The sequence below is a fragment of the Microbacterium sp. Leaf179 genome, from assembly GCF_001423785.1.
In the GTDB taxonomy this organism is placed as follows: Bacteria; Actinomycetota; Actinomycetes; order Actinomycetales; family Microbacteriaceae; genus Microbacterium.
The window spans coordinates 513149-570819 of record NZ_LMPH01000001.1 but is presented as its reverse complement, the minus strand read 5'-3'; the positions used below and the strand labels follow the sequence as shown (position 1 = coordinate 570819).

The following is a 57671-nucleotide window of genomic DNA, read 5'->3' as shown; positions in this document are numbered from 1 at the left end:
CCGGCTGATCGATCGGCGGCCCCGCGAACTTGCTCCCCTTGCGTCCGGCGTGCGCGAGCTGCACCGCGATCGCCCCACCCGCCCGGTGGACGGCGTCGGTGACGCGCCGCCAGGCGGGGATGTGCTCGTCGCTCCACAGTCCCGCGTCCTGCGGGGTGACGCGCCCCTCGGGCACGACGGCCGTGGCCTCGGTGACGATGAGACCGGCACCTCCCAGGGCGAACTGCGCATAGTGCGCGACGTGCCAGTCGTCGACCCGCCCGCTGCGGTCCGTGACGGCGTACATGCACATGGGAGAGACCCCGATGCGGTTGCGCAGCACCAGTTCGCGCAGTCGCAGCGGGCTCAGCAGGCGCGGGTGCCCGAGGGAGGGAACCGTCGGGGCGTACTCGGTCACGGTCATGTCGTTCCTCCGTCGCGGCGATGCCGGATGAGATGGGTGAGGGTGAGCAGCAGGAGCAGCGCGCCGATCCCGGCGATCGTGGCGCCGATCTCACGGATGCCGCCGAGCTCGTCTCCCGTGTCGAGAAGGTGGGCGACCACGACGGCGGCGAGCGCCGCACCGACGTACTGGGCGGTGCGATAGATCCCCGTGGATGCACCGGCCGCGGATGCCGGGACGGCGTGGTGCAGGAGCAGTTGATTGCCCAGGTTGTTGAACCCGTTCGGCACTCCCAGCAGCGCGCCCACGATCACCAGCTGCCACAGCGGCGTCGACGCCGAGCCCAGCACCGCCAGCAGCGTCCCGGCCACCACCATCGCCGAGGTGCCGATCGCCAGGAGGGTGCGCGGCTGCCAGTGCCTGCTCAGCCGGGTGGCTCCGACCGTCGAGAGGGCACCGATCGCGAAGACCGGGAGCATCATGAGACCCGTCGTCGCGGGGTCCAGCTCCCTCGTCGCCTGCAGCCATTGCGGCAGTCCGTAGAAGATCACGTAGAACGACACGAAGGTCGTCAGCGCCCGAAGGCAGGTCGCCCCGAACTGCGGATACCTCACCAGCAATCGCACGTCCACGAAGGGATGGCGGGCACGGCGCTCCCGCCATACGAACAGGATGCCGAGAGGAACGGCCGCCGCGCCCGCGACGAGGGCCAGGAGGGGGTCGGTGTCCACGCTCAACAGAGCCGTCATGGCGGCGACGAGGGAGCCGATCATCAGCAGCATCCCCGTGGGGTCGAGCATGCGCAGCGTTTCGGCGGCGGTCGATGCCGGACGACGCTCGTCCGCCGGCACGAAGACGAGCACGAGCGTCGCGCACAGCGCGACCAGCGGCAGGTTGATCCAGAAGATGCCGGGCCACCCCCACAGCAGCACCACGACCCCACCGACGGTCGGGCCGAGGGCGGCCGTGGTCTGACCGCACAGTGCGATCACCCCGATCGCGCCCGACGGACGGGCTCTGGCCTGGTCCGCCGTGCGGCGGATGATCGCCATCGCCGCGGGGAACTGTGCGGCGGCGCCCAGCCCCAGCACGACCCGGTCGGCGATCATCCACGCGCTCGAGGTGATGAACGGTCCCGCCAGGGAGGCGACGAGGATGAGGGCGAGACCCGTGAGGTACACGCGTCGCGGTCCGAACAGATCGGCGACGCGCCCCGCGGTGGGCGAGCCGATCGCGGCGGCGATGTAGAGCGAGCTGACGATCCAGGCTGTCGCGGTCGCGGCGTCGCCCCCGCCGAAGGAGGCGACCATGGGCACCAGCGCGACGGCGATGACCGAGGAGTTGAGTCCGAGGAGGATGGTGCCGCTGCCCAGCGACCACGGGATCCTCAGCGGCAGGCCCGGGGCGTCTCCCGTCGCGGCGCGCTCGACCACCCCCGTCAACCGACCAGCTCCGCCACCTGACCCGGCGTGACGAGCAGCACGTCGGGGTGAGCGGCGAGCGCGCGCAATGTCTGCTCGGCCACGTCGGCGAAGCAGGCCTGCCCCGAGACCCAGCCGAAGAGACTCAGCCCGAGATGGCGCGCACCCACGACATCGGCGTCGCGCACCAGCTGGTCGATCGTCGCCGACAGCAACTGCGCGTAGTCCGCGGCCGGGATGCCGCGCGCGTAGAGCTCGAACATGTCCTCTGTCTCGAGCGCGTGACTGACGGCGGTCAGACCGCTCGACGCACCGGCCAGGGCGACGGGTCGCTCGTCGAGCGGCCAGTCGCCGAACCAGCGGAAGCCGGCGTCGCGGAGCAGAGCCGTCGTCCGCGAGGTGCCCGCGCGCTCCGGTCCGAACCACCCGACGCATTCGCGCCCCGTGAACCGCTGGACCGCGTCCTTGGCGCGCACGATGGACGCCCGCTCCTGCTCGAGGTCCATCCGCGGTGACAGGATGATGTTCGCGGCGGTGCCGCGGACGACGATCTCCTGGGCGCGGTCGGCGATGCCGCGAGCGAGGCCGGGCACGGTCGTGACACCCGCCTCGTCGAGGGCCACCGCGACGGGGACGCCGGCGCGCTCGGCGATGTCGAGCAGCCGCCAGATACCCGTGGTGAGACCGAAGTCCCATTGCGAGAGTCGCGCGACCTGCCCGTGCCGCGGCTCGGAGGTGTCACGTCCCACCCCGCCCTGCATCGCCGTCGGGGTGAACGCGTCGGCGGGGACGACGTCCTGGTAGGACGGCGCGTGCAGCAGCACGCTGACGGCCAGCTTGTCGCCACCCGGGAGGACCCACGGCTCTCGGTGCGGCTCGTAGGCGCGCGGGAGGTCGGGGACGAACACCGTCGCGTCCGTCGGATGGGTGATGAGCGTCATGAGCGCACCTCCGCCGCATAGGCCGTGTGCTCTTCGGCGAGCGCCTCGGCGAAGGCGACCTGTTCGTCGTAGTGGTGGGCGAGGAAGTGATCGGTGATGGCCCCCGCCGTGGTGCACCAGATGCGCTCGTCGGCGCGCACCGCGGCGAAGATCTCGCGCAGCGCCTGCGTGAACCAGGGCTGACCCGCCAGGAACGGGTGCGTCGCGAGGCACACGACCCGCGCCTGTCCGTCGGTCATCGAATCGCGCAGCGATCGATCGATCTGGGCGAGGGCGAGGGCGACGAAGTCCGCGGCGGAGAGGCTGCGCACGTGGATCATGGGGACGTCGTTGAGCATGTAGCTGTAGGGCACCGACACGAAACGGGAGTCGTCGATCGTCCGGAGCGGACGGGGCTGCTCGTCGTGGATGAAGTCGGCGATGTACTGCATCCCGTGCGCGGCCATGAGATCGACGGTGTTGTCGGTGCCGGAGATCTTGGGTCCCAGCATCCCCTTGATGCGGCGGCCGCCGTAATACGTCTGGCTCAGACGCTGCGACAGGTCGTAGAAGGCGTTCTCATCGTCGCGCGACATCTCGTACAGCGGTCGGAGGTTCGAGATCCCGTGGCTCATGATCTCCCAGTCGCGAGCGGCCATCGCGTCGCGCACCTCGGGCTGCTCCTCCAGCAGCGACAGGCTGAGCGAGACCGTCGAGGGCATCTCGAACTCGTCGACCACGCGCAGCAGCCGCCACAGGCCCACCCGGTTGCCGCCGTCGCGGTGCATGTAGTGCTGCGCGTCGGGTGCGGCGACCCGGCCCTGCGGCGAACCGCCGCCCGGGGGGATCCAGTCGTAGTGCTCGACGTTGGGTGCGTGCCAGAAGGCGAGCGGCTTCTCGGACGGCCAGGTGACGCGCGGACGCGTCGGCATGGGCGCCCAGAACAGTCGACGGTTGTTCGAGATGCTCATGCAGCGCCGTCCTCCCGCTCCGCCGGGGTCGACGCCGACAACCGATCGAGCACCCATCTCTTGTCGACCACGTCGCCGAAGCGATCCTGCATGTCCCACAGCGACACCTCTCCGGACACGGTCCGGAAGTCGTCGCAGCACTCCTCGACGATGCTCAGGCGATAGTTCCGGTAGGCGGCGTCGACGACGGTCGCGCGTACGCACCCACTGGTGGAGGTGCCCGTGACGATGAGCTCGTCGACGCCGAGCTCTTGGAGGAGGTCGTGCAGGCGGGTCCGGTAGAACGCCGATGCCACGGTCTTCTCGACGATGTGGTCCGTCGGCGCCGGCGGCACGGCATCGCTGATCGTCGTCCACGGGTTGCCCCGCTCGCACCGCTCGGTGAGGCTCGACCGCACACGTTGGGCGAGCATCCGGTCGTCGAGGGAGTCCAGCACCATGACCGCGTAGATGACCGGGATGCCGGCCGCGCGGGCTGCTTCCAGCACGTCCTGGGTGTGTGCGAGGGCGACGGCGGTGCCGGGGCCGATCTTCTCGTGCTCGGTGAACGCGCGTTGGAAGTCGATGACGAGGACGGCGGGCGACGAGCCGGGGCCCACCTTCGTGCGGGTGGCGCGCAGGTGACGGATCGTGTCGATCTCGTGGTTCCAGTCGATGGTGTCGGTCATGCTGATACTCCTTGGGAAGAGGGGACGAGTCGGCGGAGCGCGCGGGTGAGCGCACGCGGATCGGGATCGTCGAAGAGCTCGACGGCGAGATGGACGTCCGCGGCGGTGAGACCCGCGGGGCGCACGGCCTCCGTCAGAAGGCCGTCGATCCTCTCCGCCGAGAACGGCGTGTCGACGGCGTCTCCGTCGGGGTGGCGGACGGATGCCGTGTGGGAGGTCCCGTCCGTGAGGTGCACCGTGACGCGGGCGGGCCGCGAGGTGGGCGTCGCGGGCGACAGCGAGGAGGTCGCATCCGTCACGCTGACCAGCGCGGCCAGGCGGGCGAGCGCGGGGTCGGGCGGAACCTGTGCCCGATCCACCGCGACGTCGCCGAAGCGCAGTGCGCTGGCGACGGCGAAGGGCACCGAGAAGTAGGCGCCGTGGCGGCTGCTCCACGTCGTGGCGGGGAGCGAGGCGGCGGAGGCCACGCCCTCGACGCGTACGGCGGCGATGTCGTCGGGGGTCATCCCGGCGGCCATCATCCGGTCGCGCACCCGCAACGCGGCATCCGCCGGTCCATGGGTGTACGCGCAGGACGAGTGCTGCTTGAGGTAGCTGGACGAGACCAGCGCCTCGTCGCCGAGCCCGGCGACGAGCAGATCGGGATCGACCACGCCCAGGGTGCCGGCGAGCGTTCCGTCGAGTCCCCCGGCGCCGGGCGAGGCGTCGGCGGAGGCGTAGCGTGCTCCCGCCGCACCGGCGAGAGCACCCTGCCCCACCCACTGGTCGCGGACCGCCGCACCCCGGTGCACCGAGGCCCACGAGGTCGCGGGCGCCATCGCGGCGCCCGCATCGATCGCGCGGGCGATCCCGTCGGCATCCGCCCCCATCAGCAGGGCGCACCCGGCGGCCGCTCCCGCGGCCCCCAGGGGGCCGTGCGTGTGCACCTCGGGGGCGAATTCCGTCGCCCGCCCGACCCGGGCGGCCACCTCATACGCCACGAAGAGGGCGTTCCACAGCGTCTCACCGCTGATCGCGCGCTCCTCGGCGATGGCCAGCACGGCGGGAACCGTCTGGGCGGCGGGATGTCCCTTGGCGTAGCGGTTGCCTTCGTCGCGCTCGGTGACGACCGCAGCGACGCCGTTCAACCAGATCGCGGCCTCCACGGGTACGTGCTGGTCGGTACCGATCAACGAGGCCGGTCCCCCCGCCGGCGACCACGCCGCCCGCAGGCGCCGCATCTCCGGAAGCATCGCCCCGCCGACGGTCACCGCGAGCAGATTCGTCACGGCGCGTCGCAAGGACCGCCGGACCGGCTCGGGGGCGCGGTCGAAGGGGCGGCTCGCGGCCCACTCGCCGAGCGCGGACAGCGACCGATCAGTCCCGTACACGGTCAATGCCCCAGGTACGCGGCCTGCACGCGGGAATCCGAGGCGAGTGCCGCGGCCTCGCCCTCGAGGGCGACGGCCCCGGATTCGAGCACGTAGGCGCGGTCGGCGAGCTGGAGAACCTGATGGGCGTTCTGCTCCACGATCAAGACCCCGACCCCGCGGTCGCGGATCGCGTTGACGGCGTGGAACACGTCCCACGTCAGCTTGGGCGACAGGCCGGTCGACGGCTCGTCGAGCATGAGCAGGCGCGGGGCGCCCATCAGCGCCCGGGCGATCGCCAGCATCTGCTGCTGTCCGCCCGACATCGTCTCGGCGAGCTGCTGGCGCCGCTGGCGCAGGATCGGGAAGAGATCCATGATCTCGTCCTCCGAGAAGCCGTCTCGCCCCTTCTTGCCCCACGAACCCATGCGGAGGTTGTCCTCCACCGTGAGCGAGCCGAACAGGGCCCGGTTCTCGGGCACGAGCATGAGCCCTCGTCGGGAGACGAGGTGACTCCGGCCGTAGGTCACGGGTGATCCGTCGAAGCGGACCGCGCCGCCGTATTGCCGCACCTCACCGGCGATCGCCTTCAGCGTCGTCGACTTGCCGGCACCGTTGGCGCCGACGACGGCGACCACCTCTCCGGCGCCGACCGTGAGCGAGATCCCGTGCAGGATCTCCAGGCCGTGATACCCCGCGCGCAGGTCGTCGATCTCAAGCAGCATGGCCGTACTCCTTGCCCAGGTACGCCTCGATGACCCGGGGGTCCTGGAGGACGACGTCCACGTCTCCGCGTGCGATGACCGACCCCTGGTCCATCATCACGACGCGGTCGCTGAGCCGCCGCACGGCGGCCATGATGTGCTCGATGAAGAGCATCGCCACGCCCTCTTCGCGACGCAGTTCGTCGAGGAGGTCGAGCACGGGTGTCCGCTCGGACGGGACGAGACCCGCGAGCACCTCGTCGAGAAGCAGCACCCGGGGCCGCATCGCGAGGGCTCGGGTGAGTTCGAGCCGCTTCTGCACGGCGGTGGGAAGAGTCCCCCGTCACGCAGTTGAACAGCGTGGTCTTGCCCGCCCCGTTCGCTCCGATGATGCCGACGATCTCTCCCTCGTCGACGGAGACGTCGACCTGGTCGAGGGCGCGAAGCCCTCGGAAGGACTTGCCGACCCCGCGGATCTCGAGAATGGTCATTTCTTCTTCACCACCCAGTTCTTGACGGTGCCGTAGATGCCCTTGGGAAGCAGGAGCACGCAGACGATGAGGATGACGGCGTAGATGAGCACGTCGAGCCCACCGTTGCCCTGGAGGAAGGCGAGCTGCTCCGGAGGGTGGCGGAGGAAGGCCGCGACCAGATCCGACAGCGGAGCCATCACGATCGCTCCGACCACGGGGCCCCAGACCGTGGCCACTCCGCCGACCACCGCCGTGATGATGGCGTTGTTCGACACGTGCGCCCCGAAGGCGAGCTCGGGATCGATGAACATGTAGTACTGCAGGTACAGCGTTCCGGCGGCCGCCGTGATCGCCGCCGACAGGGCGACGGTGGTGAGCTTGTAGCGCAGCACGTCGATGCCGACGGCGGCCGCGGCCATGTCGTCGTCACGGGCGGCGAGGGTGAAGCGCCCGGTGCGGCGCCGCAGGAACTCGATGACCACCACGAGCGCGACGACGACCATGCCCACGCCGATCCACCAGTAGTTCGGCGATCCGACCGGGAACTGGAACATCCACCAGTCCTCGCCCCGCAGGACGGGGACGGTGAAGCCGACGGTCTTGTTCAGCGCCTCGTTGCCGACCGTGAACAGGCGCAGCATCTCCGCGAAGGCGAACGTCGACAGGGCGTAGTAGGCGCCGGTGAGCTTGTAGCGCAGGGCGAGATAGCTGATCCCCACCCCCACCGCGGCGGCGGTGGCCATTCCCGCCAGCAGCCCCACCCAGGGGCTGACGCCGAAGTCGACCAGGAGGACGGCCGTGACGTACGCGCCGACGCCGAAGTACGCCGCGTGGCCGAAGCTGAACATGCCGCCGAAGCCGCTCATCATGTTCCAGCCGATGCCCATGAGCGCGAAGATGAGCACCCGCATCGCGACCGCGAGCTCCGCGGTCGGCAGGACGAAGGGCAGCGCCACCCCGACGAGGGCGAGGATGCCCAGCACCACGTAGTGGCGGAATGTGACGGTGCGGTACACCGGCACGCGGGCGGAGGCGGCGAAGGCCTCGGGCCGAACCTGCGTCTTCGCGGTCGGTCGTGCGGCGAGTGTCATGAGGCCCTCCCGAAGATGCCGCGCGGCTTGGCGAACAAGACCACGAGGAAGACGACGAACACGGCCAGAAGCGGAGACTGGCCGGGCATGATGAGACCGCCGAGCTGCTCGGTGAGACCCACGATCAGCCCGCCGACCAGGGCTCCGGGCACGTTGCCCATTCCCCCGAGGACGACCACGACGAAGGCGGTCAGGTTGAAGACGGACCCCGCCGTCGGCTCGATCGTCGTGAACGGGGCGACGAGCGTTCCCGCGGCCCCCGCGGCGGCCGCGCCGAGCGCGAACGTCAAGACGTAGATGGCCTTGATGTCGATGCCGACGAGCCGCGCCCCTTCCGGATTGGCGGCGACGGAACGGACGGCTGTGCCCACGGGGGTCTTCTGCAGGATGATCCACAGCACGGCCACCAGGATCAGCGCGCCGATGAAGGCGTAGACGCGACTCACGTCGACGGTGGCCCCCAGGATGGGGACGCCGGCGTTGCCGGGGAGCTGGACCGACAGGGGGTTGGGTCCGAAGACGAGCAGCAGGATGTTCTCGATCGCGAGCGCCAGGCCGATGGTGATGAGCAGCTGGGTGTGGATCGGCGCCCGCATGATCGGGTTCAGCAGACCCGCCTGGGTGAGCGCCCCGAGCACGAACATGACCGGGATGGTGATGAGCAGTGTCAGGTAAGGGTGCATCCCGGTCGCGTCGACCAGGACGTACGTCAGGTACATCGAGAGCGCGACCATCGCACCGTTGGCGAAGTTGATGATGTGCAGCACCCCGTAGACGAGGGTGAGCCCCATGGCGACCAGGCTGTAGATCCCGCCCGTCAGGAGACCCGTCACCAGGGCCTGCGTCAGCACCGTGGTGCTGCCGGAGACGACCCCGGCGACCACGGCGGCGACCAGAAGCACGCCGAGGGTCACGACGAGGGTGCGCACCGAGGGTCCGTTGTAGCGGCGGACGGCGGTCACCCCCGTCGCGGTGGACGCGGTGGGCGGGGGAGCTTGGATCGTCATGGGGCTCACTCCTCGGGTGTCAGTTGACCGGGGCGGGGTAGACGACCTGCTCCTGGGCGAGGTCGGCCGGGAAGACCTGGCGCACGGCACCGTCGAGCACCTGCATCGTCACGACGGAGGCGTTGACGTTCTGGCCCGTCTCATCGAACGAGACCGGACCCGCGTTGACCACGTGCGGCTGATAGTCGGAGTCCGCGATGGCGTCGCGGATCGCGGCGGGGTCGGCGCTGCCGGCGGTCTCGATCGCCTCCGCGATGAGCGTGACGGCGTCGTAGGTGAGCATCGCGCTCGTGCGCATCGGCTGACCGAACTTCTCCTCGAACGCGTCGGCGACGGCGACGGCATCCTCGTTCGTCGCATCCCAGCGGTAGTTGGCGTCGAGGTAGTTCGCACCACCGTTCGGAGCGTCGCTGGTGAACTGCACCTGGTCGAACCCGCCGTTGGCGACACCGAAGACGGCGTCGAGCTCCGGCGCGATCGAGTTGACCGCGCGGGCGACCGCGAGGCTGTCGTTGTAGTAGCCGGACACGGCGAGCACGTCCGCGCCGGCGGCGGCCACCTGCTGCACCTGCGTGCTCAGATCGCTCGAGGTCGGGTCGTAGCTGATCGCCGGGTCGACGGTGATTCCGAGTTCCGCGGCCTTCGCGGCGAAGGCCTCGTACGCGGATGCTCCGAAGTTGCCCTGCTCGTAGAGGTAGCCCACCTTCTGCACGGGGTCACCGGCGGCCGTGCTGATCTCGGAGAGGTAGGTCGCGCTCTGCGTGCCCATCATGCTGGCCGAGGGCTGGATGCGGAACGAGTACGTGTAGCCCTGCTCGAGGATCGAGTCCAGCGCCGACACGTCCATCACGAAGGGGACGCCGTTGCGCTCGGACACCGAGGCGATGTTCGCGCTCGTTCCGCTCTGGTACGAACCGACGAGGGCGGCTGCCCCCTCCTGGATGAGGCGGGTCGCCTCGCTCTGGCCCGTCTCCGGCTCTCCGCGCGTGTCGGCCGCTTCGAGCACGAGGCGGGCGCCTCCGAGCGATGCGATTCCCCCCGCGTCGTTGACGGCGTCCACGGCCATCTGCGCGGCGTTGCTCATCTGCTGTCCGTCCGCGGCATTCGACCCGCTCAGGGGGTGGAGGGCACCGATGACGATCTCTTCGGGCGCCTCGGACGAGGTGTCGGCCTGGCTCGAGCCGACGGCGGATCCGGCGCATCCGGCGAGGGCGACCGCGCCGAGGGCGAAAGCCGCGACCGAGGTCGCGATTCTGCGGGTGGTGTTCAACGCATCTCCTTGGGGCTGGTGTTCCGTCTGGTGGATATGTTTCGTTGAGCGGAACGCATGAAGTCTGAAAGTTGTGGGGCTTGACTGCGAAACTACGCCGCGTGACAACAGCCGCAGTTGCGCGGATGTAACCAGACTGTTTCGCCAGGCTCGGAACGCCGCACGCGTGTTCCGATGAATGAAACAGTTCGGTATGCTCCGGCGGGGGCAGCGTTCCAGGCGCACCAGGACCGGAGGATGCATGAGCGTGGCAGAGGGGTCGGTATCGACCACGACGAGGGTGACGGAAGTCCTCCTGGCGTTCGCAGATGCGACGGCGCCGCTGGGGGTGTCCGAGATCGCTCGCTCCTGCGGCCTCAGCAAGGCCGTGGTGCACCGCATCCTGCAGTCCCTGGTCACGTCGGGGCTCGTCGACTACCTCGCCGAGACGCGTCGCTACCGCTTGGGGCCGGCGGCCATCGCCCTGGGGCGGAGAGCCACGCGGGGCAATGCCCTCCACGCGGCGGGTATGCCCGCCATCGCTCATCTGGCGAACCGCACCGGCGAGACGACCACGCTGACCGAGCGTCGCGGTCACGGTCGGCAGTACATCGGGATCGTAGAGAGCATCAACCCGATCCGCATCACCGTCCGCACGAACGAGAACGTCCCCCTCTGGTCGGGTGCCAGCGGGCTCAGCATCCTCGCGTTCATGGACCCCGTCGACATCGACTACGTCCTCAGCGGCGACCGCCCGTCCTACACCGAGACGACCCTCACCGACCCCGCGCGCATACGCGACCGGCTGGCCGAGATCCGGCAGCGCGGCTGGGCGCACACCGCGGGCGAGCGCGTGCGCTTCTCCAGCAGTGTCGCGGCACCGATCTTCGACGCCGACGACTCCCCCGTCGGGTCACTGTCGGTGGCCTACCTCGTCGAGCGCCTCGACGACGCCCAGCACTACGACCTGGCCCAGCTGGTGCTGTCGGCGGCTCGCGACGCGACGGCACGGCTGCGCGAGCAGGAGACGCGCTAGACGCGACGACGGGCCGGCCCCGTGAGGGTACCGGCCCGTCGTCGAGCAGATCGGCCGCGGAACGCCGCTACTTCGCGGGCTTCTTCTCGGGAACGGGGGCGGTGCCCGACGCCCGCTGCGCGGCGTAGTACGACGCCGCCTCGTTCTGCCGATCGTCTTCGACTCCCGATGCGATCGAGGCGCGGATGTGCTCGGGACCGTAGCCGAAGGCGTCGACCAGGTCTTGCGCGTGCGGACGCAGACGCGCGCACAGGCGGTCGATGTAGCTCGACACCGCGGCACCGCGCTGCGTCGACAGGCGCCCGTTGATGAGGTACCAGGCGAGGTGCTTCTCGATGAGCTGCAGTCCGAACAGGTCGCGCAACCAGGTGAGCACCCGCAGGGTGCCGTCGTCGTCGATCCGGTTGATCGCGTCGGTGAAGGCCTCCCACTGCAGGAGCTCGCCGTGCGCACGCGCCGCCTCGATGAGCTGGGACTGGTTCTCGTTGAAGAGGGCGGCGGCGTCTTCACGCGACAGTTTGGATGCCGGGCGCAGGCGCCCCGCGATGTCGGCGATCATCTGCTGCACGCGGCCGGCCAGCAGCTCGTGCTGCTGTTCGGCGCGGAGCCCCTTCTCGACCGAGCGCGCGGTGGAGCCGAAATCGCTGACGGCCTGACCGAGCTGGCGCATGCCGGCACCGTGGAAGAGCTTCCCAGCGGTCTGGCCCACGGCGAAGGCGGCGAGCTGCTTGGCATCCTTGCCCTTGAACGACCGGGCGTAATCGGCGAGCAGGCGCTTGCCGACGAGCTGCAGCAGCACGTTGTTGTCGCCCTCGAAGGTGACGTAGATGTCGAGATCGGCGCGCAGGCCCACGAGACGGTTCTCGAACAGGAAGCCCTGGCCGCCGCAGGCCTCGCGGGACTCCTGCAGGGTGTCGAGCGCGTGCCAGGTCGACAGCGGCTTGAGGGCTGCGGCGAGGGTCTCGAGGTCTTCGCGGTCGGCATCGGTGTCGAGCGCGCCACTGAAGACGCCGTCGAACTTCTGCAGGAACTCGTCGTGGGCGAAGATCTCGGCGTACGTCGTCGCCAGGCGCGGCAGCAGACGCCGCTGGTGCTTGCCGTAGTCGAGCAGGGTCACCTCGGGGGTGCCGCTGCCCGAGTCGAACTGGCGGCGCTGGTTGCCGTAGGTGATGGCGATGGTGAGGCCGATGGCCGAGGCCCACGCGGCGGCCCCATCGAGCGAGACGCGGCCCTGCACGAGCGTGCCGAGCATCGTGAAGAAGCGGCGGCCGGGGCTGGCGATGTCGCTCGAGTAGGTGCCGTCGGCGGCGACGTCGCCGTAGCGGTTGAGCAGATTCGTGCGCGGGACGCGGACGTGGTCGAAGTGCAGACGGCCGTTGTCGATGCCGTTCAGGCCGCCCTTGAGGCCGTCGTCCTCGCCGCCGATGCCGGGCAGGAAGGCGCCCGACTCGTCACGCAGCGGCACGTAGAAGCAGTGCACGCCGTGGTTGACGCCGTTCGTGATGAGCTGCGCGAACACCGTCGCGGCTTTGCCGTGCAGGGCGGCGTTTCCGAGGTAGTCCTTCCACGCACCGCGGAAGGGCGTGTGGATGACGAACTCCTCGGTGTCGGCGTCGTAGGTCGCCGTCGTGCCGATCGCGGCGACGTCGGAGCCGTGGCCGGTCTCGGTCATGGCGAAGGCGCCGGGGATCTCGAGGCTCATGATGCCGGGGAGCCACTTATCGTGGTGCTCGGCGGTGCCGAGCTGCAGCACGGCCGAGCCGAACAGGCCCCACTGCACGCCCGACTTGATCTGCAGACTGGGGTCGGCCGCCACCAGCTCTTCGAAGCCGGCGATGTTGGCCCCGTTGTTCTCTTCTCCGCCGAAGCGCTTCGGGAAGGCCCGGTGCACCGCCTTGTTCTGCACCAGGAGGTGCAGCTGGCTGAGCGTGCGCTCGCGGTGGGCGTCCATGCCCAGCGAATCGTCGCGCCACAGCGCGGGATCCTTGAGCATCTCGCGCGCCTGGCGGCGGGTGTCGGCCCACGTGCCGAGCAGCAGGTCGGTGACCCGCTCGGTGTCGATGCGCGCCTCGGCGGCCTCGGCGGCGGTGTGCGGGGCGGCGGGGGCTCCCCCGACGGGGGTACGCGTGCTCGTGGCGGGCGTGGTGGGACGGACGGCGGCGTCGGTCATTCTCGGCACCTTTCGACGTTGCAAAGGAATACCCCCACGGTAGGTGTCCCACAACGTCCCGGCAATCGCACTGTGGGATGTTCACAACTCGTCGGGCGGACGTGGGGCCCAGGGGTTGTGGGGGGTCGCCATGTGCGAGCATGCACTGCCGTTCAGCGGCGGCGTCGACCTCGGCGACCTCAGCCGCCCGCTCACCGTTTCACTGCAGCGGCGGCCGCAGAGCCGTGCGGCCGACGCGGCCGTCGCCACCGCGAAACGGCGCCCTGTCGTCGCGTCAGTTCGCCGCGACCACCGTGAGGATGCCGTCGCCGTACGCCTCGCGCTTCTTGGCGCCGATGCCGGTGATGCCGTCGAGGTCGCCGGTCGAGGCGGGTCGCGCCGCCGCGATCGCGCGCAGAGTGGCGTCACCGAAGACGATGTACGCCGGAACCCCCTGCTCGCGGGCCTTCTCGGCGCGCCAGGCGCGCAGGGCCTCGAACAGGTCGCGATCGGCGGGCGCGACGTCGTCGGCGCTCGACTTGCGCTGCCGGGTCGAACCACCGCCGCCGCCCGTGCGCCCGAGAGCATCGCGGCGGAGGGGAACGGGCGACTCGCCCCGAAGCACCCCGGCCGACGCCTCGCTGAGCGCGAGCGTGCCGTAATCGCCCTGCGCGGCGATGATCCCGCGGGCGAGGAGCTGACGGATGACGCTGCGCCAGTCCTGATCGGACAGGTCGGCGCCGAGTCCGTAGGTGCTCAGTCGGTCGTGCCCCTGCTGGGCGATGCGCTCGGTCTTGGCTCCGCGCAGGATGTCGATGAGGTGGCCCGCGCCGAACGCCTGGCCGCGCTCGCGCTGTAGACGCACGATGGTCGACAGCAGCTTCTGCGCCGCGACCAAGCCGTCCCAGGTGTCGGGCGGGGTGAGGCAGGTGTCGCAGTTGCCGCAGGGGTCGGACTTCTGCCCGAAGTACTCGAGGAGGTTCTGCCGACGGCATCCGACCGTCTCGCACAGCGCCAGCATGGCGTCGAGGTGCTGCCCGAGCCGCATCTTGTACGAGCGGTCGCCCGGCGACTGGTCGATCATGCGGCGCTGCTGCACGACGTCGCCCAGGCCGTAGGCCATCCAGGCGACCGAGGGGTCGCCGTCGCGGCCGGCGCGGCCCGTCTCTTGGTAGTAGCCCTCGACGGACTTCGGCAGGTCGATGTGCGCCACGAAGCGCACGTCGGGCTTGTCGATGCCCATTCCGAAGGCGATCGTGGCGACCATGATGACGCCGTCGTCGCGCAGGAAGCGCGACTGGTTCGCCGCTCGCACCGAGGCGTCGAGACCGGCGTGGTACGGCAGCGCATCGAGCCCCTGCGTGCAGAGGTACGCCGCCATCTGTTCGACGCTCTTGCGACTGAGCGCGTACACGATGCCCGCCGAGCCCTCGGGCTGCGCCTTGATGAACTGCACCAGCTGACGACGCGGGTCGACCTTGGCGTCGATGCGGTACTGGATGTTCGGGCGATCGAAACTGGCGACGAAGCCGCGGGCGTCGCGCAGACGGAGACGTTCGACGATCTCTTGCGCGGTCGCCGTGGTCGCGGTGGCGGTGAGTGCCATGCGCGGCACACCGGGGAAGCGCTCGGCGAGGTCGCCCAGCGCGAGGTAGTCGGGGCGGAAGTCATGACCCCACTGCGACACGCAATGGGCCTCGTCGATCGCGATGACGCTCAGGCGTCCTCGCGACAGCAGCCCCAGCGTCTGCGCGCCGTTGAGGCGCTCGGGGGCGACGTAGAGCAGGTCGAGCTCGCCGGCGAGGAAGGCCTGTTCCACCGCCTGCCGCTCGGCGGGGGCCTGCGTGGAGTTGAGGTACCCGGCACGCACACCGTTGGCGATGAGCGCCTCGACCTGGTCGTGCATGAGGGCGATCAGCGGGCTGACGACCAGGCCCGTACCCGGGCGCACGAGGGCGGGCACCTGGTACGTGACGCTCTTGCCGCCGCCGGTGGGCATGAGCACCACCGCGTCGCCGCCGTCGACGACGTGCTGCACGATGTCGGCCTGATCGCCGCGGAACGCGTCGTAGCCGTAGACCTCGTGCAGCACCTCGCGCGGATCGCGTCCGGTGAAGTCGCGCACGGCCGGGAGCTCACGGGCGGTGCCCGTCGCGACCGCGGCGCGGGCGAACCGCGAATTCACGGCATCCGTCGGCGGCGGCGGGGCGTCGAGGTCGTCGGGCGGGGCGAACAGATCGGGGTCCCAGTCCGCTCCCGCGTAGGGGTCGTCGGGGGTGTCGTACGACTCGGGCGGCGCGTCGGCGTACGACTCTGGTGCGGCGCCGGGATATGTCACCCCTCCACGGTAACCCGCCCCACCGACACCGACACCGCCCCGACCTCCATCGGGGGAGGCCGGGGCGGTGGGGAGGAGGGGTGATCAGCTCGTCGGCGGCGAGAAGACCAGCTGCGAGGCGACGAGACCGTGCTCGCGGCTGACGATCTGCGCCCGACCCGGCGCTGCCCGCTCGGGCTTGACCCGACCGATCAAGGCGCCCTCTTCGGGGTTTCCCCCCAGCAGGATGCCGGTCACGCCGAGATCGGTGAAGCGCTGGATGATCGGGTCGTAGGCCGCTCGACTCGCACCGCCCGACCGACGCGTCAGGATGACGTGCAGACCGAGGTCGCCGGCCTGCGCCAGCAGCGGCTGCAACACCGCGAGGGGGTTGCCCTGGCTGGTGGCGACGAGGTCGTAGTCGTCGACCAGGATGAAGCCCTCGGCGCCCTTCCACCAGCTGCGTTCGCGCAGCTGCGTGGGGGTCACGTCGGGGCCGGGGATGCGCGTGGAGAAGTACTGCGCGAGGTCGTTCATTCCGCCCGTGGCCAGGTCGTGCGAGGTGAGATAGGCCCCGAGGTAGTCGTCGGGGATCTCACCGAGCAGCGCGCGACGGTAGTCGACGACGAAGATCTTCGCCTCGGCGGGCGTATACAGGCGCTGGATTTCTTTCGCCACGCCCCGCAGGAACGCCGACTTGCCCATTCCCGAGTCGCCGTAGACGAACAGGTGCGACTCGAGGCGGGGGTCGACGCCGAAGGGCGACAGCTGCGCCTCCTCGATGCCGAGCAGCAGGCGCGGGTCGTCGGGCGCGGCGAGCGCGCGCACCTCGTCGAGCGAGATGGTCTCGGGGAGCAGTCGCATCTTCGGGCCGGGCTCGCCGTGCCAGGCGGCGGCGACCTTGCCGATCATGTCGGCCACACCGTCGGCGAGGGTGCCCGCGTCGCCGGAGCCGTCGATGCGCGGCACCGAGGTGAGCATCTGCAGCTTGGTCGCGCTGAGGCCACGGCCGGGCTGGCCCGCGGCCACGTTGGCCGCCTGCTTGCGGTCGACGTCGGAGTCGGTCGGGTCGCCCAGACGCAGCTCGACCCGCGTCTGGATGAGGTCTTTGAGTGCCGCGCGGATCTCGAGCCACCGGTTCGCGGTCACCACGACATGCACGCCGAAGCTCAGGCCGCGCGCGGCGATCGTCTGGATGCGGGCTTCGAGGGGCTCGAATTCGGCCCGAAGCGTCGACCATCCGTCGACCACGAGGAAGACGTCGCCGAAGCCGTCGTCGAGCCGCCCGTCGCGCCGTCGCGAGCGGTACGTCTCGATGGAGTCGACGGCGTTGCGGCGGAAGTACTGCTCGCGCGCGTCGAGCACGGCCTCGACCTCGGCCACCGCGCGACGCACGGCCTCGGGTTCGGTTCGCGTGGCGACACCGGCCACGTGCGGGTGCCGCTGCATCGCCGTGAAGCCACCGCCGCCGAAATCGAGCACGAAGAACTGCAGCTCCTGCGGGGTGCCCGTCAGCGCCAGCGCAGAGACGAGGGTGCGCGCGAGCGTGGACTTGCCGCTCAGCGGCGAACCGACGATCGCGACGTGACCGGCCGCACCGCCGAGCGAGACCGTGAGGTGGTCGCGGCGCTGCTCCAGCGGGATGTCGACGACACCGATCGGCACGGTGAGGGCTCCGGCGTCACGCCACCGGCGCGAGACGAGGCCCAGCACGGGGTCTTCCGCCAGGTCGGGCATGAGCTCGTCGAGGGGGGACGGTTCGGCCAGCGGCGGCAGCCACACCTGGTGGGCCTCGGGCCCGCGGTCCTTCATGCGGTCCACGGCGATCTGGAACGTCGACCGCTTCTCGGCGACGGGCGCCGAGATCGCCGCCGGCGCGGCATCCATCTCGATGTCGGTGTCGTCGTCGGGCTGGGCCATGGCCGTGAACACCTCGACCCGCGCGGGCCCCGACGAGACGGCGTCGAACTCGTCGACGGCGACGCCGGGGTTACCCCTCGGCCGCCCCGACACGTACGCCGCGCGGAACTGCACGAGGTTCTCGGTGTCGCTCTTGAGAAAGCCCACGCCCGGTTCCTGCGGCAGCGTGTACGCGTCGGGCGTGCCGATGATCGTGCGCGACTCGGCGGCCGAGAAGGTGCGCAGACCGATCCGGTACGACAGGTACGTGTCGAGCCCGCGCAGCTTGCCCTCTTCGAGGCGCTGGGATGCCAGGAGCAGGTGCACGTGGAGCGATCGGCCGACGCGCCCGATGTTGAGGAAGCTGTCGACGAACTCGGGTTTGGCCGACAGCAGCTCGGAGAACTCGTCGACGACGACCAGCAGGGCCGGGAGCGGAGCCAGGTCGGAGCGCCCGCCGCGGCGCGCCGCCTCGTACTCGCCGACGTTGGCGAAGTTGCCCGACGCGCGCAGCAGCTCCTGACGGCGCACGATCTCGCCCTGCAGGGCGTCCTGGAAGCGGTCCACCAGAGCGAGCTCGGCCCCCAGGTTGGTGATGACGGCCGAGACGTGGGGCATGTCGGCCATGCCCGCGAACGTCGCGCCGCCCTTGAAGTCGACGAGGACGAAGTTCAACTGCTCGGGCGAGTGGGTCATCGCGAGCGCGAGCACGAGGGTGCGCAGCACCTCGGATTTACCCGAACCGGTCGCCCCCACCATCACGCCGTGGGGCCCCATGCCCTGCGAGGCGGACTCTTTCAGGTCGAGGATGAGCGGCGCCCCCGACGGCTCCTGACCGATCGGTACGCGCAAGCGGTCGCGCTCGAGGCGCGGGCTCCACGCCTGGTCGAAGTCGACCGCGCGCACGTCGGGAAGGCCGAGCAGTTCCGTCAGCTCGGCCTGACCCTGCGTCGTCGGCGCGTCGACGACCACCATGGGCGCGGGCCGCAGCGGCATGAGCCGGCGCGCGGTGGCCTCGGCCTCGGCGATGGTCATGGCATCCGGGTAGAAGGTCTGCGCACGCCCCGCGCCGTCGATGAACTCCGCGGGCGCGACGACGGCCGCGGTCTCGCCGCGGCGGGGCCGCACGGGAGCCACGGTCTCGGCGAGCGCCACGCGCGCGATCGACGGATCGTCGAGCTCGTCCCACCGCGCGGGCAGGTCGATCACGGTGACGCCCTGCGCGCCCTCGAGCCCCGCGAACGAGGCGTGCGCCATCGTGTCGACACCGTCGACGACGAGCACGACGTGCGGGGTGACCCCGCCGCCGGGCGCGAACCGCGGACGACCGGCGAGCTGGGTCGGCAGCATGTCGACGAGCTCGTCGAGCGAGCCCGAGATCATGCGCGCGGGGCCGAGTCGGTCCTGCACCCGCGACGACATCGCGTGCGGCAGCCACTTCACCCAGTCCCAGGCGGCCGTCTGCGCGGGGCCGGCGAGCACCGCGACGATCACGTCTTCGGGATCGTGCAGCGTCGCCGCCGAAGCGACGAGCGAGCGCGCGAGGCTGCGCACGGCGTCTTCGTCGGCGCCCACGAGCTCGATGCGCGCGTAGTCGCCGAGGGGGAAGCCGAGAGGAAGGTCGCGCTGGATCTCGTGCGTCAGCATGAAGCGGTGGGCGGCCGAGGCGGCGACCGGATCGAGTTGCGCCAGGGGCGGCAGCTCGGGTGCCTCGAGGGCGAGGCTGAGCGGCTGGTCGGCGACGCCGATGCGCGCGAGGAGGAACGTCTCGTCGCCCGGCTGGCGTTCCCAGACGCGGGACCGCTCCTCGGCGATGTAGGGCAGGGCGGCGGGAGCGGGCATGATCCATCCGCCGTGGCGACGCTGCTTGCGCGCGGCGACCCGCACCGTCTCGCGGAGGTCGGACAGGTACGCGAGGTACTCGCGCCGATTGCCCAGCACCTCGGCGTTGCGCTGGGCGCGCTGACGCCAGCCGTTGACGGCGACGAAGCCCAGCGACGACAGCAGGAACATGCCTCCGATGAGGAAGCCCGTCGGCCCGCTGTTCGAGATGGTGACCATCACGATGGCGCCCACGCTGCCGAGCATCGGCAGGAGCGAGGTCAGGATGCCGCTGCCGCCCTCGTTCGGCACGAGCTCGGGCGGCGGCTGCAGCACGATCCGCCCGTTCGGCAGCGACGGCGGGGCGATGCGCGGACCCGTGCTCACGCGGGACCTCCGATCAGGCGGCTGAGGGTGAAGACGCGTTCGCCGAGGCGCACGCGGGTGCCGTCCTCGAGCAGGGTGCGCGCACCGGGAGGGAGGGGATGGACGGCGCCGTCGTCGTCGATGAGCTCGGAGCCGTTCGTCGATCCGGCGTCGATGACCCACGCCACCTCGCCGTCGTGTTCGAGGCGCAGGTGCGTCTTGGAGATGAGGCGGTCGGGGTCGTCGACCGCGATGAGTACGTCGCCGGCCTGATCGGCGACCGGTGCGCGCCCGAAGTTGACCGCGGCGGGGAGTGCGAACTGTGCGCGCTGGCCGGTGTCGAAGACGACCAGCAGCTCGGCGCCCGTCACACCGGTGCGCGGAGTCGGCGCGGCGTCGCCGTCACCGTCGGCGTCGACGGTCGCGGCCGGAGCCACGGGGGCCGGGCGTGCGCCCGCCGACGTGGGCGCCTCGATCGCGATGAGCGGGGAATCCCACTCGGGGGCGGACGGAAGCGCCGCCACGCCGGCGTCGACGCGGAGGGGTTCGCGCGGTGACGCCGGTCGCGCATGGACCGTGGGCTCCGACAGAGCGCGGGGGTCGTCGGCATCCGGGGCCTTCTCGCCCCGCGGGACGGCCAGAAGGACCGTTCCCGCCGCGCGATCCGCCCACGAGCGTCGCCGACCCGAGCGGTCGAAGGCGGCCGAGGCCACGACGACCCACGCCCCCGCCACGAGCACCAGCCCGCCGAGCACGACGAGCAGGCCGCGCACGAAGGCGCGCCCGGCGCCCGGGACGAGCGGCGCCTCGATCCGCGACGTGCGCACACCGAACAGCAGGGCACCGGGGGTCGACCCCCGACGCGCCTGCAGGATCCACAGCCCCAACAACGCCTCGGCCGCGACCGCGGCACCGAGGACGGGAGAGCCGAGAAGCGATGCCACGCCCGCGGCGATGACCACGAGGGCGGCGTCGACGCTGAAGGCGCCCACGCGCACCCCCACCGTCGCGGGCGCGCCGAACGGCGGCGTCTGCGTCATGTCGCCATCATCGCACGCGCGATCTCGATCGCTCCGGCGGCGAGCATGCCCGCCGGGAGCGACAGAGCCGTCGCGAGCGCCTCGAAGACGTCGCCCGTGCGCGACCAGCCGAGGGAGCGGAAGCCGCGGCCGATGGGCACCGTCAGCAGCGCGCACCCGAGACCCACCGCGAGGCAGATGCCGGCGATCACCACGAGCAGGCCCGACGAGATCGCGGGGAGCAGCGCCACCAGCACCGAAGCCAGGACGACGGCGGCTCCCGCTCGCTCGACCCAGCGGAGGAACGGCACGGTGCTCTTGCGCGAGCCGAGCAGCAACGCCAGGACGACCGTCGTCGCCAGGGCTATCCGCCCGCCCAGGATCACCGGGTCGTCGGAGGGGAACGACGGCAGCGCGGTGAACGCGCTGGCCGCCCCCGCCAGGATCAGCAGCAGCACCCCGATGGTGAGTCGCGCCGTGGAGCGCTCGACCAGGGCGTCGGCATCGGCCGCCTCGATCGTGCGCACCTCGTCGGGCAGGCTCTGCCGCACCGTCCACCGCGTGGTCTGGAACCGGGCGTAGTCGACGAACGTGCCGGGCGCGACGTCGACGAGGCTCGCCTGCAACACGCGCTGCGCGACGGGGACGAGACCGAGCGTGACGGCCGCGGGCGCCGTGGGGTCGAGATGCAGAAGAAGAGAGAGGCCCCAGACGCCCGCGAGCACGCCCACCACGATCGCGGCCGTCCGACCCTGCGCGCGCAGGGTCTCGGGAGCGCCGAGCACGCCGATGACGCCGGCGAGGATCGCCCCGCCGAGCAGCCCGGTGAACACGGCCACCGACGCCGACGACGCCGACGACGCCGGCACGTCGGGGACGACGGCCACCCCTCCCCCGAACGCGAGCGAGATCAGGGCGACCACGGGAACGAGGGTCGACGTGGTCGAGCGGGCCGACAGCGAGAACGCGGTGGCCGAGGCCAGCGCGGCGATCAGCGCGACGACCGCGACCGGCACGCGGACCGACGCCGGAAGGGCGTCGCCGCCGAGGAGACGCAGAAGGGCCAGGATGCCGCCCCCCGCCGCCAGCACCGACCACACGGCCGGTGCCCGGCGGGCGAGGACAGGCCGCTTCGCGTCGGCGGTCGCGGCGGCGAACGAGGCCGCGGGATCGACGAGGACCAGGACGGAGCCGTCGTCGAGGGAGCGCATGGTCGTGGACCGATCGATCTCGCGGCCGGCGATGCCCACCACCCGCACGCCGTCGCCCGTGACGGCCGCGGCGCGCAGGACGTCGTCGACGCTGGCGTGCAGCGGAACCACGAGATCGAACCGCGTGGCGCCGTCGACCAGCGCGACACGTCGCCCGTGCACCACCTCAGCGCTCAACGGTCCCCCTCGTTCTCGCCGCCCGTCCGCCTCGGAAGGCGCGGGAACCGCACCAGCGTAGCCGCCCGGCACCGGCCGCGTGGTCCTCGACGGCCGGGGTGTGAAGATGAGAATTTTGTCATTCTTGGGTTTGCGCAAGAGGCTTGCCGTGACCCCCTCCTTTACGTACATTCAGTGGGTCGGTGGGGGGCTCCGGTTGTTCCATCGATCCCGCGTCCGGGTCCGATTCCCGTGCGTGAAGACATGATCCGCAACGCCCGGGCGCGCCCGGTGGAACAACGAGGAGACAGACGTGGCAGATCTCATCGCAGCCCAGGAGGGTGCGCTTCGTCGCGGAGCCGAAGCGGTCAACACCGCGAAGTCGGGCATCGACGAGCAGGTTCGCAAGGTTCGTACCGAGCTCGACCAGGTGGCCGGCTTCTGGACCGGCGCCGCCGCCGGTTCCTACACGCAGCTCATGCAGCGGTGGAACGAAGAGACCACCAAGCTCAACAACGTGCTCGTCACGCTCGAAGACGCTCTGCGCGGCACCGAGCGCGACCAGGCGGCCTCGGAAGAGTCGCACCAGCAGACCATCGGCAACCTGGGCTCGCTGCTCGGCTGACCCCGCTCGACACGAAAGAAGGAACTCCCATGCAGTCCATGTCCGTTCGTCCCGAGCAGGTCATCGCCCTCTCCGGTCAGATCCGCAACGGTGCCTCCGGCATCCGCACCCGTCTCGACGACCTCGAGTCGCAGGTCGGCGCGCTGCGCGCCTCCTGGGACGGTGAAGCGCAGACCGCTTACGACCAGGCCCAGGCTCAGTGGACGCAGTCCATCACGCGCCTGAACGAACTGCTCCAGCAGATCGCCGCCAAGACCGACGAGATGGCCCAGGGTTACACCTCGACCGACAAGTCCGCCGCCGGCCGCTTCGTCTGAGTCGCATCGAGCCGGCGGTCGCGACTCGCGACCGCCGGCTCTTTCGGCCCTGACGGGCTATCTTCTGCGGCGCTGCGCCGCCGTCGGAATCGCCCGCACCGCCCCGGCGTCGCGGGCGCGGAGACTCCGCGCATCACCCTCTTCTGACCTCGAGAAACGAGTGATCCCATGTCTGACATCGGCTACGAAGGCGACCTTCCCCTTCACAACTCGAGCACGCTGACGACATCGACCGATCAGCTGCCGTCCGCCGCCGTCATCGCGATGGTCGAAGGCAACTCGACCGAGGTCCCCGCGGCCGCATTCACGTCGCACCTCGAGCAGCGCGCCCAGATGCTGGGTATGCGCATCGAAGAGGTACGCCAGTACGTCCAGCAGAACGCCGAAGCGCTCGCTCAGGCCGTCACCACGCTCCGCGATCGCGACGAGATGAACGCCAGCGACGCCACCAACGCCCTCTCGCTGATCGACGCGGCGGCGACGCCCCCGTCGGCGGGCAGCCGATCGCCGTTCTCGAGTCGGAACATCCCTCTGTGATGAGCGCGCCCCGTTCCGCGGGCCGCGCCGTCGGCGCCGTTCTCGTCGCCACCATCGTCTCCTTCGGCGCCGCCTCCCCCGCCCTCGCGGAGGGCGAGAGCGACAACCCGCAAGAGAACCTCGCGTTCTGGTACTCCACCTACGGCGTCGACGCGGCGCACGCGGCCGGCCTCACCGGCGCGGGCGTCAAGGTCGGAGTCATCGAGAAGCAGATCAATCCCGACCTCCCGGTGTTCGAGGGACGCAACCTCCGCATCTCGGACTTCCCGATCTGCTCCAACGCCCCCGAGGTGAAGACGGCGGATGCCAACTCGGCAGCGCGTCACGGAACCACGATGACCGCACTGCTCATCGGCAACGGAACCGGGTCGGGCAACATCAACGGTGTGGCCCCCGACGCCGACGTCACCGTCTACGGATACGGGCCCGAGAGCGACGAGCGGTGCGACGTCAACTCCGACGAGGACATCAGCGAATTCGGATTGGCGGTCAAGACCGCCGTCGACGACGGCAACGAGATCGTCTACACGGCCGTCGGCCAGCCCTGGGACGAGCGGGACGCCCCGGTGATCGCGTACGCCGTCGCGAAGGGTGTCGCCGTCGTCAGCGCCTCGGCGAACCCCAGCCAACTCGGCGACTCCGAGACCTCGGTCGGTGCGCTCAACGGCGTCGTGACCACCACGGCCATCGATCGCGAAGGCCACATCCAGAAGAGCTCGGACGGCTCGGACTACGTCATCACCCACACCACCGTGGTCGCCGGAGGGTTCCGGATCCCCGGGGTGGGGCGCGAGGGCGACTGGTCGGCCACCGGATCGGGGACGGGGTCGTCGAACACCGCTCCCCTGGTCGCGGGAATGCTCGCGTTGGCCGCCCAGAAGACGCCCCAGGCGACGGGGAACCAGCTGGTGCAGGCCCTCATCGCCACCACGAACGACGAGGTGCACACGCCGGCCCGCACCGATGACGGCTACGGCTACGGCGCCGCTTGGCTGTCGTCGCTTCTCTCCGTCGATCCGCTGCAGTACCCCGATGAGACCCCGCTGATGGACAAGCCCGCGGGAATGCCGACCGCGGAACAGATCGCCACCGCCAAGACGCAGGGCTACGTCGCCCCCGCTGCGCGGTCGCGCAGCTTCGACGCCTACGGCGACGAGCCCAGCGGCTTCGACATCGGGGCGCTCGTCCCCTGGATCATCGGCGCGGTCGTCGGGTTCGTGGTCCTCGCGATCGTCATCACCATCGTCATCATCACCATCAGCCGACGCCGTAAGGCAGAGGGAGGAAAGTCGTCATGACCGGAGACTGGGAACTGCGCCTGCAGCGCCTCGCCGAGGGTGGCGTTCCATGGGACGTTCCGACGCGCACCGAGTTGGTGAGCGGCCTCACGGCGCTCAAGAACGTCCTCGATCGCGTCGCCAGCGACCCGGGCCTGGTGGGACGAGCGGGAACGTCGGCGCAAGCGGCTTTCAGCTCCACCGCGTCCGAGGTCTCGAAGCAGATCGGCTACGTCGAAGACGAGATCCCCCGATACCTCGCTGATGCCAACGACATCCGTTCGCGCGCGCGGGACTCGCTGGCCTCGCTGCCCGCCGGGGAGATGACTCCCGGGCAGGAGATCGCGGTCCGCGGGGCCGCCATGGGCTCCACCTTCATGCTCGGTCCCGTGTCGTTCCTCGCGGGCGAAGGTGCCACCAACGTCATCAACGGCTACCTGGCGGATCGACGCGAAGACGACGCGAGGACGAAGTTCCAAGCGCACTCCGACGAGCTCGACCAGATCTCGATGACCAACCCGCCGCCGTTCAACCCGACGGCCACGCCCGACGACGATCCGTCGCCCGCACCGACGCCCGGCTCGCAACCCGGACCGGGACGCGTCGGCGGTCGGAGCATCGAGCAGTACCCGAATTGGGACGTGTCGCCGCTCGGCCCCGGCGGCGGCGGTAGCAGCGGGGGAAACGGCGGCATCGACATTCCGCCCCCCTCGACGGGTGAGACCCCCGGCGACTACGAGACGCTGCCCGGCACTCCCTCGGGCCCGAGCGAGTACGGTCCTTTCCCGAACGGCCACCCCGACCTGCCGACCGGCCGACCGCCGATCGACCTCGAGAACATCCCGCCCGACCCGACTCCCGACGGCCCGATCTCGGGCTCGCCCACCCTTCCCGGCGGCATCCCGAGCCTGCCCGGCGGAGGAGGCGGCGGCGGCGGCGGACTGATCGGCACCCCCGGTGGTCCGGGCGCGGGCCTCGGCTCGGGCCTGTCGGCCGGACTCGTCGCCGGCGGCGGCGGCGCCCTCGCGCTCGGTCGCGTCGGCGCCCCGACGGGGGGCGCCGGTGGCGGCCTCTTCGGGGGCGGCGGGGCCGTGGCAGGTGGCGGCGGCGCCGGCGGGCGCGCAGGCGGACTGCTGGGCAAGACCCCCGGCGGGGGGACCGGCGCCCGCGGTGTCGGTGGGCTCGGCGGTGTCGGCGGCGGCGCGGCGGGTTCGTCGACGGCACGCGGCGCGGGCATGCGCGGTGCCGGCATGGGCGGCGCGGCCGGCGGCGGTACGGCCGGCGGCGGTACGGCCGGCGGCGGCACAGCCGCCGGTGGAGGACGCCGCGGTGCCGGTGGAGCGGCGACCGCCGCGGGCGGAGCACGCGGCGCGGGCGCCGCGTCCGGCGCGACGCGCGGCGCAGCGGGCGGCAACCGGGGCGTCGGTGGGATGGGCGGACCGGGTTCCCGGTCCGACCGAAAGGACGAGGCGGCACGCGGCCTCGGTGGCCCCATCGCTCCCCGCATGGAAGACGACGAAGAGATCGGTCCCCGTTCCGAGAACGCCCAGGCGGGCGGTCGCGACGGGTCCGACAGGAGTGAGGACAATGTCTGATCGCATCTCCGCGGGCGAGGGCGCCCTCGTCCGAGGCGCCGAAGTGGTGGCGGGCACGCACGCCGACATCGCCGACAGCGCCCGCCGGGTCCTCGCCGAGCTCGACGAGCTGCGCGCCAACTGGACGGGCGACGCCGCCACGGCGTACGGGGTGCTGGTGAACGAGTGGACGGCCGGGGCGAACCGTCTCAACGACGTGCTGGTCACCCTCAGCGCCGCCCTGACCGCGACGGCGCGTGACCAGGAAGCCGTCGAAGAGGCGCACAGCACGACGATCCACGGGCTGGGCTCACTGCTGGGAGGCGAATGAGATGAGTGATCTCCGCGTCACACCCGAATCCCTGCACGCTGCGGCCGGCCGCTTGCGCGCCGAGAGTGCCCGCATCGACGCCGCTCTGAGCGGCCTCGATGCCGAGGTGTCCCGACTGCGCGGCGAATGGGAGGGCACCGCCCAGGTCGCCTACAACAATGCGCAGCAGCAGTGGAGCGCCACCCTCGAGCAGATGAGGGACGCCCTGCACCGCATCTCGACCGCCACCGACAACATCGCCGACGACTACGTCACGGCCGACCGCGCGTCCGCGGCGCGCTTCGGCTGAACGCGTCGACTGGGCACGTGACCGGGCGCTCCGATCGGACGCGCGGTCCCGTGCTCGGCGCGCGGAACGCCGTGCCCCGACGATAGGATTTCGGGGTCTGACCGCAGGGGGCTTCGGTCCGGAAAGAGGGGGCCGCGGATGGCTGACGTCATGAACGCCACACGGGCGCTGCTGCGCCTGTCCGTGCAGAGCGAGGGCCGCCGGCTCGACATCGCGATTCCCGCTCAGGTGCCCGTCATCGAGTTCCTGCCGGGCTTCGCCCGATCGCTCGGGGTGCTCGATCCGTCGATGACCTCCGCCGGCTACGCCCTGCAGCGCGCCGACGGCACCACCGTCGATCCGTCGCGCGGGGCCTCGGCCCAGGGCATCGTCGACGGAGAGGTGCTCACCCTCGTGCGTGGCGGGCTCGTCGCTCAGCCGCGCGTCTACGACGACATCGTCGAGGCCGTCATCGACGCCACGTCGCAGCAGAACCGTCCTTGGACGACGCGCGACAACGCCCGCACGGCCCTCGCGGTCAGCCTGGCTCTGCTCGGCGTCTGCGCGGTGCTGCTCCTCGCCGCCGGTCGCGCCCTCCCCTTCGGCGCCCTGGTCGCCGGCGGCGGCGCGGTCGTGCTGCTCGTCGTCGCGGCCGTCGTCGCGCGGCTCGGCCAACGCGAGGCCGGCCAGGGCCTGGGAATGGCGGCCTCCGTGTTCGCGGCGGTCGCGGGGTTCCTCTCCGTCCCGCCGGCGTTCGACATCTGGGGCTGGCCCCTCGCCGCCGCGGGGGGTGGAGCCTTCGTGATCGCCGGCGTCGCTCTGGCCCTCACCCGCGACCGCGCCGAACTTCAGCTGGCGCCCCTGATCGCCGGCGGGGTCATCGGCGTGACGGGGACCTTCGCCGCCTTCTTCCCCGCCGCGACCGTGTGGACGGTCATGGTCGGCATCGTCGCGACCCTCGGCGGCGCACTGCCGTGGCTCGCCCTCGGAACCACTCGACTGCGCATCGTCTCGCCGCAGAGCGACGCCGAGATGTTCGCCGAACCGGAGCCCATCGACGCCGACGACGTCGCGGAGCGGGTGGCGCAGGGCAAGCGCATCCTCATGGCCCTGCGGCTCGCCCTCGCCGCGTCCGTGCTCCTCGCCGTCCCCCTCGTCGCCGCGCAGAACGCCGCGGGGGCGCTCCTGGGCGCCCTGGCCTTCGCCGGCATGATGTTCCCCTCCCGGCAGACGTTCGCGCGAGCGGGCGTGCTGACGGTGATGACGACCGGCATCCTGGGTCTCGTCGTCTCGGGCGTGGTCGCCTCGCTGACGCAGCCCGACCTGCGTGTCGGCATCCTGGTCGTGCTCGCGACCGCCACCGTCAGCGTGGTCACCGTCACCCTGCTGGCTCCGAAGACGCGCCTGCGGCTGATCCGGATCGCCGACACCGCCGAACTGCTGGTGCTGGCGTCGCTGCTTCCGCTGTCGGTCATCGCCTCCGGTCTGGCCTGACGTCGTGGCCACCAAGGGCGACCTGATCGAGGCGCAGAACTTCTCGCGCCGACGCCTGCTCACCGCGTTCGTCAGCGGCGCGCCGGGCGGCAAGGAACTGCAGCCGACGTCTCCGCTGCGCGCGGTCATCGCGGCCATCGCCCTCACGGTCATCGTCGTGCTGGTCGGCGTGTTCTACGGGCTGATCCGCCCCGGCCTTCCGACGGGATGGGAGAACGGCAAGCTCGTGCTCGTCTCCGACACCGGGGCGCGTTTCGTCACCGTCGAGGGCGTCCTGCACCCCGTCATCAACACGGCCAGCGCCCGCCTGCTGCTGCCCGCGAGCGATTTCGGCGTGATCTCCACCGACCAGGCGACCCTGGCCGGCACTCCCGTAGGGGACACCCTCGGCATCACGGGAGCGCCCGATGAGATCCCACCCGCGTCGGGCCTCATCAACACCGGGTGGAGCGCGTGCGTCTCCGACGTGGCCGGCCTCGACGTGCGCCTGTCCACGGCGAGCGGTCCGGCCACCGAGACCGACCGCGCGGTCGTCGTCTCGGTCGACGGCATCTTGCACGTGGTGCTGGGGGGTCGCAGTTTCGCGGTGTCGAGCAGCGACGCCGACGCCGTGCTGCGCGCGGCCGGCATCTCGGCGCTGTCGCCGGTGACGGTGCCCGCGGCGTGGCTCGATCTGTTCACCGCCAGCACGCCCCTCACCCCCCTGACGCTGCAGAACTACGGCGCCTCGGTACCCGGGACCAACCTCAAGGTGGGCCAGGTGATCCGGCAGGCCGGTTCGGCCGACGACGAGCGGTTCCTCGTGCAGACCGGCGGGGTTCTCGAGGCGCTGACCCCCCTCGCCTGGCAGCTCTACCAGCTGGGCAGCGGCAGCGCGCTGAACGGCTCCGTGACCGAGGTCACCGCCGACGAGATCCGCACGCTCTCGACGGCGCCCACCGGCCTCGGCGACGAGTGGCCGCGCACCGGCTTCGAGACCGTCGCCGCCGGCGAGCGCCCCTGCGCGATCCTCCGGGGCGGCGAGGGGCAGGCGACGACCGCCCTCGCCACCCAGCCGGCCTCGGCGCCCGTCACGGCCGGCGTACGGGTCGACCCGAGCCACGGTGCCCTCGTGCGCGCCGGAGGCCGCGGCGACCAGAGCTCGAGCGTGCTGACCCTGGTGGATGCCACGGGCACGGCCTACCCGCTGCCGAACGCCACCGACGAGACCATCGCCCGCCTCGGTTACTCCCCCTCCGACGTCGCCGCCGTGACCGACGGGTGGACGGCGCTGCTGCGCACGGGCCCGTCGTTGAGCGAGAGCGCCGCGCAGCAGTCCCCGACCACGGGGTCGAAGTGACCCTTCGCCGGCGGACCGGCGGGTTCGGTGCGGCGATCCTCGTCGCGGGTCTGCTGCTGTCGGCCTCGCCCGCCGCCGCTCACGCCTCGGGTCCGGCATCCGGTGTCGTGTCGTCGTCGCGCGACCAGTGCCTCGCGGCGACGCGGATCAGCCAGACCCCGCCCGCCCTCGACAAGCTGCAGAGCGAGGCGGCGTGGGAGCTCACCCGCGGCGCGGGCATCACGGTGGCCGTCGTGGATTCCGGCGTCGCCCCGAACCCCCACCTCGACGACGCGATCATCGCCGGCGTCAACCTCGTGCCCGACGGCACCGACGGCATCGGGCGCACCGACGTCTACGGTCACGGAACGGTGATCGCCGGGCAGATCGCCGCCCGGCTCATCCCGAAGTCGGGCGTTCAGGGACTCGCCCCCGAGGTGCGGATCCTGCCGGTGCGCGTGTACGCCGGCGACTCCGATCAGCAGGTCGAGGCCGGGTTCGGTCCGAACACCGCGCGCATGGCCGAGGGCATCCGCATCGCGGCCGACCGTGGCGCGCAGATCATCAACGTCTCGATGAGCACGACCGAGAAGAACGCGGCCCTGGCCGACGCGGTCGCGTACGCCCGCGATCGCGGCAGCCTGGTCGTCGCCAGCGCCGGCAACCGCGACTCCACCTCCGCGGTCGAAGAGAACGGTTCCGACGGCACGCGCTACCCCGCCGGTTTCTCCGGCGCCATCGGGGTCGCGGCCGCCAACGACGCGGGCGTCGTCACGAGTGCGAGCATCCGCGGCTCCCATGTCGCGCTGGCCGCCCCCGGGCAGAACATCGCGTCGGCGTGGCCGCAGGGCGGCGACTGCGCGGTCGCCACCGACGCCCCCGCCACCAGCTACGCCGCCGCCTACGTCTCGGCCGCGGCGGCCCTCGTCGCCGCCGCTCATCCCGACGAGACACCCGCGCAGTGGGCCTACCGCCTCGAGGCGACGGCCGTGCGGGCGCAGCCCGACACGCGCTCGAACTCGTCGGGCTGGGGCATCGTGCAGCCCTACGACGCGATCGTGCTCGTACCCGGCTCAGGGCTCCGCGGCCCCAAGAGCCCCTTCCCGGGTGCCGCGTCCACGCCGCAGCCGACGCAGACGCCCGAGGCCGTCGCGGTGGTCGTCGGACCCGGACCGGATGCCGCGGCCATCACCCTGGCGACGGGGATCGGCGTCGCCGGTCTCATCGTGCTGGGCGCGATCGGAGCCCTCGCGGTCCTCGTGAGCCGACGCCGCGAAGAGACCGAGCCCCGCCGACCCGCCCCCACGGGCCGTGGACTCTACGGAGACGCGCCGGCCGACTAGGCGATCGCGCCGGGACGCAGATCGATCTGCGCGTCGCCGAGACGGAACCGCTCCGAGGCGAGAGCGGGGGTCTGCGCGCGCAGCCGTTCGCTGCGCCCGTCGTCGTGCAGCAACGTCACGCCGTTCGTCGAGTCCAGGTCGGTGATGGTCCAGCCCGTCACCGTCCAGTCGAGCCGCGCATGCTGCTTCGACATGGTGCGGGTGTCGTCGGCGACCGCGATGTACTGCACCGATTCCTCGGTCTGCGCGGGTTTGCGTCCGAGCACGACGGTTCGTCCGGTGATGCTCACCTGCTCCCCGTCGGGGAGGCCGAGGATCCACTCCCCCCGGCGGCGGGAGCGGGGCCGAGCGGTCTGCGTCGACTCGTCGAGCGGCGCCGCGACCGGCATCTCGCCGCGGTCGGCGGCGGATGCCGTGGCGTCGGTCGTCTCGGCGACCCGGTCGAACGGCGCGCCGGTGTCAGCGGCCGCGGGTCCGTCCGCGGCGTCGATCCCCCCGAGACCGCTCTCGGCGGTCGGGGCGATGGGCGCGGCACTCACCGGCGCGACGTCGTCGTGCTCGGCCGGGCCGGAATCGTCGCCGCGCACGGCGGAGCCGGAGGGGGGAGCGACCGGCGCGGAGGATCCGACCTCGGGCGTCGTCGTGAGGACCGACGCGCCCCGCAGGGGGACGTCGACGGGTCCGGCCAGCACCGGTACGGCGGCGGGGACCTCGACGGAGCGCGAAGCGCGGCGGGTTCCGGCGGCCGCGGCCGGCGTTCCCGCCCCGGGGACCGCGGTGAGGGGACCCGACGAGGGCTCCTCGGCGTCATCGACCGCGGCCTCATCGACCGCGGGGTCGTTCGCGTCGTGGGGCTTCGCGGCATCCGGGGTCGCCCCGGGTGCCGCGAGGATCCCCGCCCACACGGGCGGCAGAACGAGCGCCAGCGCCGTCGTACCGGCACCGCGTCCCGACGCGGCGCCCAGGCGGTGCGCCGCGGTCGCCTTGAGCACGAGGGCGTAGACGTTGACGAAAGGCACGAGCAGCAGCACGGCGCGCACCGGCTCGACCCGCCCCAGCCGGAAGACCTCGGCGTCGTTCACGATCGGCACCCACGCGCGCCAGGGCTCCGCGCCGCGCGCCGCGAAGACGCGCGACAGGCCCATCGCGTACCAGACGTGCAGCACCACGGCGAGCACGAGTACCGCGCCCGCGGTCGTGGCGATCAGGCCCAGAGCGTTCATGCATCCCCCGTCGATGGTCTGCTCCGACGCTACCGTCTCGCGCGGCGCGCGCGGAGGCGTGGTCAGCCGATCGGTCGGGTCATCGCAACGGGCGGCGCCGGTGACACCGGATCCAGGTCCACGCGTCGGGCGGCGCAGCCCGTGCAGCGCACGTAACGCACGCGACCGGCGCTCGTGGCGTGCACCGATTCGGTGAGCCAGGCGTGTTCGTGGACGGATGCCGGGGCGGCGGGCAGGACGGTCGGGAGGGCGGTCATGGAACCAGCGTGATGTAATGCCGTTATGCATCTCAACCCTTACGGTGAGTACGCCGTCCTGTTGGCCGCCTCGCTCGCGAACGACTGGCCGGCCGACCGCGAGGGGATCGAACGCCGCACGCGCGAGAGCGGGATGACGATGACCTTCCCCGCGGCGCCCGACGACCACGAACGCACCCGCACCGTCGTCGACGAGTGGCTGCGGATCGTCGACGAGACCGATCCCGATGCGCGTGCCGCGCGACTGAACGCCCAGATGGCCGCCGTGACGGCCTACCCGCGCCTGACGAACCACGACGGAGAGGGATGGCACCTGCACTACCGCGACAGCGACGAATCGCTCCCCCGCGTGCTCGCGGCGGTCATCTCGGTCGGCACGTCGCTGCACCTCGTCACCCGGGGAATGACCCGCCTCGCTCGATGCGCCGCGGAGCCCTGCGATCGCGTCGTCGTCGACGTCACGCGCAACGGCCGACAACGCTACTGCTCGGTGCGCTGCGCGAATCGCGCCGCGGTGCGCCGACACCGCGCGCGCGTCCCGCGCTGATCCCCTCGGCGCGCGCGACGGTTCTGGCGGGCGCTGCCGGGGCGCCCGCGGGGACCGGGGGTACCAGATCCGTCGCCGACCAGGCGGGGATGGCGGAACACCGCGGGACGCACGTACGTTGTCGTGGACACCGACGACGGACACCGACGACAGGAGACGCCCATGGCCGACGAACTGACCGTGACCCGAAACGACGAAGCGCGCCGCTACGAGATCCACGTGGGCGACGAGCTCGGTGGCTTCCTCGACTTCCGCCCCGCGGGTGAGGACCGCACGACCCTCCCCCACACCGAGGTCGACCCGGCCTTCGCCGGTCGCGGCCTCGGCAAGGTCCTCGCGAGCGAGGCGCTGGCCGACCTCGCCCGACGCGGCGGCAGCATCATCCCGTCGTGCCCCTTCGTGGCGCACTACCTACGAGAGAACGACGTGCCGGGCCTCGTCGTGGAGTGGCCGAACGAAGACGACGCGGCCGACGCCGCCGGGCCCGGCGAACCCTCGTGACCCGACTCGACGTCGCCCCGCCGGCATCCGAGGGTCCGATCGCGTGCGACGGACCGCGTTCCCTCGTGATCGAGGCGCGCGAGGTGCCGTTGGGCGGCGTCCGGGGCATGGAGGTGCACCGCACGCTGCCGCATCGCGCCCTGCCGATGGTGGGGGCGTGGTGCTTCCTCGACCGGTTCGGCCCGCAAGAGACCCTCATGCGGGTCGAACCGCACCCGCACATCGGCCTGCAGACGGTGACGTGGCCGATCGTGGGCGAGGTGCGACACCGCGACGCGGTGGGCAGCGACGTCGTGGTGCGACCGGGGGCGCTGAACCTCATGACCAGTGGTGCGGGCATCGCGCACTCGGAATACTCCGTCGGCGAGGGACCCATCCCCCTCGACGCCCTCCAGCTGTGGGTCGCGCTTCCCGACGCGCGCCGGCACGGATCCCCCGCCTTCGAGCGACACGAGCACCTGCCCACGATCGACCTCGGCGACGGCGCCGACGCGGTCGTCGTGATGGGCGAACTCGGCGATGTCGCCTCCCCCGCGACGGTCCACACCCCGATCGTCGGGGCCGAACTCCGGCTGCCCGCCGGCGTGACCGTGCGCGTGCCCCTTCGCCCCGAATGGGAGTATGCCCTCTACGGAATGACGGGCCACGCCGACGCCGTGACGGGAATGGATGCCGTCGACGCCGACGCCGCGCGACGACCGGCGCCGGGCCTGGAGCCGGGATCCACCGCGGCGATCGACGACAGCCGGCTGGTGTACGTCGGCAAAGGACGCGACCACCTCGAACTGCTTAGCGACGGCGGCGCCCGGGTCTTCCTGTTGGGCGGAGAGCCGTTCGAAGCCGACATCGTGATGTGGTGGAACTTCGTCGGCCGCTCGCACGACGAGATCGTCGAGGCGCGCGACGCCTGGGAGGCACGGGCCGACCGCTTCGGCACGGTGATCGATCACGGCCCCGAGCGCATTCCCGCTCCGCCCCTGCCCGCGGTGCGCTTGACGCCGCGGCGGCGGCGCGACTGACGCGTCAGTCCGCGGAGCGCGCAGGGCGCACGAGTCCGACCCGACCAGCGAGCCCGGCGTGAAACGCCTCGACGAGACCGCCGAGCCGCGGCATCCGGTGCCCCTAGACTCGGGGGAATTCGAGGAGGAACCATGCGCCGTCGCACCGTCGCACAGCACGCGCGCCTGCGGTCCCCGCACCCGATCGCTCAGCTGCTCACCGTTCTCGCCGTCGCCGTCGTGGTGGTCCTCGTCTCGGCCGCGGGCGTTGCCGCGTACACCGCCTACGACCTGACCACGAGCTTCACCGAAGAGGCCGTCGTCGTCGAGAACCAGCCGCCCGTCCCGCCCGACCTCAGCGAGCTCGAGGGCGGCGTCAACATGATGGTCGTCGGCATCGACGCGTGCGAAGAGAGCCTGCGCGAGGTCTTCGGCGAGCGCTGCGAGGGCCCCGACGCCGAGGGGCAGCTCAACGACGTCAACATCCTCGTGCACATCTCCGATGCCCCGCGTCGGGTGACGGTGGTGTCGTTCCCGCGCGACCTGCTCTTCGACGCGCCGGCCTGCGACACCGCCGACGGCGACCGCTGGGGCGGCGGCTACGTGCAGATCAACGAGATCTACACCTACGGCGGACTGTCGTGCGTGATGACGGCGATCTCCGACATGAGCGGGCAACCCGTGCAGTTCGGCGCGATGGTCACCTTCGGCGGGGTGATCGAGATCACCAACGCCATCGGCGGCGTCGAGATCTGCCTCGCCAGCGACATGCGCGACGAGAACACCGGCATCGACTGGGCCGCGGGTCCGCGCACCATCCAGGGTCTCGAGGCCCTGCAGTTCCTGCGCACCCGCTACGGCGTGGGCGGCAGCGACCTGGCGCGCGTGAGCAACCAGCAGCAGTACATGTCGCGTCTGGCCCGCAAGCTCGTCAGCGAAGAGGTGCTGTCGAACCCGGCGACGCTGTTCCGTCTGGCCTCCACGGGGTTGCGCAACGTCACGCCGACGCAGAGCCTGACCAACCCGCTGACGCTCGTACAGATCGCGTCCGCGGTCAAAGACGTGCCGTTCGAGGACATCGTGTTCGTGCAGTATCCGACCGTTCAGGCCAGCGCCGACGCCAACCGCGTCGAGCCGAACTACGACGCGGCGCAGGTGCTGTGGGACGCCCTTCTCGCCAACCAGGGCATCGAGGTGACCGGCGACGCCGGCGCGAACGGGGGCGTCGTCGTCGCAGAACCCGCTCCGGGTGAGGCCGCGCCGAGCGAGGCGCCCTCCGAGGGCGAAGCGGTTGAGCCCGGAACCGTCGACCCGAACACCGGCGCGGTGGCCCTTCCCGAGTCGATCACGGGGTCGAGCGCGGCGCAGCAGACGTGCAGCGCCGGCGTGGTGAACTGACCGGCGTCGCCGAGGCCCCGGGACCGCCGGATTCGTCACGCTCAGCAGCCTCCCCCGTGACCAGCCCGCCTCGACCGACCGGGCGTCGAGCGACCCCGGCGTCGCCGCTACGCTGAGCGGGTGTCCCTGGCATCCGGTCTCTCCACGCGCGTGCTGCTCGTCTGCGCCGCGATCGGGGTGGGCACCGGCATCGTGGGCGGGGCCGCCGGCTGGATGACGTTGGTCGTCCTGGCGGGCGCACCCTGGGCGTACGGCCTCGTACTCGGCTCGCACGTGCTGCCCGGAATCATCGCGCAGCAGGTGGTGCGCCGCGCCGGAGTCGCCCTGGTGACGCACGTGCTCGCAGCTCTCGTGGCCAGCGCCATGGCGCCGCAGTGGACGTTCCGCTTCCTCGGCACGGCGTTGCTGTTCGGCGGCATCCAAGAGGGCGTCGCCGCCCTCACCCGGTATCGCGTGTGGGCACCGGTGCGGTTCTACGGCTCGGCGCTCGTGATCGGAGGGCTCGTCGCGGTGGTCGTCTGGTTCGCGGCCGACATCGCCAGCCTCGCGCCCGCCGCCCGCGTCGCCTACCTGGTGATCGGCGTCGCGGGACCGGTGGTCTGGACGGCAGTGGGGCTCGCGATCGGCTCGGGTCTGCGTCGCGCCGGGGTCGGTCGTGGTCTCTCGACCACGAAGTGAGATCACCCAGCCGACTTAGGGTGCACTAAGTTAGGGCGTACTCACTCCTCGAGGACTCGCCCGTGACCGCTCACCCCCGCCCCGATACGGCGCCCACCCGCGCCGACACCGGAGCTTTGCTGCGCATGCGCGACGTGGCCATCACCCACCTCGACGCCGCGACGCCCACCCCCTCCGCGCTGCGTCTGGACGTGCACCCCGGAGACGTGGTGCTGCTGCTCGGTCCGAGCGGATCGGGGAAGTCCACGGCGGCGCTCGCCATGAACGGCCTCATCCCGCACGCCGTGCCCGCCACGGTGGAGGGCACGGTGCGCGTCGGGGGGAAGGATGCCGCGACCACGCCCGTCGCCGAGCTCGCGACCACCGTGGCCATGGTGTTCCAAGACCCCGATGCACAGCTCGTGACGGGCACCGTTCTCGACGAGGTGGCGTTCGGACCCGAGAACCTGCGGCTCCCCGTCGAGGTCGTGCTCGCCCGCACCGAAGAGGCCCTGCGCCGCGTGGGCCTGTGGGAGCGTCGCCACGACGCCCCCGACGTGCTCTCCGGCGGCGGACGTCAGCGTCTGGCCATCGCCTGCGCGCTGGCGATGGGCTCGCCCCTGCTCGTGCTCGACGAGCCGACCGCCAACCTCGACCCTCGCGGCGTCGACGACGTATACGCGGCGCTGCGCGACGTCGTCGCCGAGGGTGACCGGGCGATCGTGCTCGTCGAGCACAACCTGGATGCCGCGATGGGTCTGGTCGACCGCGTCGTCGCCCTGGATGCCACGGGCCGGGTGGTCGCCGACGGCGGCGTCGACGACGTGCTGCGCGACCGCGCGGAGCAGTTGCACGCGCTCGGGGTGTGGCTGCCCACGGCCACCCTCGCGGCCCTGCGCCTGCGACGGGCGGGATACGACATCGCCCCCTTGCCGCTGACCCCTCGCGAGTTGCGACGGGCGCTCGAGACGATCGCCCCGCCCGCGACGGCACCCGCTCCCCCGCCCCCGCGACGTGTCATCGGCGCCCCCCTCGTGCAGGTACAGGGGCTGACGATCTCGCGCGGACGCACGCGCGTGCTCCACGGCGTCGACCTGTCCGTCGGCGCGGGCGAGTTCGTCGCCGTCGTCGGCGCCAACGGCGCGGGGAAGACGACCCTCGTGCAGGCCCTGGCCGGGGTGCTGCGCCCACCGCGGGGAACCGTGCGGATCGCGGGGCTCGACGTTCGCCGCACCGATCCGCGCACGCTTTCGCGTCACGTGGGTTTCGTGTTCCAGAACCCCGAGCACCAGTTCATCGCGACGACCGTGTTCGACGAAATTGCCCACGGCCTTCGCCGACAGCGGCTCTCCGACGACGAGGTCCGCGCGCGCACCGAGGCGCTGTTGCAGCGGTTCGGCCTCGCCGACAAGGCCGCGATGCACCCCTTCCTGCTGTCAGGCGGTCAGAAGCGGCGACTGTCGGTGGGAACCGCGCTCGTCGGCGGCGCCCGACTGCTCGTGCTCGACGAACCCACGTTCGGACAGGACCGCGCCCGCGCCGAGGAACTGCTGCGCCTGCTCGACGACCTGCGCGACGACGGCACGACCATCATCGTCGTGACCCACGACATGCAGGTGGTCGCCGAGCACGCCGACCGCGTGATCGTCGTCGACGACGGTCGGATCGCCGCCGACGGACCGGTCGGCGATGTCTTCGACGACGAGGACGTCGTCCGACGCGCGGGCCTCAGCACTCCCGCGCTGCGGCGCGCCTTCACCGGTCTGCATCAGCATCCCGAGCTCACATCTCTCCTGCGACTGCGCGACCTTCCGGGCGGGTCGGCATGACCGCCCCCACCACGGCACCGACACGCACCGCCACGACCGCCGTCACCCGCGGCCGGCGCGGCACGCGGTGGCTGGGGGGTCTCAACCCGCTCGCCAAGATCGCGGGCCCGGCCCCCGCCATGATCGCGCTGGTCTTCGTGCGCGACCTGACCACTCCGATCGCGTTCCTCTGCCTCGCCTACGTCCTGCTCCTGACCGGAACGCGTCTCACCCGGCGTCTCGTCGCCCTCCTCGCCGGAGTGGTGCCCCTCTCGATCATGGTGATCGGACTGGGCTTCTCGCTCTGGGTCGACCCCGCACGAGTGGAGTCCACCACCGCGCTGATCCGCGTGGGCGAGTGGACCCTCACCGACGGGGCGGTGTCCACGGGTCTGTCGACCGCGATGCGGCTGGCCGCGATCATGACGCTCGCCTTCGTCGGCGGACTGACCACCTCCGGCCCCGACCTGGTGCGGGCATTGGTGCAGAACCTGCGCGTGCCCTACCGCATCGGCTACGCGGCTCTCGCGGCGATCCGCTTCGTGCCGCGCTTCGGTCACGAGCTCGACGTGATCCGCCAAGCGCATCGCGTGCGGGGAACGCGGGGCGGCGTGCTCTCGGCACCCGCGCGCGGGATCGGGTACGTCGTGCCCCTCTTGGCCGGGGCCATCCGCCATGCCGAACGTGTCGCCCTCGCGATGGATGCGCGGGCGTTCGGCGCCCACCCCGACCGCACCGAGCGCCACCGCGTGCCCTGGCGCCGGCGCGACACCGTCTTCACCCTGGCGTTCTGGGCGGTCTCCGCCGCCCTCTTCGTCGTTCCCCGCCTGTCCGTCTGATCCGATCCGGAGCATCCATGTCGCGCATCTCGACCGTCTTCCTGCTCACCTGCGCCGCCATCGGCGTCGCCGGCGGCATCATGCTGACCGCCGCCAACTGGGTGTCGACGGTGCTGTTCGCCGCCGCGCCGTTCGCGGCGGTGGCACTCGCCGGGCTGTGGCTGGTGCCCGCGGCCGTCGCGATGCGTCTGCTCGAACGCCCCGGTTCCGCGCTGCTGGTCGGGCTCATCTCGGGCCTCGTGGCCGCGCCGCTCTCGGGTTACGGGTGGGGCAGCGTCGCGACCAACCTCTGGTGGGCCTTCTTCGTCGAGCTGCCGTTCCTCGTCGTGCTGTACCGGTTCTTCCACCGGTGGCAGTTCTTCGCCGGAGCCGTCGTGGTGGCAGCCGTCTACCCGACCCTCGCCTGGGCGTCTTTCGGACTCGACACGTTCGCGCCCCTCACCGTCGTGCTCTTCTACCTGCTGACGCTCGTGGCATCCGCTGCCGGGATGGCGATCGGTATCGCCGTCGCCGATGCTCTGCGCCGCGCGGGAGTCGCGCGCCTTGCCCGCCGCCGCCCGCGGACGAGCGCCACCTGAGGACGACCCCGCCGGAGGACGATCCGGCCGGCGCGCGGCGTCGCGGCACGACCTCGCGTACGGCCGGACCTCGGCCTCGCCCGCCGTCGGACTCGAGGAGCCGGAGGCCCCCTCCGACGCCTCGACGTTCAGTACGAGGGCGCCCCGGGGAGGCCGAAGAACTCCTCGAGGGTGGCGTAACCGCCCTCGTGGTACGCGCGGGCCAGCTCGGGGCCGATGTAACGCAGGTGCCACGCCTCGGGCTCGTACCCGCTGATGCCCTCGCTGCCCTCGACGTAGCGGGTGATGAAGCCGTACTCCCACGCGTGATCGCGCACCCACGCGCCCTGGGGCGAGGCGGCGACGTCGTCGAGCGTCGCGCACGAGCCGTTGCACGGCACGATGTCGACGGCCAGGCCCGACTGGTGCTCGCTGTACCCGGCGCGGGCGCTCTCGCGGTCGGCGGCTTCGACCCCGCCCACGGCCACGCGGCCCGCGTACGTCGACTGCTGCGTGCTGTACGAGCGGAAAGCGCTCAGGTAGCCGATCTCGCCGGCACCGGCGTCGGAGGCCGCACGCACGAGCTGGGTCAGCGCCCCCGCCGCGGGTGCGCGCAGCGCCGACTCCTCGAGCGCGCGCACACTGTCGGGCATCACGAGGTCGCCCGGGCGGTAGTCGACCGGATCGTACGCGCGCTGCTTGTTGACGACCATCCACTCGCGGTTCGGGTCCGACAGCGACACGCAGGGCGCGATCCCGGATGCCACCGCTGCGCGGAAGGCGCTCCCGCCCCCGGCGGCCGCGATCGCGCCGGCGTCGTCACCCGTGGCCAGGGCCGAGGTGAACGCCGCGTCGTCGCAGGGCGTCGAGGTGGCGGCGACGGCGGCCTGCTGTACGACCGGCAGACCCTCGTCGGGCACCGTGGGAGGCCCGGCGACGACGGAAGCGACGGGCGGAGCGTCGGTGTCGGCCGCGGCGCCACCGGGGGATCCCGCGGTCGCCGCACCGATCGCGAGGGCGAGGGCGGCCACCAGAGTGACGGCCCCGCCCACGGCGACAAGGCGACGGCGGCGGAGGACCGGGATCGAGGCCGTCGTCGGCGCAGCGGTCGCGGCCTCGCGCAGCCGGCGTCGGGTGGCGAGGGCCGCCGTGTCGGTGGCGGGCCGCTCGGCGGCGGGGATCGGGGGCACGGGCTCGGCCGCGGCGGGCGGGAGCGTGAGGGCCGCCGTCGCGAGTCGTTCGGCCTCCGCGCGCGCGGCGCGGCGGGGCGAGATCTCGGGATCGTGCGACATGACTCGACCCATTCTCCCCTGGACGGGGGCACGGGTCGAGTCGGCCGCGCGTTCGCGCGGTGAATGTGCGGTCGGGCAGACTCGGGCCGACGGGAACGGCGAGCAGTCAGATATCGGTCACGAGGCTCAGCTCACCGGCCGCCAGGAAGCCCAGCACGATGCTCACCGCACCCGCGACCAGCAGCAGCAGCGGGTGGGCGAACCCGATGAGGACGCGACGTGTGCGAGGGTGCTCAGCGAAGAAGTGATCGGGGATGCGGTGCCGGTCGGGGACGGCGGCCCACCCCCGCAGCCGCGCGATGTATCCCACGCAGCGCAGCACGAGCACCGCCCAGAGCATCGCGATGATCAGCGGCACTACCCCGCCGATGATCTCGAACGCCTCGAACCACGCCTGATCGGGGTTGCTGCCGGTGTCTTCGGCGAGCTGCACGGCGACCGCGGCGCCGAGCACCACCGACCCGACCCACAGCACCAGAGCCCCGAGCACGGCGAAGAAGCGCGCGAAGAAGTGTCCGAGGATCGACTCCTCGTGATCGAGGTGGGTGCGCGGCGTCTGCGAGAGCACGATGAGGGTCGCGCCGAGGCTGGGCGCTGCCGCGCTGAGCGACACGACGAGCGCGACCCACTCCGGGGCGTCCACGAGGTCGCACACCAGCAGCAGCGCCGCCATGAGTGCCAACCACGACCATCCCGACAGCGCCGGACGACGCACGACCAACGCCGGATGCCAGGGCTCCAAGCGACCGATCGACGCATGGAGCAGGTGCTGACCGCGTACTCGCGAGACCGACTCCATGGGCGCCTCCGTGTCTCGCCGGTGGTCGGCGTCGCGATCACCGTACCGCGACGACACTCGTTCGTGCAGGCGAGGTGCGCGGCGTGGCGGTTGCGAGAAAATCGAACATGTGTTCGACTATGGCGATGAGATGGCAGGGGCAGCAGCTGGGCGTCGACGACCCGTCGGCGCTCCCGGGCATGGAGCGCATCGACGGTCTCGTCCGATCGGTGACGACCCCCGAGTTCGCCGGAATGACGTTCCACGAGGTGCAGTGCAAGAGCGCCCTGAATCGCGTGCCCGGCATGTCGGCCATGCCGTTCGACTGGACCGTGAACCCGTACCGGGGCTGCACGCACGCGTGCTCGTACTGCTTCGCCCGCAAGACGCACGAGTACCTCGACCTCGACTACGGCGCCGACTTCGACTCCCAGATCGTCGTCAAGGTCAACGTCGCCGACGTGCTGCGCACGGAGGTGCGTCGGGGATCGTGGGCGCGCGAGCCCGTCATGCTCGGCACGAACACCGACCCCTACCAGCGCGCCGAGGGGCGATACCGCCTCATGCCCGACATCGTCGGCGCGCTCACCGACAACGGCACGCCCTTCTCGATCCTCACCAAGGGCACGCTCCTGCGCCGCGACCTCCCCCTGCTCGCCGACGCCGCCACGCAGGTGAAGGTCTCGTTGGCAATGTCGATCGCCGTCTTCGACGACACCCTGCAGAACGCGATCGAGCCGGGCACCCCCAGCGCCGACGCCCGCCTCGACACGGTCCGCGCCGCCACCGCCGCCGGCTTCCGCGTCACGGTCTTCCTCATGCCGATCCTGCCGCACCTGACCGACTCGCTCGCCGTGCTCGACGACGCCCTCGCGCGCATCCGCGCCGCCGGCGCGGCTCGCGTCGTCTACGGCGCGCTGCACCTGCGTCCGGGCGCGAAGCAGTGGTTCCTCGAATGGCTGGGGCGCGAGCAACCGCACCTGGTGTCGTCGTACCGCGGTCTCTACCCGGGCGTCTCCGCCCAAGCACCCAAGGCCTACCGCACCTGGCTCGGCGCACGCATGCGTCCCCTGCTGCGCCTGCACCGACTCGACGGGTGGGACGAAGACGACCACCCTCGCGGGCGACCGCAGCCGGGCCTCGCCGCCCGCGCGACGCCGACGAGCAGCCTCGGTCCGGTCCGCGGCACCGGGCCCTCGGCATCCATTCGCCCCCGCGTCGCCCCGGCCAGCGAGCCGCGGCTCTTCTGAACGCACGAGACCCCCGTCGCGGACGCGACGGGGGTCTCGATCGAGGCGGATTACGAGGTGACGTCCGCGAGCTGGCGGCCCGAGATCTCTTCGATCAGGTCGTCGCCGAGCTGCGCCGGCTCGAACGGCGCCTGGATCTCGGCGCGGTCGAGCAGCTCGGTCATGCGGCGCTGACGCTGCCGCGTGATGAGCGTCACCACGGTGCCGCTGCGACCGGCGCGGCCGGTGCGGCCCGAACGGTGCAGGTACGTCTTGTACTCGTCGGGGGCGTCGGCCTGGATCACCAGGTCGATGTCGTCGACGTGGATGCCGCGGGCGGCGACGTCGGTGGCGACGAGCACGTTGACGCGACCCGAGGTGAGCTTCTCGAGGTTGCGCGTGCGCTTCTGCTGGTTGAGGTCACCGTGCAGCGCGACCGCGGCGATACCGGCGTCGTCGAACTGCGCGGCGAGCGTCTCGGCGTATGCGCGGGTACGGGCGAAGACGAGGGTCTTGCCCGGGCGGTCGACGAGCGAACCGAGGATCTCGGCCTTGTCGCGGTGGTCGATCACGAGCACGCGGTGCTCGATGGTGCCCGAGTCCTGGTCCTCACCGGCGACCTCGTACACGGCCGGGTCGACGAGGAACTCGTCGACGAGGGCGGCGACCTCACGGTCGAGCGTGGCCGAGAACAGCAGCTTCTGGCTGCCCTTCGCGGTGGCGCGCAGGATGCGCTGCACCGGCTCGAGGAAACCGAGCTCGCACATGTGGTCGCCCTCGTCCAGCACGGCCACCTGCACCTGCGACAGGTCGAGCTTGCCCTGGTTGAGCAGGTCTTCGATGCGGCCGGGGGTGCCGATGATGATGTCGACGCCCTTCTTCAGCGCACCCACCTGGCGGGCCTGGGGCACGCCGCCGTAGATCTGCGTGGTGAACAGGCCGACGCTGCGGGCGATGACCTGCACCGTGCGGTCGATCTGCAGGGCCAGCTCGCGCGTGGGGGCGAGGATGAGGGCCTTGGGCGCGCGAGCGAACTGACGCTTCTCGCCCGCCTGCGAACGCAGGACGCTCTCGACCATGGGGGCACCGAACGCGATGGTCTTGCCCGAGCCGGTGCGACCGCGCGCGAGCACGTCACGACCGTCGAGGATGGGCTTCACCGTCGCCGCCTGGATGGGGAACGGCGTGGCCGCGCCGAGGCTGGCGAGGGCACGGACGATGTTGTCGCCGAAGCCGAGCTCGGCGAAGCCGACACCGGTCTCGGTCGCGACGTCCACGGCCTGCGCCTGCAGGCGCTCGTGCACGACGTCGACGCGCTGCTCGTGCTCGGCCGAGCGCTTCGGGGTGGCGTTCCAGTCCGCGCGGTTCGGGCCGTCGGTGCGGCGCGGACGCTCGTCGCGGGCGGGGCGGTCACCGAACGAACGGGTCGGGCGCTCGTCGAACGAACGAGCCGGACGCTCGTTCCGGTCGAACGACCGGGCGGGGCGGTCGTCGGTCGAACGGGCGGGGCGGTCGTTGCGGTCGAACGAGCGCGCGGGGCGGTCGTTACGGTCGAACGAACGGGCCGGACGATCGCTGCGATCGAACGAACGAGCCGGACGATCAGTGCGGTCGAACGAGCGTGCGGGACGGTCGCTGCGGTCGAACGAACGAGCGGGACGGTCGTCCGACGAACGGGCCGGGCGCTCGTCGCGGCGGTCGAACGACCGGGCGGGACGCTCGCCGGCATCGCGGCGGGGACGCTCGTCGCGGGCGGGACGGTCCGAGAAGTCGCGGCGGGGACGCTCGTCGAACGAACGGGCCGGACGATCGCCGAAGTCACGACGCGGGCGGTCGTCGAACGAACGGGCGGGGCGGTCGTCGCGGGCCGGACGGTCACCGAAGTCACGGCGGGGACGCTCGTCGAACGAACGGGCGGGGCGGTCGCCGAAATCACGACGCGGGCGCTCGTCTCGGAACGACGGGCGACCGTCGCCGGTGGCGCGGCGACTGTCGCGGTCGACGCGATCCACGCGGGGGGCGCGGTCGTCGCGAGCGGGGCGACCGGAGCGGTCGTCGAACGAGCGGGCCGGGCGGTCGCCGAAGTCGCGGCGGGGGCGGTCGTCGAACGAACGCGCGGGGCGATCGTCGAACGAACGCGCCGGGCGGTCGGTGCGGCCGGAGCGGTCATCGCGGGCGGAGCTGCGGATGCCGCGCGACTCGTCGCGACCGACGCGGTCCTGTGCGCTCCAGCGACGCTTGTCGGGGGCGGCCTCGGCCTCGGGACGGTAACCGCGGTGGCTCGGGCTCTTGCTGCCGGGCTTCGCGGACGCGGCGCCCTCGGGGCGGCGCTTGCGGTCCTGGAACGAGGTCTGCGCACCATAGCGCGGCTCGAAGTTCTTGGCGGGGCGGCCGCCGGCGGGCTTCTTGTTCTTGGGCATGACGATGTCCTTCTGGGTTCTGTTTCGCGCGAGACAGCGGCACCGCGCGCAGCGGTGCGAAACCCGGACATCCGTCGGCCGGGGGCCATTCACTAGTGATGGGAGGACGCGATCGCGTGCTCTCCATCGGCCCCTTGGACTACAAACCCATCCGCGCATCACGCGCGGTGTCCAGAGCCGACTCACCGACGTTACCGGTCGCGGCTGGGAATGGCATCCATGTCCCATCCGTGCAGGTTCGCGGCCCGTCGATCGCACCAAGTGGGACACCCCCTCCCCCACCCGCGCTCATGTCCCCCTTCGTGCGGGTTCGACGCCTCAGAACCGCACGAAGGGGGACATGCCTCCCCCGACGTCGGTGCACGCCCGGCGTGGACGAAGATGGACCCATGGCAGACACCGACGCCCACCCCATCACGGTGGCGATCGAGCGGCGCATCGACCCGACGCGCACCGCCGAAGCGACCTCCTGGATGCAGGCCGGCACCGACCTCGCGACCGCGTTCCCCGGCTTCCTCGGCTCGGGCTGGGTGCGCGCGGGCGAAGACAGCGACCTCTGGTACATGCTCTACCGGTTCCGCGACATCACGACGCTCGAGCAGTGGGACACCTCGACGCAGCGTCAATGGTGGCTCGATTCGGGGCGCCCGTTCGCCCGCGAGGAGCGCGTGGAGCGACGCACCGGGATCGAGGGGTGGTTCGACGCCCCGTTCGGCTCGATCATGGAGGCGACGACGGATGCCGGGACCCAACCGGTGCAGCAGCCGGTCCCGTCCGCTCCCCCGCGGTGGAAGCAGGCGGTGACGATCTGGGTCGGGTTCTTCCCCACCAACCTGCTGGCCTCTTGGCTGCTGGGCTTCGTGCCCGGTTTCACCGAGGTTCCCCTGGTGCTGCGCGTGCTCGCGACCACCGTCATGCTCACGCCCGTCATGACCTACGCGGTGCTCCCGTGGGTCACCCGCCTGCTGCGCCCCTGGCTGCAGCGCCCGCCCCGCCCGAGAAAGGCCTCGTCATGACCGCCGACCCCACCGGACACCGCTTCCCCCTGCGCACCGACCACGCGTCCGCCGAGATCGCCCAGGTGGGCGCGGCGCTGCGAGCGCTCACGGTCGACGGCGTCGACCTGGTTCCGCGTTACGCCGACGACGCACCCACGCCCGCGGCATCCGGCGTCGTGCTGGTCCCCTGGCCGAACCGCATCCGCGACGGCAGGTACACCTTCGACGGGGTCGAGCGGCAGCTCGCCATCAGTGAGCCCGCCCTCGGCAACGCCAGCCACGGGTTGTTGCGCTTCGGCACGTACCAGCCCATCGAGCACACGACCGACCGCCTCGTGCTCGGCGCCGACGTCGTTCCGCAGACCGGATACCCGTTCCACCTGCGCACCCGGGTGACGTTCGCGCTGCAGCCCGATGGCCTGCACGTCACGCACGTCATCGAGAACGTCGGAGCGACGGTCGCCCCGGTCGCGCTCGGCGTGCACCCGTACCTGCAGATCGGCGGGGTCGACACCGCCGATCTCGTCGTACAGTCCACCGGCACGACCACGCTCATGCTCGACGACCGCAAGATCCCGGTCGACGAGGTGTCAGTAGACGAGACGAACGACCTGCGAGCGGGCCGACGCCTGGGCGATGCCTCGCTCGACAACGGCTACCGCGGCCTCGAGCGCGACGCCGAGGGCCGCGCGCGGCACACCCTGACCGCGCCCGACGGACGCGCCGTGGAGCTCTGGCAGGACGACGGGTTCCGTTGGGCGCAGGTGTTCACGACCGATCGGTACCCCGGCCAGCCCCTCGCCGTGGCGATCGAGCCGATGACCGCCCCGGCGAACGCCTTCGCCTCGGGACTCGACCTCGACACCCTCGATACGGGGGCTTCGCTCACCCGGGAATGGGGCATCATCTTTCACTCGTGAGCATTCCTTGTCCCCCATTTGGGGGACACGGAATATGCAGATGATCAGGGATATCCTCAGGCAACCCCTTTCCCACTAACGCGCCGCGAACGTTACCATTCGAGTGACGGTTTCCGTCAAGGCCGGGGCGGCCGAGGACCACGGTTCCCTCGGTTGATACCCGAATGAGCCGACGGGGGCCGAGGGTCCCGCGGTGTGGGGGGACGCTCGTTCCGTCCTGAGGAAAGATCCCCCGCCATGAGCACCGCGCTCCGATCCGCCGTCCCTTCCTCGCCCTCGATCCCGCGCCTGCGCCTGCGCGGAGTCGTCCGACGCCTCGACGCCGTGCCCACGATGCACGTCGGCGCTGCGGCGTTGATCGTCCTGGTGGGCGGCCTGCTGCTGTCGATCGCGACGACGAGCGACCCGCTGTGGTGGCAGCTGCACTTCAGCCAGTTGGGGACGTTCCACGACCTTTCGGCCGCATTCTTCAACAACACGCTCAAGGTCAGCGGAATGATCGTCGTGTATTTCGCCTTCCGCGTGCGCCGCGATGTCCGCCGCCTCGGTCGCGGACCGGTGCGCCGGGGAGCCGCGACCATCGCCTTCCTCTGCCTCAATGTCATCGGCGTGAATCTCGCCCTCGTCGGCTGCATTCCTCTCAACACCGACAAAGACCTGCACGACCGGGTCGCGGGTTCGATGGTGCTCGGCTTCCTGGCGCTGCTGCTCACCTCGCCCGTCCTGTTCCACCGCCTCGGCAAGCGCATGGCCATCAGCACGGGCGTCGCTCTGGTGTGGTTGGTCATCTCGATCGCGCTGTTCGTGTCGGCGACGATCAACCTCGCCCTGTTCGAGACCATCGCGTGCGCCGCGATGTTCGCGTGGGCGGGCATGTTCACGCACATCCTCGCCTCGGCCCAGGCGACGGCCGTTCGAGCGCCGGATGCCGGGACCCCCCACGTCGTGCACCTCGCCCCCCGCCGCCGCGCGCACCGGTCGTCGATCGCGCGTCGCGCGGGCTCCGCCGCGTCGAGCGCCCGCGCACCGCGCCCCGGGGCCCTGGGAGCGGTGTCGGTCACCGCGGTCGGCCGCGCGTCGAGCACAACACCGGCGGTGCCGCTCGTCACACGTGCTCTCGCCCCGGCGGGAGGCCTCGGGGCTTTCCACCCCGAAGCCCGCGGGACCTCGCACGCCACGGCATCCGTGGTTCAGGTCCCGATGATGCCCACGCTCACCGCCCCGCCCGCGCCCGCGCCCGCGTCGAGCGACCGCGCCGCGTCGACAGCAACGTGCGCGGGCCCGGTGCCACGCCGGCGTGCGGTAACGGGCCGGGTCAGCGGCTCCCGCGCAGCTCTCGGCGGCTCAGCGGGTGAGCGTCGTCGGTCGGCGTCTCGTCGGACTCTTCCCCTCGGGCCGCCCGTCGCTCCCGGCGCCGCTCGCTAGCTCCCTCGATGAGGTTGTAGAGGGTCGGCAGCACGAGCAGCGTCAGGAACGTCGACGACACCAGGCCACCGATCACCACGACCGCCAACGGCTGCGAGATGAATCCGCCGTGGCCCGTGATGCCCAGGGCCATCGGCACGAGCGCGAAGATCGCGGCGAGCGCGGTCATGAGGATGGGGCGCAGACGCCTGGCCCCGCCGACGATGGTCGCGTCGCGCACGCTGAGTCCCCGCGCCCGGTACTGGTTGACCAGGTCGATGAGCACGATGGCGTTGGTGACGACGATGCCGACGAGCATGAGCGCACCGATCATTCCGGCCACACCCAGGGGCACCCCGGTGATGAGCAGCATGAGGATGGCGCCGGTCGCCGCGAACGGCACCGACACGAGCAGCTCGAGCGGCTGACGCAGCGACTTGAAGGTCGCGACCATGACGACGTAGACGATCAGGATCGCCGCGAGCAGGGCGAGGCCGAGCTGGGTGAAGGCGTCCTGCTGGTCGGTCACGGCACCGCCCACCTCGGCGGTGGACCCCTCGGGCAGCTGCACGTCGGCGAGGGCCGAGGTGACGCTGGCCGACGAGCTGCCGAGGTCGTCGGTGGTGGGGGTGACGGTGATGGTGGCGGTGCGGAGCCCCCGCGACGTCGTGATCGACGGCGGAGTCTGGCTCTCGTCGACGGTCGCGATCTCGTCGAGGCGCACCGGGCCGCTCGCCGTGGGGATCTCGAGCGCGCGCAGGTCGTCGATCGTGGCGGGCGGGTTGGCGGCGGCGAGGTACACCGTCACCCCCCGACCGTCGAGCTCGACGGTGCCGGCCTGGCGGGGCTGCTGCGTGTTCGACACGAGGGCGCCCACGGCACGCTCCGACAGGCCGCGCTCGGCCGCCGCGTCGCGGTTCACGCGCACCGAGACGAACGGGAGCGACGCCGACAGGCTGCTGGTGACCTGACCGATGCCGTCGCGTCCCTGCAGACCGTTCACGACCGCATCGCTGGCCTGCTGGAGCGATGACGAGTCGGCCGAGGTGACGTCGACGGTGATGGCGGTGGAACCGAAGCCCCCGCCCGAGGCCGCGACCTCGATCTCACCGGCGTCGGTGAGGGCCTCGAGCTCGGTGCGCACGCGTTCGCGCAGGTCGACCTGATCGACGCCCGACTGCGAGGTGATCGAGTACGTGATCCCCGACCCGCCGCCCGAGAAGGCGTCGCGCAGCGCCGATCCGCTCGAGCCGATCGAGGTCTGCACGGTCTCGACCCCGTCGGTGTCGAGCAGCACGGCCTCGACCTTCTGCGCGGCCGCGTCCTCGGCATCCAGGCTGGGGGCGGAGCCGATCTTCTGGGTGACGGTGAAGGTGTTCTGACCCGAGTCGCCGAGGAAGTCGGTCTTCAACAGGGGCACGGTGGCGAGGGTGCCGCCGAGCACGAGCACGGCCAGCAGAAGGGTCACTCCCGAGTGCTTCAGCGTCCAGCTCAGCACCGGCACGTACGCCTTCTGCAGGCGCGAGGGCGGAGCGTCCGGAGCTTCGGGGTCGATCGCGTTGCCCTCGGCGTCGCGGACCACCTTGCCGGGCCGCAGGAACCACGACGCCAGCACGGGCACGATCGTCAGCGACACCAGCAGCGAGGCGGCCATCGCGATCGTGACGGTCAGCGCGAACGGGCGGAACAGCTCGCCGGTGACGTCGCCGACGAACGCGATGGGCAGGAACACCGCGACGGAGGTGATCGTGGATGCCGTGATCGCAGCCGCCACCTCGCGCACCGCACGGATGATCGTGGGGATCTTGTCGGCGTCTCCGACGTAGTGCCGTTTGATGTTCTCGATCACGACGATGGAGTCGTCGACGACGCGGCCGATGGCGATGGTGAGGGCGCCGAGGGTCAGGATGTTCAGGGAGTACCCGAAGGCCTGCAGACCGACGAAGGTGATGAGCACGCTCGTGGGGATCGAGATCGCCGTCACGAGCGTCGAGCGCACCGACATGAGGAACACCAGGATCACCACGACGGCGAAGACGAGGCCCAGAAGGCCCTCCTGCGCGAGCGCCTCGATGGACTGCTGCACGAACGGCGCCTGGTCGAAGACGACGGTGAACGTCGCGCCGTCACCGAGGGAGCTCTCGAGGGCGGGTAGGGCCGCGAGCACTCCGCGCGAGACATCGACGGTGTTGGCGGCGGGGAGCTTGGTGACGGCGATGGTGAGCGCCGGCTGCCCGTCGACGCGCGAGAGCGTGGTGACCGGGTCGGTCTGCAGGGCGACCGTCGCGACGTCGCCGATGGTCGTGCGACCCGCCTGGAACTGCGACGCGTCGCTCGGAACCAGGGGGAGGGCGGTGATCTCGTCGACGCTGGTGAGCTTGGTGCCGGTCTGCACCGTCAGGGTCTGGTCGTTCTGCGTGAGCGAACCACCGGGGAACAGCACGCCGTTGGCGTCGAGGGCGTCGGTGATCGACTGCTGGCTGAATCCCCGTTCGCCGAGCCGGGTGGCATCCGGGGTGATGGTCACGCGCTGCCCGATGCCGCCGACGATCTGCGCCCCGTTGACGCCGTCGACGTCTTCGAGGTCGGGCACGACGCTCGTCTCGAGGGTGGCCTGGGTGGCCTGGGCATCGGTGAAGCCGGTGACCGCCAGCTGGATGACGGGGAAGTCGTCGATGCTCGCCGAGGCGACGGTGGTGTCGGCCGACTCGGGCAGCTGGTCGTTGATGCGCGCGATCGCCGCGAGGATCTTCTGCTGGGCGCCGGCGAGGTCGGTGCCGTAGGTGAACGACGCCGACACGATCGACGAGTTCGTCGTGCTCGTGGCGGTGGTCGACTCGAGCCCCTCGACCCCTCGGATCGCGTTCTCGATGGGCGTCGACACATCGGCCTCGACGACCTCGGGCGAGGCACCGGGATAGGTCGTCACGACCGCGAGCTGGGGGAACTCGATCGAGGGGATGAGCTCCTGCTTGAGACTCGTCAGCGCGAGCCCGCCGAAGATCGCCGCCACGATGGTGACCAGGGCGATGAGGGCGCGGTTCTTCAGGCTCAGAACGGCCAGATACGACACGAAGCACCCTTCGGGGTCGAGTTTCGATACAGAGATGTATCGACAGTAAGTATCACACGGGCCTTCCCCGCGGGATCCGCCCCGATGGCCGCGATGCGCAGAAGGCGGCGTGCGACGCGGGCGGTGACCGACCGCTGATCCCCGACGAGGCCGCCGAGCCCGTGAGGACCGAGCCCCTCAGAAGAGCGAGCCGAGCGCGAGACCCGCCGCCGCCGCGAACAACGACCCCGCGAACGAGACCGCGGCGTAGTTCGTCGCGGTGCGTCCGCGGCCTTCCTCGGCGAGCAGCACCGTCGTCACCGCGACGGCGCTGAAGGTCGTGTACCCGCCCAGCAGACCCGTGCCCACGATCCAGCGCCACGCCTCGTCGGCCGGGAGCATGCTCAGGATGCCGAGCACGAACGCGCCCGAGACGTTCACCGCGAGGATCCCCCAGGGGAAGCGCTCGCCCGTCACGCGTCGCACCGCCGTGTCGAGGAGGAACCGCAGGGCCGCACCGACCCCACCGGCGAGGGCCACGGCCACGAAGACGAGGGGATTCATCGCTGCCGCCGTCCGCCGCGGCCCCACATCAGGCCACCCCAGGCCGCCGCGGTCCCCAGCGCCACCGTGCCCACGCCCCACCACAGCATGGCCGGTCCGGCCGCTTCGACGGCGAGCGCACTGTACGTCGTGAACCCGCCCAGCACCCCGGTGCCCACGAACAGCTGCACGCGCTGCGCGCGCGCGGATCCCGGCATCCGAGACCTCCAGCCGAACAGCACACCGATCGCGAACGCCCCCACGACGTTGATGATCGGCACCAGAGCCGGGCCGAGGTCGTCGCCGAGTGCCAGGGTGACACCGGCGCGGATCGCCGTGCCGATGGCACCGCCGACGGCGACGGGGACGACGTCACGCCACATGCTCACCGCGCCACCCTACGCCCGTGACCCCCGGGCGACGAGGCTCGGGGGTCACGGGCTCAGCGCCTGTCGGCGCGGCGGATCAGCCCGCGGCGGTGTTGTAGGCGGCGATCTGGTCGGCGGCCTTCTCTTCAGCGTCCGCCATCGTCGAGGTCACGTCGGCGCCCTCGGCGACCTGGGTGAACGCGCCGATCACGGTGGAGCGCAGCGAGGGGAAGGCACCCGTCCGGCATCCCGCAGCCGCATCCGACGCCGGGGTGCTCGCGAGCTGGTCGGCCATGGCCGTGACGTTCGGATCGGCGAGCGACGCGATGCCGGTCGACGTCGACGCCGCTTCCGTGTTCGAGGCGAGGTACCCGGTGGCACTCGACCAGGCTGCCTGGACCTCGGCGGAGTGCAGGAAGCTGACGAAGGCGTACGCCGCACGCTGCTGCGCGTCGGAGTGCCCCTCCCCCGAGATCCACAGCGCGTTGCCGCCCACGACCACCCCTGCCTCGTCTGACTCGGCGGTGGAGGGGAAGGCCGCGACCTTCGACGCGGTCTTGTTCGGATCCGCCGCCGTGTACGCACCGGTGGAGGTCAGCATCATGCCCACTTTGCCGCTGGCGAAGGCCGAGACCATCGCGCTGTTGTCGGTGCCGGGGTTGAGCATGGTGCCGTCCTGGAACAGCGTCTGCAGCTGTCGCATGAACGTCACCTGGGAGGGCGAGGTGAGTTCGAGGCCGGTGACCCGGTCGGATCCACGACCGTTGTCGGGGGTGCAGAACTCCTCGCCACCCGCGGCCGTCATCTGCTCGATCATCCACGAGTCCGACATGTTCATCGTGAGACCCGACGCCCCCGTCGCCGCATGGATCTTCTCGGCCCACGACGCGACCTCCGCGAGGGTCCGCGGCGGCGCCTCGGGGTCGAGACCGGCACGGGTCACGAGGTCGCGGCTGAGGTAGAGCACGGGCTGCGAAACGGCGAAGGGCATGGCAGCCAGCCCGCCCGAGCCGTCGGCGTAGTACGCGCTGACGACAGGGGGGAAGCTTTCGAGAGAGAACGAGGGGTCATCGGCGGTGAAGGTCGACAGCGGCACCGTCTTCTTCGAATCGACCATGAAGCCGGTCGAGATGTCGTTCATCATCAGCACGTCGGGCGTCGTGCCCGACTGCACCGCGGCGGTGTACTTCGTCTGGGCGTCGGCGTACGAGCCCTGGAACGACGACTCGACGGTGATCTTGCCGTCCTCCTGGCTGTTGAACTGCGACACGAGGGCGTCGAGCTCGGTGGCCGCCGGTCCGCTCATCTCGTGCCAGAACTGCAGGGTCACGGGTCCGGAGTCGGCACCGGGTGCGGATCCGGATGTCGCGCATCCGGCGAGGGAGAGGAGGACGACGGCGCCGGCGGCGGTCGCCGCGGTCAGGACGCGAGGGCGGTGGGACATGGCTCGGGCTTCTTTCTGTGGGGCTACTTGAGGGCGCCGGCGGTGATGCCGCCGGCGAGGAAGCGCTGCGCGAGCAGCACGAGGACGAGAACGGGGAGGGTGACCATGGCCGCACCGGCGAGGACGACCCCGACATCGGCGGCCTCGGCGCTGGAGAGCTGGGCGATGCCGACCTGCACCGTGCGGTTCTCGGGCGAGTTCGTCACGAGGAGCGGCCAGAAGAACCCGTTCCACGCGGCGGTCGCGCTGACGAGGGTCACCGAGATGAGGGTCGGCTGCACGATCGGCAGCAGCATCGACCGGATGAATCGGACGTGCCCCGCGCCGTCGAGGACAGCCGCCTCGCGCAGTTCCCCCGGGAAGCTCAGGAATGCCTGGCGGAAGAGGAAGATGCTCAGCGCCGAGGCCAGGAAGGGCAGGAACACCGCCGGCAGGGTGTCGATCAGCCGCCACGACGAGATCGTCAGGTAGTTCGCGATGAGGATCGTCTCGCCCGGCACCATCATGCTCGACAGGATCAACAGGAACAGTGCGCGCGTCCCCCTCAACCCGCAGAAGACGAGGGCGTAGGCGCTGGCGATTCCGATCGCGATCTGGAAGAAGGTCTGCACGAGCGTCACGATGAGGCTGTTGAGGAACTGGTGCCCGAGCGGGATCACCTGCGTGGCGCGGATGACGTTGTCGAGGGTCAGGTGAATCGGCAGGAGACCCTCGAGCCCTTCGTCGAGCCAGGCCGTGGGCGTGAGGGCGCCTTCGAAGATGTAGTAGAGCGGGAAGCAGACCACGACCACCGCGACGACGAGCCAGGTGTAGAGCAGGGCGCTGCGCACGCGTGCGCGAGCGGACCGGGGCCGCGCCATCAGTAGTTCACCCGCTTCTCGAGCACGCCGAACTGCACCAGGGAGAGGCCGAGCACCAGCAGGAACAGCACCACCCCGACCGCGGCGGCGATGCCGAAGTTCGCGCTGCCCGCACCGAACGCCGACTGGTAGATCGTGTAGACCAACGTCGTCGTGGAGTCGGCCGGTCCACCCCCGGTGAGGATCTGGATCTGCCCGAACGTCGTGAGCGCTTCCACAGCCCCCGTCACGGCGATGAAGAACAGCGTCGGCGTGATCAGTGGCAGCGAGATCGACCAGAGCGTGCGGAGCGGGCCCGCGCCGTCCAGGTGCGCCGCCTCGATCACGTCGGGGTCGATCGCGCCGAAGGCCCCGAGCAGCAGCAGCACCGTGAAGCCGAGCGAGCCCCACACCGTGACGGCGATCACGCTCGGCATCGCCCATTGGGTACTCGTGAGCCACGGCACCGCGGTCCCGCCGAAGCCGGTGATGACGGAGTTGACCAGGCCGCCGGCCGGCGCGAGCATCGCCGCGAAGGCGACGGATGCCACCGAGACCGACGCCACGAGAGGCGAGGTGAGGAGGGCCCGGAAGATCCGGATGCCGCGGAGCTTCGCGGTCAACGGGATGACGATGAGCAATCCGACGACGATGCGGCCGACCACGACGGCGACGCAGAAGACGCCCGTCCGCCACAGCGTGTCGCCGAACTGCGGGTCGCTGAAGATCGTCGCGAAGTTCTTGACCCCCACGAAGCCGGCGGCCTGACCGAAGATGTCGGTCCCCTGCGCGCTCAGCCAGACGACCTTCGCGAGGGGGTAGAACACGAACACGGCGAAGACCGCGAGAGCGGGGACCAGGAGAGCCGCCCCCACGCGTCGGTCGGCGCGCCGCCAGGCGGGCGTCGAGGCCGGTCGCCGGCGCTCGGCGAACGTGCGCCGGCGGTCGAGGATCGAGAGCGACATCGGTTACCTTTCCGTCATAGGGAACGTTCCCTTTTCGATGACGGACTCACTCTGCGACAGCTCGTGAGACCCGGTCAAGGCGACTGGCGAGCGGTCGCCGAGCGTTCATTCCGCGTTCACGAGCACCTGAATCAATCCCCCTGACACCCCGAGGAGAACCATGACGAACCACCCCCACCCCGACCCCGACGAGCTCCGCGCCATCGCGGAAACAGCCGCGCGCACGGCGGCCACGGCACTGCTCGCCGCGTTCCGCTCCGACATGGACGTGTCGTTCAAGCGCGATGTGCACGACGTCGTGACGGCACACGACAGGGCGGCCGAGGCCGAGATCGCCGCGACGCTGCGCCGCGGTGCGCCCGGTTCGGAGATCCTCGGCGAAGAGACGGGAAGCTCCGGAGACGCACCGCTCCGCTGGATCATCGACCCCATCGACGGCACCGCGAACTTCGCGCGAGGGCTGGCCTACTGGTGCATCTCGATCGCCGCCGAGCTCGACGGCGAGGTCGTGGCGGGCGTCGTCTACGACCCGGTCGCCGACAACATGTTCGCCGCCGGGGCCTCGAGCGCCGAACGGAACGGGATGCCGATGACCTCGGCCTCCGCCTCGCTGGAGCGGTCCACGCTGCTCACCAGCTTCCCCAACCAGCACGACGTCGACCTGCTCGGCGAGGGGGCGTTCACCCTGCTCGCCGAGATCACCCGCACGTACCAGCACCATCACAGCACCGGCAGCGGCGCCCTGAACCTCGCCCACGTGGCGGCCGGGTGGTCCGACGCGACGATGGGCTTCGACACGAAGCCCTGGGACGTGGCGGCGGGCGCCCACATCCTCCGACGGGCGGGTGGCGCCTACACCGGTTTTCGCGCGGGCGTCGCGGTCGACCGTGCGCAAGAGAGCGTCGACTACGTCGCGCAGGGGGCGGGCGGAGAGCACGGCGCGCTCATCGAGCGTGTGCGTGAGCTCTCGGCGGAGCGAATGGCGATCGGACGCTGATCGGGCGCTGATCGGATCCGGATGCCGCGACCGAGCGGCATCCGGATCCCCGGGGCCCACCTACGCGTCGGCCAGCCACCAAGTACGCACGTGTTCCCACGTCATCGTCTGCCACCAGCGCCCCGACCAGTCGGGGCTGGAGGTGCGGTACATCACGACGGTCCGCCCGGCGAAGCCATCGGGGACGGGCACCTCGAGTTCTTCGATGAAGGCCCCCACCTCCTCGTACAGATCGGGGCGCACGTAGAGGTCGTGCGAGGCGAGAGAGAGGTGCCCGCGGTACGACTCGGGCACGAAGTCGTTGGGCAGCGGGTTGTTCATCGGAACACGGAAGGGCGCGACCG

52 protein-coding genes and 1 pseudogene (2 of these 53 running past the window's edge) are annotated in these 57671 nt (G+C 71.4%); 24 read left to right on the top strand and 29 right to left on the bottom strand.

All coding sequences use genetic code 11. The features are described from left to right. The 12 genes and pseudogenes from ASF96_RS02630 to ASF96_RS02580 form a co-directional block, all read right to left on the bottom strand. Positions 1-403, bottom strand: partial view of an NADH:flavin oxidoreductase/NADH oxidase gene (locus ASF96_RS02630; RefSeq protein WP_055935679.1) — the start only. Its footprint begins 710 nt before the window's first position; 403 of the gene's 1113 nt are visible here — the first part of the coding sequence; its start codon is at positions 401-403; the stop codon falls past the left edge of the window. After that, positions 400-1815, bottom strand: a complete 1416-nt coding sequence (locus tag ASF96_RS02625; RefSeq protein ID WP_055935676.1) for an MFS transporter — start codon at positions 1813-1815, stop codon at positions 400-402. Before ASF96_RS02625 ends, ASF96_RS02630 begins: the two co-directional genes overlap by 4 nt. Before the next feature lie 5 nt (positions 1816-1820). Beyond that, positions 1821-2744, bottom strand: coding sequence for a polysaccharide deacetylase family protein (locus ASF96_RS16680; protein WP_055935674.1), 924 nt, complete (start codon positions 2742-2744; stop codon positions 1821-1823). After that, entirely contained in the window at positions 2741-3694 is a 954-nt protein-coding gene (locus ASF96_RS02615; protein ID WP_055935671.1) for a polysaccharide deacetylase family protein, read from the bottom strand. The genes ASF96_RS16680 and ASF96_RS02615 overlap by 4 nt, the downstream gene beginning before the upstream one ends. Continuing rightward, complete coding sequence (locus tag ASF96_RS02610; protein ID WP_055935668.1) at positions 3691-4362, bottom strand: cysteine hydrolase family protein; 672 nt, start codon at positions 4360-4362, stop codon at positions 3691-3693. The genes ASF96_RS02615 and ASF96_RS02610 overlap by 4 nt, the downstream gene beginning before the upstream one ends. Beyond that, positions 4359-5732, bottom strand: a complete 1374-nt coding sequence (locus ASF96_RS02605; RefSeq protein ID WP_055935665.1) for an MmgE/PrpD family protein — start codon at positions 5730-5732, stop codon at positions 4359-4361. The genes ASF96_RS02610 and ASF96_RS02605 overlap by 4 nt, the downstream gene beginning before the upstream one ends. A gap of 2 nt (positions 5733-5734) precedes the next feature. After that, positions 5735-6436 carry an ABC transporter ATP-binding protein gene (locus tag ASF96_RS02600; protein ID WP_198424659.1) on the bottom strand — a complete coding sequence of 234 codons (702 nt, stop codon included), beginning with the start codon at positions 6434-6436 and terminating at the stop codon, positions 5735-5737. Continuing rightward, positions 6426-6737, bottom strand: coding sequence for a hypothetical protein (locus tag ASF96_RS17215; RefSeq protein WP_055935662.1), 312 nt, complete (start codon positions 6735-6737; stop codon positions 6426-6428). Before ASF96_RS17215 ends, ASF96_RS02600 begins: the two co-directional genes overlap by 11 nt. 55 nt (positions 6738-6792) lie before the next feature. Next, positions 6793-6906 (bottom strand): annotated as a pseudogene (locus ASF96_RS17600) (ABC transporter ATP-binding protein); the annotation flags it as partial. Next, a complete protein-coding gene (locus tag ASF96_RS02590; protein WP_055935659.1) occupies positions 6903-7979 on the bottom strand; it encodes a branched-chain amino acid ABC transporter permease in 1077 nt (358 codons plus the stop codon). The gene ASF96_RS02590 and the pseudogene ASF96_RS17600, both read right to left, overlap by 4 nt. Then, positions 7976-8986 carry a branched-chain amino acid ABC transporter permease gene (locus tag ASF96_RS02585; RefSeq protein ID WP_055935656.1) on the bottom strand — a complete coding sequence of 337 codons (1011 nt, stop codon included), beginning with the start codon at positions 8984-8986 and terminating at the stop codon, positions 7976-7978. Before ASF96_RS02585 ends, ASF96_RS02590 begins: the two co-directional genes overlap by 4 nt. Before the next feature lie 19 nt (positions 8987-9005). Continuing rightward, entirely contained in the window at positions 9006-10256 is a 1251-nt protein-coding gene (locus ASF96_RS02580) for an ABC transporter substrate-binding protein (protein ID WP_055935653.1), read from the bottom strand. Positions 10257-10536: 280 nt separating this feature from the next. On the opposite strand from ASF96_RS02580, the gene ASF96_RS02575 reads away from it, so the two are divergent. Continuing rightward, positions 10537-11271 carry an IclR family transcriptional regulator gene (locus tag ASF96_RS02575; protein WP_162239384.1) on the top strand — a complete coding sequence of 245 codons (735 nt, stop codon included), beginning with the start codon at positions 10537-10539 and terminating at the stop codon, positions 11269-11271. 67 nt (positions 11272-11338) lie between these two features. Here ASF96_RS02575 and ASF96_RS02570 read toward each other — a convergent pair whose 3' ends face one another. The 5 genes from ASF96_RS02570 to ASF96_RS02550 all read right to left on the bottom strand — a co-directional run bounded on the left by ASF96_RS02570 (position 11339) and on the right by ASF96_RS02550 (position 22230). Then, positions 11339-13441 carry an acyl-CoA dehydrogenase family protein gene (locus tag ASF96_RS02570; protein WP_055935647.1) on the bottom strand — a complete coding sequence of 701 codons (2103 nt, stop codon included), beginning with the start codon at positions 13439-13441 and terminating at the stop codon, positions 11339-11341. Positions 13442-13715: 274 nt separating this feature from the next. After that, a complete protein-coding gene (recQ, locus tag ASF96_RS02565) occupies positions 13716-15758 on the bottom strand; it encodes a DNA helicase RecQ (RefSeq protein WP_055935645.1) in 2043 nt (680 codons plus the stop codon). A gap of 84 nt (positions 15759-15842) precedes the next feature. After that, positions 15843-19844 carry a type VII secretion protein EccCa gene (gene eccCa / locus ASF96_RS02560; RefSeq protein WP_055935642.1) on the bottom strand — a complete coding sequence of 1334 codons (4002 nt, stop codon included), beginning with the start codon at positions 19842-19844 and terminating at the stop codon, positions 15843-15845. Continuing rightward, complete coding sequence (locus tag ASF96_RS02555; protein ID WP_055935640.1) at positions 19841-20863, bottom strand: RDD family protein; 1023 nt, start codon at positions 20861-20863, stop codon at positions 19841-19843. Before ASF96_RS02555 ends, eccCa begins: the two co-directional genes overlap by 4 nt. Then, on the bottom strand, positions 20860-22230 hold the full coding sequence (locus ASF96_RS02550) for a hypothetical protein (RefSeq protein ID WP_156458684.1): 1371 nt from the start codon (positions 22228-22230) through the stop codon (positions 20860-20862). The genes ASF96_RS02555 and ASF96_RS02550 overlap by 4 nt, the downstream gene beginning before the upstream one ends. Positions 22231-22522: 292 nt before the next feature. On the opposite strand from ASF96_RS02550, the gene ASF96_RS02545 reads away from it, so the two are divergent. From ASF96_RS02545 to ASF96_RS02500, 10 genes are all read left to right on the top strand, one after another. Beyond that, positions 22523-22834, top strand: a complete 312-nt coding sequence (locus ASF96_RS02545) for a WXG100 family type VII secretion target (protein WP_055831852.1) — start codon at positions 22523-22525, stop codon at positions 22832-22834. A 29-nt stretch (positions 22835-22863) separates the two neighbouring features. After that, positions 22864-23151, top strand: coding sequence for a WXG100 family type VII secretion target (locus ASF96_RS02540; protein ID WP_070408677.1), 288 nt, complete (start codon positions 22864-22866; stop codon positions 23149-23151). A gap of 168 nt (positions 23152-23319) precedes the next feature. Continuing rightward, positions 23320-23688 (top strand): hypothetical protein, encoded by a 369-nt coding sequence (locus ASF96_RS02535; protein ID WP_055831853.1) that lies wholly within the window; start codon positions 23320-23322, stop codon positions 23686-23688. Further along, positions 23688-24986, top strand: a complete 1299-nt coding sequence (locus tag ASF96_RS02530) for a S8 family serine peptidase (protein WP_055831855.1) — start codon at positions 23688-23690, stop codon at positions 24984-24986. The genes ASF96_RS02535 and ASF96_RS02530 overlap by 1 nt, the downstream gene beginning before the upstream one ends. After that, a complete protein-coding gene (locus tag ASF96_RS02525) occupies positions 24983-26560 on the top strand; it encodes a hypothetical protein (RefSeq protein WP_055935634.1) in 1578 nt (525 codons plus the stop codon). Before ASF96_RS02530 ends, ASF96_RS02525 begins: the two co-directional genes overlap by 4 nt. Continuing rightward, complete coding sequence (locus ASF96_RS02520) at positions 26553-26870, top strand: WXG100 family type VII secretion target (protein ID WP_055831859.1); 318 nt, start codon at positions 26553-26555, stop codon at positions 26868-26870. The genes ASF96_RS02525 and ASF96_RS02520 overlap by 8 nt, the downstream gene beginning before the upstream one ends. Position 26871: 1 nt before the next feature. Further along, complete coding sequence (locus ASF96_RS02515; RefSeq protein WP_055831861.1) at positions 26872-27159, top strand: WXG100 family type VII secretion target; 288 nt, start codon at positions 26872-26874, stop codon at positions 27157-27159. 138 nt (positions 27160-27297) lie between these two features. Continuing rightward, the gene (gene eccD, locus ASF96_RS02510) at positions 27298-28632 is read left to right on the top strand and encodes a type VII secretion integral membrane protein EccD (RefSeq protein WP_055935631.1); all 1335 of its coding nucleotides are present in this window, start codon (positions 27298-27300) and stop codon (positions 28630-28632) included. Between the two features lie 4 nt (positions 28633-28636). Then, positions 28637-29971, top strand: coding sequence for a type VII secretion protein EccB (gene eccB / locus ASF96_RS02505; protein ID WP_055831866.1), 1335 nt, complete (start codon positions 28637-28639; stop codon positions 29969-29971). Continuing rightward, complete coding sequence (locus ASF96_RS02500; RefSeq protein WP_055935628.1) at positions 29968-31293, top strand: S8 family serine peptidase; 1326 nt, start codon at positions 29968-29970, stop codon at positions 31291-31293. The genes eccB and ASF96_RS02500 overlap by 4 nt, the downstream gene beginning before the upstream one ends. Here ASF96_RS02500 and ASF96_RS02495 read toward each other — a convergent pair. Then, positions 31290-32516 (bottom strand): DUF5684 domain-containing protein, encoded by a 1227-nt coding sequence (locus ASF96_RS02495; RefSeq protein ID WP_055935625.1) that lies wholly within the window; start codon positions 32514-32516, stop codon positions 31290-31292. The two genes, ASF96_RS02500 and ASF96_RS02495, sit on opposite strands and share 4 nt — an antisense overlap. Positions 32517-32578: 62 nt before the next feature. Next, a complete protein-coding gene (locus tag ASF96_RS02490; protein ID WP_055935621.1) occupies positions 32579-32773 on the bottom strand; it encodes a hypothetical protein in 195 nt (64 codons plus the stop codon). 25 nt (positions 32774-32798) lie between these two features. Between ASF96_RS02490 and ASF96_RS02485 the strand changes: the two genes are divergently transcribed. The 8 genes from ASF96_RS02485 to ASF96_RS02450 all read left to right on the top strand — a co-directional run bounded on the left by ASF96_RS02485 (position 32799) and on the right by ASF96_RS02450 (position 40099). Next, positions 32799-33320 carry a CGNR zinc finger domain-containing protein gene (locus ASF96_RS02485; protein WP_055935618.1) on the top strand — a complete coding sequence of 174 codons (522 nt, stop codon included), beginning with the start codon at positions 32799-32801 and terminating at the stop codon, positions 33318-33320. A 162-nt stretch (positions 33321-33482) separates the two neighbouring features. Further along, entirely contained in the window at positions 33483-33821 is a 339-nt protein-coding gene (locus tag ASF96_RS02480; RefSeq protein WP_055935615.1) for a GNAT family N-acetyltransferase, read from the top strand. Beyond that, a complete protein-coding gene (locus ASF96_RS02475) occupies positions 33818-34840 on the top strand; it encodes a pirin family protein (protein ID WP_055935611.1) in 1023 nt (340 codons plus the stop codon). The genes ASF96_RS02480 and ASF96_RS02475 overlap by 4 nt, the downstream gene beginning before the upstream one ends. 132 nt (positions 34841-34972) lie before the next feature. After that, a complete protein-coding gene (locus ASF96_RS02470) occupies positions 34973-36217 on the top strand; it encodes an LCP family protein (RefSeq protein WP_055935607.1) in 1245 nt (414 codons plus the stop codon). A 120-nt stretch (positions 36218-36337) separates the two neighbouring features. Beyond that, a complete protein-coding gene (locus tag ASF96_RS02465) occupies positions 36338-36895 on the top strand; it encodes an ECF transporter S component (protein WP_055935602.1) in 558 nt (185 codons plus the stop codon). Positions 36896-37020: 125 nt separating this feature from the next. Next, entirely contained in the window at positions 37021-38703 is a 1683-nt protein-coding gene (locus ASF96_RS02460) for an ABC transporter ATP-binding protein (protein WP_082509406.1), read from the top strand. Further along, positions 38700-39521: an energy-coupling factor transporter transmembrane component T family protein gene (locus tag ASF96_RS02455; RefSeq protein ID WP_055935596.1), complete on the top strand. Its 822-nt coding sequence runs from the start codon at positions 38700-38702 to the stop codon at positions 39519-39521. Before ASF96_RS02460 ends, ASF96_RS02455 begins: the two co-directional genes overlap by 4 nt. 17 nt (positions 39522-39538) lie before the next feature. Continuing rightward, positions 39539-40099 carry an ECF transporter S component gene (locus tag ASF96_RS02450; protein ID WP_055831885.1) on the top strand — a complete coding sequence of 187 codons (561 nt, stop codon included), beginning with the start codon at positions 39539-39541 and terminating at the stop codon, positions 40097-40099. 128 nt (positions 40100-40227) lie between these two features. Here ASF96_RS02450 and ASF96_RS02445 read toward each other — a convergent pair whose 3' ends face one another. Beyond that, positions 40228-41370, bottom strand: coding sequence for a M15 family metallopeptidase (locus tag ASF96_RS02445; RefSeq protein WP_055935593.1), 1143 nt, complete (start codon positions 41368-41370; stop codon positions 40228-40230). 106 nt (positions 41371-41476) lie between these two features. Beyond that, entirely contained in the window at positions 41477-42169 is a 693-nt protein-coding gene (locus ASF96_RS02440) for a hypothetical protein (RefSeq protein ID WP_156458682.1), read from the bottom strand. 125 nt (positions 42170-42294) lie between these two features. Between ASF96_RS02440 and ASF96_RS02435 the strand changes: the two genes are divergently transcribed. Next, a complete protein-coding gene (locus tag ASF96_RS02435) occupies positions 42295-43398 on the top strand; it encodes an Rv2578c family radical SAM protein (RefSeq protein ID WP_055937614.1) in 1104 nt (367 codons plus the stop codon). 50 nt (positions 43399-43448) lie between these two features. On the opposite strand, the gene ASF96_RS02430 is transcribed toward ASF96_RS02435, so the two are convergent. After that, positions 43449-45797, bottom strand: a complete 2349-nt coding sequence (locus ASF96_RS02430) for a DEAD/DEAH box helicase (protein ID WP_055935587.1) — start codon at positions 45795-45797, stop codon at positions 43449-43451. A gap of 389 nt (positions 45798-46186) precedes the next feature. On the opposite strand from ASF96_RS02430, the gene ASF96_RS02425 reads away from it, so the two are divergent. The 3 genes from ASF96_RS02425 to ASF96_RS02415 all read left to right on the top strand — a co-directional run bounded on the left by ASF96_RS02425 (position 46187) and on the right by ASF96_RS02415 (position 49140). Continuing rightward, on the top strand, positions 46187-46813 hold the full coding sequence (locus ASF96_RS02425; RefSeq protein WP_055831892.1) for an antibiotic biosynthesis monooxygenase: 627 nt from the start codon (positions 46187-46189) through the stop codon (positions 46811-46813). Beyond that, on the top strand, positions 46810-47715 hold the full coding sequence (locus tag ASF96_RS02420) for an aldose 1-epimerase family protein (RefSeq protein ID WP_055935584.1): 906 nt from the start codon (positions 46810-46812) through the stop codon (positions 47713-47715). The genes ASF96_RS02425 and ASF96_RS02420 overlap by 4 nt, the downstream gene beginning before the upstream one ends. 237 nt (positions 47716-47952) lie before the next feature. Continuing rightward, positions 47953-49140, top strand: coding sequence for a DUF998 domain-containing protein (locus ASF96_RS02415; RefSeq protein WP_055935581.1), 1188 nt, complete (start codon positions 47953-47955; stop codon positions 49138-49140). Here the strand turns inward: ASF96_RS02415 and ASF96_RS02410 are convergent. The 6 genes from ASF96_RS02410 to ASF96_RS02385 all read right to left on the bottom strand — a co-directional run bounded on the left by ASF96_RS02410 (position 49031) and on the right by ASF96_RS02385 (position 56330). After that, positions 49031-52192 (bottom strand): efflux RND transporter permease subunit, encoded by a 3162-nt coding sequence (locus ASF96_RS02410; RefSeq protein ID WP_055935578.1) that lies wholly within the window; start codon positions 52190-52192, stop codon positions 49031-49033. The genes ASF96_RS02415 and ASF96_RS02410 overlap by 110 nt on opposite strands. A gap of 177 nt (positions 52193-52369) precedes the next feature. Next, positions 52370-52735: a fluoride efflux transporter FluC gene (locus ASF96_RS02405; protein WP_055935575.1), complete on the bottom strand. Its 366-nt coding sequence runs from the start codon at positions 52733-52735 to the stop codon at positions 52370-52372. Next, positions 52732-53097, bottom strand: coding sequence for a fluoride efflux transporter FluC (locus tag ASF96_RS02400; protein ID WP_082509404.1), 366 nt, complete (start codon positions 53095-53097; stop codon positions 52732-52734). The genes ASF96_RS02405 and ASF96_RS02400 overlap by 4 nt, the downstream gene beginning before the upstream one ends. Positions 53098-53179: 82 nt before the next feature. Continuing rightward, entirely contained in the window at positions 53180-54526 is a 1347-nt protein-coding gene (locus ASF96_RS02395; protein ID WP_055935567.1) for an ABC transporter substrate-binding protein, read from the bottom strand. 23 nt (positions 54527-54549) lie between these two features. Next, the gene (locus ASF96_RS02390) at positions 54550-55386 is read right to left on the bottom strand and encodes a carbohydrate ABC transporter permease (RefSeq protein ID WP_055831903.1); all 837 of its coding nucleotides are present in this window, start codon (positions 55384-55386) and stop codon (positions 54550-54552) included. Beyond that, positions 55386-56330 carry a carbohydrate ABC transporter permease gene (locus tag ASF96_RS02385; protein ID WP_055831904.1) on the bottom strand — a complete coding sequence of 315 codons (945 nt, stop codon included), beginning with the start codon at positions 56328-56330 and terminating at the stop codon, positions 55386-55388. Before ASF96_RS02385 ends, ASF96_RS02390 begins: the two co-directional genes overlap by 1 nt. 160 nt (positions 56331-56490) lie before the next feature. On the opposite strand from ASF96_RS02385, the gene ASF96_RS02380 reads away from it, so the two are divergent. Further along, positions 56491-57327 carry an inositol monophosphatase family protein gene (locus ASF96_RS02380; protein ID WP_055935564.1) on the top strand — a complete coding sequence of 279 codons (837 nt, stop codon included), beginning with the start codon at positions 56491-56493 and terminating at the stop codon, positions 57325-57327. A 60-nt stretch (positions 57328-57387) separates the two neighbouring features. On the opposite strand, the gene ASF96_RS02375 is transcribed toward ASF96_RS02380, so the two are convergent. Beyond that, a protein-coding gene (locus ASF96_RS02375; RefSeq protein ID WP_055831908.1) for a hypothetical protein crosses the window boundary here: on the bottom strand, positions 57388-57671 show its end. It continues 373 nt past the right edge of the window; 284 of the gene's 657 nt are visible here — the last part of the coding sequence; the start codon falls outside the window, past its right edge; the stop codon is at positions 57388-57390.

Excerpts from the sequence above, each read along its gene's own strand:
- ASF96_RS16680 (WP_055935674.1), bottom strand. The coding sequence starts at position 2,744 with ATGACGCTCATCACCCATCCGACGGACGCGACGGTGTTCGTCCCCGAC.
- ASF96_RS02615 (WP_055935671.1), bottom strand. The coding sequence starts at position 3,694 with ATGAGCATCTCGAACAACCGTCGACTGTTCTGGGCGCCCATGCCGACG.
- ASF96_RS02610 (WP_055935668.1), bottom strand. The coding sequence starts at position 4,362 with ATGACCGACACCATCGACTGGAACCACGAGATCGACACGATCCGTCAC.
- ASF96_RS02600 (WP_198424659.1), bottom strand. The coding sequence starts at position 6,436 with ATGCTGCTTGAGATCGACGACCTGCGCGCGGGGTATCACGGCCTGGAG.
- ASF96_RS02590 (WP_055935659.1), bottom strand. The coding sequence starts at position 7,979 with ATGACACTCGCCGCACGACCGACCGCGAAGACGCAGGTTCGGCCCGAG.
- ASF96_RS02585 (WP_055935656.1), bottom strand. The coding sequence starts at position 8,986 with ATGACGATCCAAGCTCCCCCGCCCACCGCGTCCACCGCGACGGGGGTG.
- ASF96_RS02570 (WP_055935647.1), bottom strand. The coding sequence starts at position 13,441 with ATGACCGACGCCGCCGTCCGTCCCACCACGCCCGCCACGAGCACGCGT.
- ASF96_RS02555 (WP_055935640.1), bottom strand. The coding sequence starts at position 20,863 with ATGACGCAGACGCCGCCGTTCGGCGCGCCCGCGACGGTGGGGGTGCGC.
- ASF96_RS02540 (WP_070408677.1), top strand. The coding sequence starts at position 22,864 with ATGCAGTCCATGTCCGTTCGTCCCGAGCAGGTCATCGCCCTCTCCGGT.
- ASF96_RS02535 (WP_055831853.1), top strand. The coding sequence starts at position 23,320 with ATGTCTGACATCGGCTACGAAGGCGACCTTCCCCTTCACAACTCGAGC.
- ASF96_RS02530 (WP_055831855.1), top strand. The coding sequence starts at position 23,688 with ATGAGCGCGCCCCGTTCCGCGGGCCGCGCCGTCGGCGCCGTTCTCGTC.
- ASF96_RS02525 (WP_055935634.1), top strand. The coding sequence starts at position 24,983 with ATGACCGGAGACTGGGAACTGCGCCTGCAGCGCCTCGCCGAGGGTGGC.
- ASF96_RS02520 (WP_055831859.1), top strand. The coding sequence starts at position 26,553 with ATGTCTGATCGCATCTCCGCGGGCGAGGGCGCCCTCGTCCGAGGCGCC.
- ASF96_RS02515 (WP_055831861.1), top strand. The coding sequence starts at position 26,872 with ATGAGTGATCTCCGCGTCACACCCGAATCCCTGCACGCTGCGGCCGGC.
- eccD (WP_055935631.1), top strand. The coding sequence starts at position 27,298 with ATGGCTGACGTCATGAACGCCACACGGGCGCTGCTGCGCCTGTCCGTG.
- ASF96_RS02495 (WP_055935625.1), bottom strand. The coding sequence starts at position 32,516 with ATGAACGCTCTGGGCCTGATCGCCACGACCGCGGGCGCGGTACTCGTG.
- ASF96_RS02490 (WP_055935621.1), bottom strand. The coding sequence starts at position 32,773 with ATGACCGCCCTCCCGACCGTCCTGCCCGCCGCCCCGGCATCCGTCCAC.
- ASF96_RS02485 (WP_055935618.1), top strand. The coding sequence starts at position 32,799 with ATGCATCTCAACCCTTACGGTGAGTACGCCGTCCTGTTGGCCGCCTCG.
- ASF96_RS02480 (WP_055935615.1), top strand. The coding sequence starts at position 33,483 with ATGGCCGACGAACTGACCGTGACCCGAAACGACGAAGCGCGCCGCTAC.
- ASF96_RS02470 (WP_055935607.1), top strand. The coding sequence starts at position 34,973 with ATGCGCCGTCGCACCGTCGCACAGCACGCGCGCCTGCGGTCCCCGCAC.
- ASF96_RS02460 (WP_082509406.1), top strand. The coding sequence starts at position 37,021 with ATGCGCGACGTGGCCATCACCCACCTCGACGCCGCGACGCCCACCCCC.
- ASF96_RS02455 (WP_055935596.1), top strand. The coding sequence starts at position 38,700 with ATGACCGCCCCCACCACGGCACCGACACGCACCGCCACGACCGCCGTC.
- ASF96_RS02450 (WP_055831885.1), top strand. The coding sequence starts at position 39,539 with ATGTCGCGCATCTCGACCGTCTTCCTGCTCACCTGCGCCGCCATCGGC.
- ASF96_RS02445 (WP_055935593.1), bottom strand. The coding sequence starts at position 41,370 with ATGTCGCACGATCCCGAGATCTCGCCCCGCCGCGCCGCGCGCGCGGAG.
- ASF96_RS02440 (WP_156458682.1), bottom strand. The coding sequence starts at position 42,169 with ATGGAGTCGGTCTCGCGAGTACGCGGTCAGCACCTGCTCCATGCGTCG.
- ASF96_RS02435 (WP_055937614.1), top strand. The coding sequence starts at position 42,295 with ATGAGATGGCAGGGGCAGCAGCTGGGCGTCGACGACCCGTCGGCGCTC.
- ASF96_RS02430 (WP_055935587.1), bottom strand. The coding sequence starts at position 45,797 with ATGCCCAAGAACAAGAAGCCCGCCGGCGGCCGCCCCGCCAAGAACTTC.
- ASF96_RS02425 (WP_055831892.1), top strand. The coding sequence starts at position 46,187 with ATGGCAGACACCGACGCCCACCCCATCACGGTGGCGATCGAGCGGCGC.
- ASF96_RS02420 (WP_055935584.1), top strand. The coding sequence starts at position 46,810 with ATGACCGCCGACCCCACCGGACACCGCTTCCCCCTGCGCACCGACCAC.
- ASF96_RS02415 (WP_055935581.1), top strand. The coding sequence starts at position 47,953 with ATGAGCACCGCGCTCCGATCCGCCGTCCCTTCCTCGCCCTCGATCCCG.
- ASF96_RS02405 (WP_055935575.1), bottom strand. The coding sequence starts at position 52,735 with ATGAATCCCCTCGTCTTCGTGGCCGTGGCCCTCGCCGGTGGGGTCGGT.
- ASF96_RS02400 (WP_082509404.1), bottom strand. The coding sequence starts at position 53,097 with ATGTGGCGTGACGTCGTCCCCGTCGCCGTCGGCGGTGCCATCGGCACG.
- ASF96_RS02395 (WP_055935567.1), bottom strand. The coding sequence starts at position 54,526 with ATGTCCCACCGCCCTCGCGTCCTGACCGCGGCGACCGCCGCCGGCGCC.
- ASF96_RS02390 (WP_055831903.1), bottom strand. The coding sequence starts at position 55,386 with ATGGCGCGGCCCCGGTCCGCTCGCGCACGCGTGCGCAGCGCCCTGCTC.
- ASF96_RS02385 (WP_055831904.1), bottom strand. The coding sequence starts at position 56,330 with ATGTCGCTCTCGATCCTCGACCGCCGGCGCACGTTCGCCGAGCGCCGG.
- ASF96_RS02380 (WP_055935564.1), top strand. The coding sequence starts at position 56,491 with ATGACGAACCACCCCCACCCCGACCCCGACGAGCTCCGCGCCATCGCG.